Genomic DNA, 57,671 nt, shown 5'->3' on the forward strand with positions numbered 1-57,671 from the left:
TTGCATCCGCTTTGCGCGGGTGATGATGTCTTGCAGCGTCGTATCGAGCGCATGGCCCAAGTGCAGCTTGCCCGTCACGTTCGGAGGCGGGATCACGATCGTGAACGGACGCTTCGCCGGGTCGCGTTCCGCCTTGAAAAACTGCTTTTCGATCCAGTACGGATACCATTTGCTTTCGGCTGCCTTCGGGTCGTAGTTCTTCGGCAGCAATTGGTCGATGTCGGTTGTTGGCTGAGTTGACATGGGTAGGCTTCCTCCTCTAGGAAAAATAAAAAAACCCTTCATCCAAAGGACGAAAGGATTATTTCGCGGTACCACCTTTGTTAACATACGGCAAGAAGAGTCCAGCGTATGTTCCCTCAAACAAGATAACGGCTGCGAACCGCTTTTGGCTAGACACATCGTGTTCACCAAAAACAACTCCCGGGCGACCTTCAGTCCATCTCTCCTTAGAGAATCTTCCAGCATCTGATTCTCCTCTCTGCAAAGGGCTCCTGACCTACTCTTCCCGATCATCGTTGATTCGATATGTAATTGTGGTATCGTTGCCTTTGCTTATTATATACAATCACGCTGTTTCGCGTCAAACCCGGTTTCGCCCACTTTTCCCACCGTAATGCCCAGCGCCTCGGTAAAGCCCAGTACGCTTAAAATATCCAAAATTTCTTCGCGGACATTGACAATCTCTACCTGTTTGCCAGAAGCAAGCAGTTCTTTCGTAGTAAAATACAGACTTCCAATACCGGAAGAATCTACAAAGGATACACCTTGAAAATCGACGGTAACGGAATGATTGCGCCCTCCGTACTGCTGGAGCAATTCACCCACTCGATCTCCCACAGCCATGTCCAGCTCTCCGGCGAAAAACAGCGTAGCCTGTCCGTTCGTCTCTGTTGCTCGGTAGTCCATGCTCAAACTCCTCTCAATAGGTATCGGTGTAGCTGATTTTGTTCTCTCTCACTCATGTTACCCGCTTCACCCGACTTGCAAACATTTGGTATTTTCTCCAATGTTCATCAGCTTGTCAGCGCACACTCCAAAATCAGCTTCGTTCCAGCCGCCGTGCTGCTCAAATAAATCCGGTCACAGTATTGCAACATGACGTGAAAGCCCGCTCCCAGCGAATTGCGCGTCGAGAATCCTTGCTGCAACGTCGCCCGCGGCAAATCTTCGAGCAAAATGCCCTGGCCCTGGTCGTGGATGACCACCCGGCACAAATCTTGATCGTGGGCGATATAGAGCGTGATCGTTCCTCCGCTGCCGTGCTTGAGCGTGTTCGAAGCCGCCTCGTTGACGGCGACGAGAAAGTGCAAAAAACGTTTGGCGACAAACCCCAGCGGCTCCAGCGTGCGCTTGAACGACCTTCTGAGCAGAGCCAAATCCTCCGGCGCCTGAATGTCCATCGCGAGCGATTTGTGCCCCTCGCGCAGCAGAAAAAACAGCTCCTCGTCGCTTAGCAACAGCAGCTTGCCTGCCGTGACCACGCCGAGAATGTCTCTGTATATTTCCCACTCGCGCCGTTTTCTTCTGCGTTCTTCCGCGATGGCAGCCGTCACGTCAATCAGGGCGATCCCACAGGTGCGATCCGGCAAAATCGACGCGTACATTTCAAACACTTTTTTCCCGTCGTGACTGACAATCTGTTCCCGCAAGGAGTTGCCGTGGACGGTCGCCTCACCAATCAGGCGCTGCATTTCCCCCTCGACATCGGGGGCCGCACGGTTCGAGCCGAGCGGACGCACTTTGCCATCGTCAAGCAGATAGAGGAAAATCGTCTCGATCTGGCGCAGGATGGACAGCTTCTGCAGCTCCTGCTTGATGAGACGGCCTCGCTCGTCATCCCGATCTTTATAACTATGCAATACGTCTGTAGGATTCAACTCGTTGCACATATGCCACGTATGAAATTCTTCCAGAAGCAACCGTTCCAGCACTTCTTCCTTGCGCAAAACCTTCTCGATATCAACGACATAGTAAGGAACACCGTTGATTCCCTGCAGCCCGCTGCCGATAATGCGAAAATCGAAAGCGAGCTCGACCTCCATGCGTCCATGCAACTTTTTGGTCGAACTAAGCAGGCCGATAGCTGTCCGGCTGACTGCTATCAATTGGGCTTGACTTGTTTCCATTGTCGCAAGCTCCGTCACCTTCACCTTGCGCGGCGGCAGCACTTTTTGGGCAGACCCGCCGGAACGGAGCTCAAGAAGACAGTTGCGACAAGCGGGATTGTCCGGACACTGTTCACACAGAATCACCGTTCATCCTCCTATTCACGGGCGCTTCAGCTCGGGTACTCCATCAGTGCGGGAGTTTCACTTCTTCGTTGTCCGGCATGAGAGCCGGATTGAAACTGCAAAATCAAAACGGAGATGTCGTCTGTTTGCTGGCCTTGGCGCGTCATCGCCCACAGGTACGATTCGACGCGTTCCATCGTCTCTTCTTTGCCTGGCTCGTCCAGCAGGGCGGCAAGATCTTCGAGCAGGCCGTGAGAGCTGCGCAGCACGTCTTTTCTTCCCGTATCCAACAATCCATCTGTGTATAGTAGCAATATACCTTCTTCTAATAAGGGTACTTCTTCCAGTTGATAGGTGCTATCGGACAAAAGCCCTAGTCCTACCCCGCCCCGGCAGCGCAAGACGTTTTTTTGCGTGCTGGACAAATAGATCGGCTGCGGATGGCCCGCCCTGGCAAGCAGCAACTCGTGGCGGGTCGCATCGTAGACCGCGACAAGCATCGTAATGTACGAGCGGGTTTTCGCCAGATCGGCATACAGTAGCTGGTTTAGCCGCTGCAAAATTTCATCGGGTGACCAGCTCGTCTGCAAAACGGCGCGAACCGCAATCCGAATCCCCGTCGCCCAGATGCTCGCGGGCAAGCCGTGTCCCGATACGTCTGCCACGATAAAACAGGTGTAGCGCTCATTGATGCGCACAAAATCAATGTAGTCTCCCCCGACGTAGGTGACGGGCACGTAGACCGTCCTGGCGCGCAGGCCGTTCACTTGCCATTCCTCTTTTGGAATCAGCATCGACTGGATTCGGCGGGCCAGGCCCATTCCCAGCTCCAGCTCCTTCAGCTCTGTCGACTGATGTTCGTGCAGACACCGCAAGATCAGTCCTCTCACGTTCACAAGCAGCAGTTGAAAAAAGGACTGCTCCAGCTCTTTTGTCTCCATATCGTGCTCGCCGATAGCGGTTTGCGCCACCAGCCTGACGTACCGCGGCGTTTTGGCCGTGTCCCATTGCTCCGAGACGACGATGCGCTCCTCGATAAACTGAACCGCACCTCGATCGGCTCTTTTGCCGCGCTCGGTGTGAAAATAGACATCCCCCTGCTCGGACTCCCAGCTTATGCCCAAATAGACGAGCGTATGAATCTGGCCAAACCAGGCGTCGACAAGCTCGCTGGTCAACTGGTGAATGCTATCGTAATGGACGTCGCTCACGCTGATTTTGTTGCTGGCAATCAACAGTCCCTCATAGCTTTGCTTCAGTTCCCCGACGAGCGACAATTGCTGGTTCATCCATTCGGAATGCGCGAGCTGCTGGGTCAGCCTCGATTCGAGCGTGCTCACCGATGACAATGTCTCCGTCATCAAATAGTGATGGTCCCGATTGTTTAAGTATGCAAGAACACTCATGTAAGCTATGGCGACCGCCAGTCCCCCTTTAACATAAAGCGGCATCTCGGGCAGCGCGAGCAAAGACGCGGCTATGACCAGCAGAATGACCTGCACCATCCCCGTATGCTGCCGCGTGATCCTCTGCCAGTCCAGCAAAAGCTGCGACTCCACGTGTGCGCCTTCGCTCTCCGTCTTTTGGCGCAAGCGTCTGTGCGTCTGCAGCAAAAAGACAAGCGAGATGATCCCTGCGAGATACGTCCCTGTACAGACCGGCACCCCCAGCCCGTGGCCCCACCAGGCAAAAGACAGCACGAGCAAGCTGCCGATCCCCCAGGCCACCAGCCCGATGCCGTGCAGCAAAGACAGGTCAAACCCTCTCTGCGCTTGCCGTTGCAAGCCGTAGGATAAGCGAATCAAGTACACACCTGCACCTATTCCTGACAAGTAGAGTGCTATTTTCCAGATCATCTGCTCACCTTTACAAGTTCGTCCTGGCCTTCCTGCCCTATACGTTCCCGTTTCCTCCCATTCTCAAACCTGTGTCACAACTGGCGTAGAGAAAATACGCCTCGGGCGAAACCGGCCTTTGTCCGAGGAAATATAGGCACTGTCCCAGGAAGCCTCGCATATGCTGAAATGAGGTGATATGCCGATGATGAATTTTCGCTGGAAGTATAACCCTACCTACCTGCGAATCAAATACGGGTGCAAACAAGTGCTGATCCCTTTGATGATTTTTCAGTTCATCCGCACCGTCCTGTTTCCCACCTCGTTTGACGTGATTCTGCTCGGTCTGCTTGCCGTGCTGTACGTCGCCATCGTCCTGGAGTGGCTGTAAATGCAAAAAGCAACGCCCCACCTTGTGAGACGTTGCTCGTTAAAAGGCTTGCTGGACCCAGCGATGCAGACGCATCAGGCGGTCCATATCTTTTTCCAGGCGCTTCACCGCGTACAGCTCGCTCCACTCCCTGCGGTTGTGGTAGTAGATGTCGATGTCTCTCATGATCCGTTCCGGGTACGAGAGAAACGATGCCAACAGCTCGATTTCTTCCGGCCGCAACGGGAAGATGGCAGCGTAGCGATGATAAAGCTGGGAGGCGCCTGCTTCATCTCCCGCCAGTTGAAAATACGTCCGGTAAAACAGTGTGAGGTCGCGCACAGGCGTATCGAAGCTGGCCCGGTCAAAATTGAGCAGCTTTCCTTTGCCAAAGCGATCCGGCACGATATGCGCCGGATGCGGATAGCCGTGAATGAGCGACAAGCGAAAATGCGCATGCGTCTCGTGCCGCTCCTTCCAGTCCGTCAACAGCTCGGTCGCCGTCTGGCTCATCTCCGTAATAAACCCTTTGTTGGCCAAAAACACCAGGTCAAACGGCGACTGGTACTTCCGCCCTCCCGCTACCTCCGCCGCTTTTTCCATCTGGTTTTGCCAATACTGCCAACGGTTTAATAGCGAGTCGATCAGCGGCTCCACCTGCCGCGGGTCGTCAAAGCGGTAATTTTGCGTCAGATGGTGCAACTCCGCGAGCCGCTCGATCGCCGGGGTAGCCCAGGCCAGCGGCTGTTCGGTCCACTCCTCGTTCCCCGGCTGAAAGGGCGTCACGTAGTACAGCGAGTCCCCGAGCGCAACAAACGGATCGTCGAACTTCGTGTACGTGAACGGAACCGCCCCGTCCCAGCCGCGCTGCTGCAACTGGCGCAGCATGTCGCTTACGAAAACCAGCCGCTTGGCAGGCATATTGGACCGTTTGCAGACGTAGGAGCCATAGGGAGTCGCCGCCTTGTACACGTTCGGTTCCTTCAGCGGCTCGATGCTCTGCGCGTACATGTCGTACTCCTGGAACAACGGGTAGATCTCGTCATAGCGGCTCATGTACTCCCTCCCTCCTCGATTGCTCTGCCCGGTAGGCAATGTGCTGCAGCAGTTGGTCGACGGACTCCTGGATGCGCAGAGCCTGTTCAATCGCTTTGACAGAAGCCTCTTCCTTGCCTGCAACCCGCTTCGTATAAGCTTCGATGCTTCTGTACACCTCGCGCGGACGAGCCATGAAGGCGAGCAGCAAAATATAGTCTCCGTAACTGAGCGGCTTGACCTCCTCGTATCCGTCCAAAAAGGCGTCAATCTGGCCGATGTCTTTGTGCGTCAAGTAATGATCCCGCAAAAAGCTTGCCACATCGCGCTGCTGCACGGACAAAGCTGGCCGAAAAAAGCCCCGCAAGTACAGCTCGCCCTTCACCATGCCCCAATTGTCCCGCTGCAACTCCCGGTGCGACACGCTGACCGTATCCGGCGCTACGCTTTCATGCGAAAGCATGGCCGAGGAACGCTCCATGCGCTGCAGCATCGGCTGCATCAGCTCGGCTACCCACCTTTTTTCTCCCGGCTCGCGTCCGTGCTTGCTGCGGAACGCTTCGGCGAAAGCCTTGGTCCGCGTCCACTTTGCGTCGGCGGCGATCTGCTCCTGCTTCAAGTAATCCGCGCCGGAGAGAAGCGGACTCTCCTGCTGGGACAGATGCATCATCCCGATGACTCTGCCGCAGCTTCGGGCAAGTTCGGCGCGAGGCTCGCAGGCTTCGATGTGCCTGACGTGATCGGTCATCGTTACACCGCGCTTGCCCACAACCAGAAACGGCTTGGTGTCTCGCGTCCGTATAAACCTTTCCACTGCGCGAAACCCCTGACGAGCCAATCGCTCGCGCCAGGCAAACGACCAGCGCATCACATCCACACGCGGCCAGACGTGGAGTTCCTTGGGGCCCCGGTTAGTCTCCAGTAAATAGCAGTCATCGAGCGGCGTGATGCGGATCACGCGCGCTCGATAATGCTGGCACACTTCGGAGAGATCGATCTTATCCACGGTCCCCCACTCCTTTATTGTGGGATGTACAAAATTTGTCCCGCGACAACCTGCTCGGAAGCCAGCCTGTTCACTTCGACGATTTTGGAAACGGGCAGTTGGTATCTCTGGGAAATATGCTCCAGCGTTTCGTCGCGCTGGATGATGCACATTTTCAACTGGCTCGTGCTCTCCTCCTTGCGCCGCACAAAGGAAGTGAGATTTTGCATCGCCTCCACGGTCGCCGGGCTGGTGCTGACGGACGCGCTTTGCCGGGAGGAACTGGACGAGGATTCCGCCTCGATCGCCTGCGCTTCCTGCTTGGCGCGCGTAGCCTGCGAGAAAATCGACGTAATGTTGACGTTGCTCTGCTCTTCGCGGGATGCCTTGCCCGAGATGGCTACCTTGAGCTCTGTCTCCTCCACCGCTTCCGGCTGCGCGACTACCGGCTCTGCCGCTTCTTCCTCGCCGTCCGCATGCACTTCCTGCACCTGCTCCGCTTCGTAGAGAGACTCGGACTCGGCTGGATCGGTAGCGACCTGAGCGTAATCCACATCGTCCTGCTCGTGAATCGCCAAAATCGGCTCTTCTTTTTCCGGCTGCCTTTTGACAGGCTCTGTCGTCTGAATATCGCGATAGGCAAGCGCATCGTACGCCGGGGAATCATACTGGGCCTCTGCCTGCGCATCTGAGCCGTAGGCGGCCGGATTTGCGATCCAAGGCTGCTGCGATTCGCTCCTGGACACCTCCTGCACCTCGCCGTACTGCTCCTGCACTTCCCCGTATTGCTGCTGGTACTCCTCCTGCTGGTTGTAGGCGATCGCAGGGGCGTCGAACACGGAAGGCGATTCAGCCGAATCATAGGACGCCGGCAATGCTTCCCGCTCCAGCTCCTCCTCCAAAGCGCTCAGCTTTTCCTCGATTTCGTCCAGGGAAGAAGGCGCAGCGTGCGCTTGCAGCGTCTCGTCCGCTACACGGGCATACTCCCAGGCCTGTGCCCCCTCCGCTGACTCCTGGTTGGCGGAAGCCGGCTGTGTCTGACTGTCGCCGAGCAGTATCCCCATGATCTTCAGGTCGGCGTCAATCAACATTTGATGCGGGGATTCCAGCTTGTAGTCAAAGCTGTCCACGATGGCATAAATGTCGCCGATTTCCGCGATCCGGTCCAACGGAATGGTGATGTTCAACGGTATGCGATGGCCGATCTGTTCCTCCCAGCCGTATTGCGCCTCCTCCGACACTTCCTGGCGAAATGGCGGAAAAGTGAAGGCCTCAACCAGCGTTTCCGTCCCGCCGCTGTTCGCTTCTGTGGCTTCCCTGATCGGCTCGTATTTTCCTACCAATTGCAAGCAGCCCGTGATGGAGACGTAGGAGTCGTTTTCCAGAACCTCTACATCGGGTACCAATTCCAGCTCTTGCAATTCGCCGATTCCGGCTCTATCGGATGAGAGGAAAATGGTCTCCTTGATGGCAAACGAAAGCAGCCCATCCTGTAACGCCATTCGTGCTCCTCCTTTTTCGAAAACTTGGCTTCGCCAAGCTTTTTTTGGGCGACGCCTTGTTGCGCCAAGGTCGATACTCAAGGCAACCCGCCTTTTCTCGACCAAGTGCAGGACATTTCCCTATACTATATGGACAGGACGAGCCGTTTAGCACCGAAAAAAGGAAAAACCGGGGTTATCTCCCCGGTTGCACAGATGCGATCAATTCCGAAACGGCTTTTTTTCCTTGCGCGATACAATCAGGCACGCCCACTCCGTCGTAGGAGGCGCCTGCCACCAGTACCCCCGGCAAATTCGTTTGCAACTTCTGCTTCACATCTTTCACCCACGCCTGATGGCCGACTACGTACGGAATCGCATTTTGCAGGCGCGTCACGCTGTAAAACTCGGGCTGCTGGCGAATCGTCATGATCTTGCGCAAATCGCGCAGCACGACCTCCAAAATCTCCTCGTCGCTCATCTGCATGAACGATTGCTCTGTCGCTCTTCCGACAAAGCTGCGCAAGAGCGCTTTGTTTGGCGGCGCCATGTGCGGCCATTTGCGATGCGCCCACGTGCACGCCGTGATCGTCGCGCCCGAGTGCCGCGGCACGATGAAGCCTGTCCCTTCCATCCCCAGCTCGATCCCGCTCTCCGGAAATGCCATCGCAATCGTCGCCACCATGTGCGGCTTGGCGGTCGGCAGAGCAGGCACGCTGGCGTACGGCCTGAGCAGAGGCTCCGAAACCGCGTGCGGCACGGTGAACAAGACAGCGTCCGTCTCGATCACCTGGCCGTTTTTCAAAACGAGGGTGTACTTGCCGTTCGGCTGCTTTTCCAGCTTGGCTATCCCGCTGTTTTTTTGCAACACTTCACTAGGCAAGCTTTTTTCGATGCCTTCCACGAGTGACTGCAATCCGTTCGCGAGCGTCAGGAAAATGCCTTTTGGCTTGCCCTGCGCCTTCGCCTGCGGGCGGGAATGCTTCATCGCCAAAATCAGGCTGCGATGCTGCTTTTCCATTTGCGCGAACTGCGGGAAGCTCGCGAGCAAGCTGAGGTTGTCGAGATCGCCGGAGTAGACGCCGGACAAAAGCGGCTGAATCAGGTTGTCAATGACCTCGTCACCGAGCCTGCGCCGAAAAAACTCCCCTACGGAAATGTCTTCGTTGCCTTTGGAAGCGGGCAAAATCAGATCAAGCGCTGCGCGAATTTTGCCCGGCCAGGAGATCAGGTCGGTCGTCACAAAAGGCATCAGCCTGGTCGGCACGCCCATCACGGCCCCTTCCGGAATCGCCATCAGCCGATCCTTGTGCCAGATGTACGCCTGCCCCGTACTGTTGCGAACCAGCTCATCGGCAAGCCCGAGGTCAGCCGCCAGCTCGCCTGCGCTTGTTTTCCGCTCCAAAAAGGAATCCGGGCCCAGCTCGATGACGAACCCTTCGTGCCGCCACGTCTTGATTTTGCCGCCAAGACGGTCCTGTTCCTCGATCAGTTGAAAGCGGATCGGCAGGCGCTTCGCCTCGATCTCCCTTTGCAAGTAAAAAGCAGCGGTCAATCCAGTGATGCCGCCGCCCACAATCGTGACATGACAAGCTTTCTCGTTCATGTGCTTCATCCCCTAGTTCGCCAGCTTTTTCCCGACGGCATCAGCCAGACAGGAGATAAACGCAGGTCTGGCGTTAGGCATCGGCGGACGATGGTAATGAACACCCAGCTCTTCCGTTACTGCCTTGCACTCCATATCGTTGTCGTACAAAACTTCCAGATGCTCCGCTACGAAGCCGACCGGGCAGTAGACAAAGGAGCGGTAGCCATGCGCCTCGTACAGCTCTCGCGTCAAATCCTGGACGTCCGGGCCGAGCCACGGCTCCGGCGTATTGCCGGCGCTCTGCCAGCCGATGGCGTACCGGGCAATCCCTGCCTGCTCGGCGATCAGCTTGGCGGTATCCTCCAGTTGCTGCGGATACGGGTCCCCGGATTTCAAGATTTTTTCCGGCAGGCTGTGCGCGGAGAAGATGACTACGGCCTGTTCGCGTTCTTCGGCTGGCATCGAGGCAAACGTGTCCTCGATCGCTTTTGCCCAGTACTCAATGAAGCCCGGCTCCCTGTACCAACTGTCGATGCTCTTGATTGTCGGTCCGCCGATCGCTTGCGAATGCTCGCAAGCTCTGCCGTTGTATTCTTTGACGCTGTAGCTGGAGTAATGCGGAGCGAGCACCAGGCTGATCGCCTCGGTAATCCCGTCGCGCTTCATTTGCTCCACCGCATCCTCCACGAACGGCGCAATATGCTTCAGCCCCAGGTAGCCGACAAACTCCCGGTCCGGGTAGCGCTCGTTCATTTCCCGCTCCAGCGCGCGCACCTGCTCGTCCGTGATGTCCGCAAACCGATTCAGGCCGTCTACCGCCTCATAGCGCGCCCGCAGGTCGTCAAGCAGCTCCTGCGGCGGCTTGCGGCCACGGCGAATGTGCGTGTAGTACGGCTCAATTTCTTCTGGACTGCGCGGCGTTCCATACGCCATCAGCAAAAGCCCTGTTTTTGGCTTTGACATCTCATACCCCTCCTGGTCACACGTCCCTTTTGTAGCTATGGATGAATGCGGTCAGTTTTTGCAACGTTTCTACTTTGGCGTCAGGGAATACACCGTGCCCCAGATTGAAAATGAATCCCGGCTGCTTCGTGCCTTCGTCGAGAATTTCTTTTGCTTTGGCTTCGAGCTTCTCCCACGGAGCAAGCAACAGCGTCGGGTCGAGGTTGCCCTGCAACGTCTTGGTCACGCCCATGTTGCGCGCAGTCGTAATCGAGGTGCGCCAGTCCAGACCGACAACATCGACAGGCAAGCGGTTCCAATCCAGCAAAAGATGGCCTGCCCCGATTCCGAAGTAGATCGTCGGCACTCCGGTTTCTTTCAGCGCCTGGAAAATTCGCGTCATCACAGGCGTTATGTACTCGCGGTAATCTTCGTCGTTCAATGCGCCTACCCAGGAGTCAAACACCTGTACCGCTTGGGCGCCGGCCTTGATCTGTGCCTTCAGATAGGTGATCGTCATGTCGCCGAGCTTTTCCATCAATGCCTGCCACGCAGCAGGTTCGGTGTACATGAACGCCTTTGTCTTGTGGTAATACTTGGAAGGACCGCCCTCGATCATGTAGCTGGCGAGCGTGAATGGCGCTCCCGCAAAGCCGATCAGCGGAACAGACAACTGCTCGCGCAACAGCTTGATCGATTCCAAAATATACGGCACGTGCGTTTCCGGCTCCAGATCGAGCAGACGCTCTACATCCGCCAACGATTCAATCGGATTGCCGATCACAGGCCCAATTCCCGACTCGATGTTCACGTCGACTCCAATCGGCTTTAGCGGCGTCATGATGTCGGCAAACAAAATCGCAGCATCCACGCCCAACTGCTCGACAGGCAGACGGGTCACTTCGGCGCATACTTCCGGTATGTAGTTCATCTCAAAAAAGCTATACTTCGCGCGGATGGCGCGGTATTCGGGCTGATAGCGTCCGGCTTGGCGCATGTACCAGACAGGGACACGCTCTGTCGCCTCTTTGCGGCATGCTTTCAAAAACGTATCGTTAAATGGTTTGGAAGTCATGAATAAACCTCTCTTTGCACAATAATCTATCCCACCAATATGATACCACTGGGCATTCGACAAGTAATGGCTCTTTTGTGTCAAAATCTTTTCGTTTCGCGCGTTTCCAATCCTATCCATCATTGTTGCCAAACTTCTTCTATTGAATGCGGATATCTCCCGTAGAAGTCTTCACGGACAGCTTTGGACCGCCAGTCCCTACGGAAGCCTTGATGTTTTGCTCTTCTCTTTTCGCATAGGAAAGGGTGGCCCATTTGACCTCGATGTCGCCCACGTCGGATGCCAGCTCCAACTGCGCTGCTTCCGGCTGCTTTTCCACCGCAATCCGCACATCGCCCGTATCCGTGCGCACGGTTACATCGCGCGTCAACTCGGGCAAGACGAGTTTGTCGATTTCGCCCGTGGAGCTGTCGATGTTCAGGCTGGCGCGAATACCGGCCAGCTTCAGATCGCCCGTATCTGTCCGCACGTCCAGGCGCTCTCCGGCATACCCGGTCAAATCGACATCACCTGTGCTGGACGACACTTCCCCCGTTTTCGCCGTGAGCGCTCCGCTTTTGATATCCCCCGTAGCCGTTTCCAGCCGGATGCTCTCGTACTCTTTTTCCGGCAGCATGATTTCCAGCTTCAACTCCCCGCTACCTGGATAAAACAGGCTGACGTGCAGCTTTTCCTGCACCTGGACGCGCAAGGTTCCGTCTTCCGTGACCTCGCTCGTCCATTGCAGCCGTTCCTTTTGCTGCTCCGAGATTTCCCCTGTCAGACGCACGGTCGCTTGTGCCGCTTTCGTAGGCGTGATGACGAGATCCGCTGTTCCCGTCTCTACGGCCACCGCCTTGAACGGCTGCTCGATGATGCGCTGCTCCTCTATTTTCTTTAAGGAAAACGCGAAGTGCTCCTGCTTGGCAAACAGCCAGACGAGCCCGCACACTCCCACGACAAACAGCAGCAAGCTTATGCCGAACAGCTTTTTTCCCCAATTCTTCATCTTATTTCCCCCTAATCATCTGCACGTTAAACTGCAGATACTTCAGGAACAGACGGTACAGCCACTTCGTCAGCCGCAGCAAGCCTACCGCCAGCATTCCCCCCAGCCCAAGCGAAACGAGACTTCCGAACAAAAGCAAAAGCCGTTCCTGAGACGGCGCGGGAAACCCGTATTCCATCAAAATGCCGAGCGGCGCCACCAAAAGCGACAAGGAGACGGCGTAGCAGGCGATCAGCACGCCGATCAGCGCGAAAAACGGCCCCAGGACGAACACGAGGTTGAAAAAGCCCAAACTGATCGTGGCAATGATCGCTCTGGACATGTTGCCCACGGACGCATTGGACTGCGCCTGATCGATCCGGTAGCCCGCAAGCAGCTCTCTCGCCAGCGCTTTGGGGCTGCCCAGGCTGTCGGCAATTTCGTGTTCGCTTTTCCCCTGCTTGATCCCGATCAAAAAATGTTCAGTATAATCAGCGAGAATGTCCAGACGCTCCTTGTCCGGCAAATCGCCAAGCAATGCCCCCAACTCGTCCATAAACTCACGCCTTGTCATAGCCCAGTCCCTCCTCTATCATTTCGTTGACGCCGCGATTGAATATTCGCCATTCCAGCACGAGATCGTTCATGTACTGTCTCCCCCGCTCCGTTAGCTGATAATATTTTCGCGGCGGCCCTTCTTGCGACTCTGCCAAATAGGTTATGAAAAAGCCTTCCTGGGTCAAGCGCCGCAGCAAAGGATACACCGTCCCTTCGGCGATATGAAACCGCTCCGAGATGCTCGCAACCAGTTCGTAGCCGTATCTGTCCTGCTTCGCTGTCAAAACGAGAACACACAGCTCCAGGACCCCTTTTTTAAACTGTACGTTCAATGCACATCACCCATGTCAAAGCTTACCAAAGAGGTACTGTATATTGCAAGGTACTTTATGATATAAGAGGACAGGGAGCCGGCTTTTCTCCCTGTCCTCTCTCACACGCATGTTTTCCCTGCCAGCTTATTTTACTTCGACGATGCGGCCTTCTACTTTCGGATTGACCACTTTGCGCTTCATCAGACCTTCTTCCACGATGCTGTACATGGACAAGCCTGTGTTGAAGAACGGCTTTTTGAACGATTCATAGCCGTCTCCACCTGCTGCCAAAAAGTCGATGGTCGCGACTTTGTACGTTTTGGTCAGATCAAGCGGCTTGTCGCCAACCTTCACTTCCAGAACACGCTCGCCTGCAGGCTTGGTCGGGTTGTACGTAAAGCTCATGCCGCTGATTTGCGGGAAGCGTCCTGCGCCTGTTCCCACCTGGCTCACGCCGTTCTCCAGCGCTTGCTTCAGCTCTGCCCCTGTCACTTCCACGATCGCCAGCGTGTTGTTTTCGAACGGAAGCAGCGTGTACAAGTCTTTTTTCGTGATGTCGCCTGCCGCAAGCTGCGTGCGGATACCGCCGCCATTTGCCAGCGCTACATCCGCTTCGTATCCTTTGATGGATTGCGTGCGCTCGAGCATGATGTCGGTAATCAGGTTGCCGACGTTCGTTTCCTTCGCCCGGACAAGCGTGCGGTCGCCATCGAGCGGAACCTCGGATTTCGCAATCACCACATTCATGACGGTATCAATTTTTTTCACAATTTCCTGAACCATTTTGTCAATTTCCGGGTCTGCCACGACGGATTCATCGTATTCTTTCAGACCGCCGCTGAACGCTACCAGCTCTTTGCCCAAATAGTACAGGTCAGCGCGTCCGAGCGATTTGCCGTACTCCCAGTCTTGGACGATGTAGGTGCCGTTTACCAGCTCAGGCGTTGTCAGCGGAGTATGGGAGTGGCCGCCGACGATCAGGTCGATGCCAGGCACGTTTTTCGCGATTTCGCGGTCTACGTCCACCCCGATGTGGGAAACGACGATGACGTGATCTACTTCTTTTTTCAGCTCAGGGACAACGACTTTCGCTACCTCGACCGGATTTTTGAAGGTCAGGCCCTTGACGTTGTCAGGGTGTGTCAGCACAGGCGTGTCTTCCGCGACAAAGCCGACGAACCCGAACTTTTTGCCGCCGATCTCCGCCTTGAAGGTCGGCAACAGCAACTCTTTGCCATCCGCCTTGAACACGTTTGCGGAAATGACCGGATGCTCCAGCATGTCGCGCAGCTTAAGCAGTTGCTCGTAGCCGAAGTCAAACTCGTGGTTGCCCGCAGCCATCACGTTGTAATCGAGGCTGTTCAGGATCGGAACGACAGACTCTCCTTTGAACTGGTTCACGAAAATGGTGCCTTGGAACGTATCACCCGCGTCCAGCAAGAGGAAGTTGTCGTTTTCCGCGCGCCATTCCTTCAGCAAGGTCGCGATTTTGGCAAAGCCGTATTCCTTTTGCGTTTTGTCTTCCTGGATGTGTCCATGCGTATCGTTTGTATGCGCGATCGTGATGTGGGTCGTTGCCGCATCGCCCAACGCCTGGAAAAATTCGCCGCGCGTCACGGTCGCTTTATTGTCGAGCGCGATTTTGTAGCCGAGCTTTTCGGCCACTTGCGCCAGCTTCGCGGAGGTCAGCACTTGACCCGGATTTTTGAAGTCGTCCTGGCTTACCGCGCCCTGTCCTTTTGCCCAGTCCAGATAAGGAGTCGCCCAGTGCGCGCCTTTTGCTGCTGCCCCGATTTGTGCGCCTTTGAGCTTGGAGAAAACAACCGCTGCCTCCGCAAGCGTAACAGCGCGATCCAGAGCCAAATCGCCATTTTGTCCGGCGGTGACGATCGCTTTTTTCACCATCCAGTCCACGTGCTTGACCGGATGCAGCGGAGCCGCGAGTGCAGAGGTAGACAAGAGCGATGCAAATACGACAGATGCAAACGCTGTCATCATAATTCGACGTGCTTTTTTCATTCTCTAATTCCCCTCTCGTATATGGAAAAATAGATAGGATATCTCTTTTATTATAGCAAAATTTGCTAGGACAATGGTGCGCTTTTCCTGTTGTTTTCGACAAAGCCGCCGATCGCTTCGGCAAGCTGTTCCGGCGCTTCGAGCATTCCCATGTGCCCTGCATCCGGCAAAAGCGCTTCGACAACGTTGCTTTTTTGTACCGTAAACGTTTTGGCTACCGGAATGATCTGGTCCTCTGCGCCTGCGACCAACAGCACTGGGAGCGTCGTTTCCCGCAGGACGTGATTGCGGTCTTTTCGATCACGCATGGCATACAACGTCTGAATCGCCCCGATCGGGCTGGTCGCGACGCCTATTTCTTTGGCAGCCTGGACTTCCGCTGTCATCGACGCGACATGCTGCGGGGCAAACAGTTTGGGGACGAGCGCCTTGATAAACGGCTCCATGCCGTGTTCGCGAATGCTGTCGGCTCCTTTGTTGCGATTGGCCTTGGCCGCCTCGTCGTCGGGATATGGCGTGGAATGAACCAGTCCGAAGCTGAGCAGCTTGTCCGCGTAGTTTTCGGCAAAAGCGAGCGTAATGTAGCCGCCGAGCGAGTGCCCGAACAGGTGGAACTTGTCCAGACCCGCTGCCGCTGCAAAAAGCGCAATGTCTTCGGCGAACCGTTCCATCGAATACGCTTCATCCGGCGCGGAGCTATGTCCGTGGCCGCGCAAATCGACGGCGATCACGCGATGCGAGCGGGCCAACAGCGGCACCAGCTTGTCCCAATAATGCAGGCTGCCGCAGAAGCCGTGCAGCAAGATGAGCGGCTCTCCTGCTCCTTCCTCCACATACGCGAGCTGGACGCCGTTTGTCAGTTGTGCTTCTTTTTTCATCTGAATCTGCTCCTTTCTGCTTTCGTTTCCGTCTTTTTTGCTTGCCAGCAGATTTTGCTGTCTGTATGATTGGAAAAAATGCCCACAACCGAATTTGGTAAAGAGAGGTGCTTGACTCGTTGATTCAGACAATAGCAGATTCCGTCGCCGGCCCAGATGGACAGAGCATTCCTTATACCTTGATCCAGGCGGGCGAGTCACCGTCCCGCGCACTTTGCTTTTTCTTTCCCGGCGCCAGCTATTCCTTCGACAAACCGTATTTGTACTATTCGACGATGCTTTTTTTGCGCAAGCAGGTAGATATCGTCCACGTACACTATTCGTTCGGACAAGACAACGCGGCCTTTTGGAACAGTCCATTCGCCGAAAAAAGCGCGTGGCTGCAAGCAGACGCAAAGCGGCTTGTCTCTCATGTGCTCGGCAAGCGGGCGTACGAACAAATTTTTTTCCTCGGAAAGTCTATCGGGACGATTCCGATTGCGTGCGGCCTGCTCCATGCCTCTGCGTTTTCCCGCACGTCAGCCGTTCTGTTGACGCCCTTGCTGACAGAGGAATCGCTCGTAGCCGATCTGCTCTCTGTCAAGCAGCAAGTACTGCTTGTCTCCGGCACGCAAGACCCTTACTACCAGCCAACTGCGCTTGAAAAAATAGCCTCCTCCAGGCCAAACGTTCGTCTTTATCTGCCTGACGGGGCCAAGCATTCCTTGGACGTGGGACTTGATGTTTCCCGTTCTCTGGCCGTATTGCAGTCGGTCATGGACGAACTGGACAGCTTTGTAGAACGGGAGCTGGACGCCCACGCCGGAAGCTGACAGCGACCACCTGGCAGAGCGCGGTTCAGGCAAAATGCTTGGAAACTCGCTTCAACGCTTTTTTCAGGTGCTTGCGGCGGCAGAGCAGCACTTTTTGGATGAACTTTTTTTCTGCTTTGGTCAGCAACCCTTTCGGTACTCTTCTGATTGCTTTTTTCAGCTTTCCTTTAGGCATCGCCTGAATCTTTTTCACCATTTTCCCCAGTTGCTTGCGGTTGTCGCGCGTAAACCGCTTCAAGCCTCTCGGAATGCGCTGCTTTTTCTTGTCGCCGGAATGCAGGCAAAACTTGTAGGCTTTTTTGCAGGAAAACTTCTTCTTGGCCCGCCGGAGATTCCATTTAGTAGGATTACCAAACAAGGAAATCCCATGATCGATTCCGTACCACTTGTACTTCTTCCCCGACTTTTTCTTGTGGAGAATCAGGTTGTGGTCGGATCGGTCCGGATTGAGAATCCAGGCGTCAAAAGCGACCAGGCGGGCCAGCTTTTTGGCCTGCTTGACGTACTTGTGCGGCTTTTTCAGCAGCTTCTTTTTCGCCTTTTTCCACGGAATGACCTGGCCGCCCTTGACCTGCATCGAAATGAGGCCGCGCCTGATCCGGCCGCGCGGTCCGCGCACATGGGCCTGAATGACTCGCGCCACAGGCAAGCCGAGACTTTTCGCCAGGTGGGCGGCAATGTACTCGTTGGCAACGAGAAGGCGGTAATTTCTGCGAGGATACCGATGAACGGTCGACTTGAAAAAGCCTTTTCGCCCCTTGCGATTTTTCACCTTCCAGATCAGTCGGCCATACTTTTTACGCAGGCGCTTTCGATAGCGCCACTTCAGTCTCACCACTCGTACACCTCGTCCCTGCATTTTTTACATCATACGGACTTGGGTTCTGAATGGTGAAACCAAAAAGAACAAGACCTTTGGCCAAAAGGAAAAACAGGTGTTGATCCCTCATCTTTTAGCGGAGGGGAAGGAACCGTCGCTACTGTATTCTCAGACGCCCTGCCAATTCCTGCTAGATGACGGGTTTCTTTACAGAAAAAAACACCTCCTGCCTTCCGACAGGAGGTGCTTGCTTATGTTTTTCGTACACGCTTTACGCTTCCAACGTTTTTTGCATAGCGCGGTAGCTCGCTTCGATCGTGCGTTCGATATCTTCCTCGGTATGCGCCAGCGAAACGAACATTCCCTCGAACTGGGACGGCGGGATCATGACGCCTTCGTCCAGCAAGTGGCTGAAGTAGGCGGAAAAGCGCTCCAGATCGGCCGTTTTCGCCGTTTCGTAGTTGATGACAGGCGTGTCGGTGAAGAACAGGCACAGCATGGAGCCTACCCGGTTGAGCGTGTGCGGGATCCCCAGCTTGCGCGCATTTTCTGCGAGTCCTTCGCCGAGACGCGCCGACAATTTTTCCAGATACTCATACGCACCCGGCCTGCTCAGCTCTTGCAGCGTGGTCAAGCCTGCCGCCATCGCCAGCGGGTTGCCGGAAAGAGTTCCCGCCTGGTAGATCGGTCCTGCCGGAGCAATCTGCTGCATGATCTCCCGCTTACCGCCGTAGGCCCCGACCGGAAGACCGCCGCCGATGACTTTGCCCATCGTCGTCAGGTCAGGCGTGATGCCGTACAACTGCTGGGCGCCGCCAAGCGCTACGCGGAAGCCCGTCATGACTTCATCGAAAATGAGCAGCGTGCCGTATTTCGCGGTAATTTCGCGCAGCCCTTCCAAAAAGCCGGGCTGTGGCGGAACGACACCCATGTTGCCGCCAATTGGCTCAACGATGACAGCCGCCAGGTCGTCGCCGAACGTTTCGAAGGCGAGCTTCACGCTGTCCAGGTCGTTGTACGGCACCGTGATCGTATTCAACGCCGTTCCTTCTGGCACGCCCGGGCTGTCCGGCAGACCGAGCGTCGCGACACCGGAGCCTGCTTTAATCAGCAAACTGTCCGCATGGCCGTGGTAACAGCCTTCGAACTTCATGATTTTGTTGCGCTTCGTATAGCCGCGCGCGAGGCGCAGGGCGCTCATCGTCGCCTCTGTCCCGGAGTTGACCATGCGCACGACTTCTACGGACGGAACCAGTTCACATACGAGCTTGGCCATCTCGGTTTCGCGCTCTGTCGGAGCACCGAAACTCGTGCCAAGTGCCGCCACTTCCGTAATCGCGGCCAGCACGCGCGGATGCGCATGTCCGAGAATGAGCGGCCCCCAGGAGCCGATGTAATCAATGTAGCTGTTGCCGTCCACATCAAAAATTCGCGAGCCTTCCCCTTTGGCGATGTAGACCGGATTGCCGCCCACGCTCTTGAACGCCCGCACCGGGCTGTTCACTCCGCCTGGTATGTAATGCTGTGCTTCTGCAAACAACTGCGTCGATTTTTCTCTTGTCATCTCGTCCTCACCTCGCCAGCCATTTTGCTACATCTTTGGCGTGGTACGTAATAATCAGGTCCGCACCAGCCCGTTTGAAGCTCACCAACGTTTCCATTACGATCCGCTCTTCGTCGATCCAGCCGTTTTGCGCAGCGGCTTTGACCATGGAATACTCGGCGCTCACATTGTAGGCGACGATCGGCAGGTTGAAGTTTTCGCGCAGGCGCAGCACCATGTCCATGAAGGCAAGGCCCGGCTTCACGATCAAAAAGTCTGCCCCTTCCTTCACATCGGAAGCTGCTTCGCGCAGTCCTTCGCGCGCGTTGGCCGCGTCCATCTGGTAGCTCTTGCGATCGCCAAACTGCGGTGTCGAACCAGCTGCATCGCGAAATGGTCCGTAGAAGGAGGACGCGTATTTCACTGCGTACGACATGATCGGAATATGCTGGAAGCCCGCTTCGTCCAAAGCTTCGCGAATGGCGATCACGAAACCGTCCATCATGTTGGATGGAGCGATGATGTCCGCTCCGGCTTTTGCCTGGGAAACGGCCGTCTTGCCCAAAAGCGCAAGCGTCTCGTCATTGACGACTTCGCCCTCGTGAATGACGCCGCAATGTCCGTGATCGGTGTATTCACACAGGCACGTATCGGCAATCACGATCATTTCCGGGTGGGCTTCCTTGATCTGACGGATGGCTTGCTGCGTAATCGCCTCGTCGTTGTACGCTTCCGTTCCGCAGGCGTCCTTGTGCTCCGGTACGCCGAACATCAGAACAGACTGGATTCCCAGCTCCACGATTTCCTTCATTTCTTCCGCCAACATATCCAGAGAGAGCTGGTACACGCCTGGCATGGAAGCAATCTCGTTTTTGATGCCGGTCCCTTCCACTACAAACAGCGGGTAAATCAGGTCTTCCACGCGAACGTGATTTTCCCGTACCAGATTGCGCATTGCCGCGCTTTTGCGCAAGCGGCGATGACGATCAAATGTTAGTGCCATGTCAATTCCCTCCCAGATTCTCTAGTAAAGCTTCTAACAGTCCATCCACGGTGTACTCGCTCGCGACCACGTCGACGGCAAGCCCGTTTTTTCTGGCTGTCTCGGCAGTGATCGGACCGATGCAGGCAATCCGCACCTGATCCAGCCAGCCTGGCGAGGCAAACGGCGCCATCGCCTGGATGAAATGAGTCACGGTAGATGAGCTGGTAAACAAAATGACATCAATCCGGCCTTCTTGCAACTGTTGGGCCGCTTCCGGCGCCCGTGACCCGTCGATGACCGTCTGGTAGGCGTCTACCTCTGTCACGGCAAGCCCCAGCTCTTTCAGCTCTGCCGGCAAAGCCTTGCGGGCGATATCGGCCCGCGGCAGCAGCACGCGCTGCCCCGGCTGAAGCTGCTCGTGCAAGCTCGCAAGCAAGCCCTCCGCTACGTAATCGGACGGGATGACCGCAACCGAAAGCCCGTGCTTGGTCAGCGCTTGCGCGGTCTTGGGACCGACCGCCGCGATCTTCCCGGCAAACGCCGCGAAGCCGACTCCTACCTGCTCCATGCGCTCCAGAAAAAACCGCACGCCATTGACGCTGGTAAAAATCACCCAGTCGTAGCTCGGCAGCTCGGAGATCGCTTCGTCGAGCTTTGTTTTGTCTGCGGGCGGGATCATTTTCAAGAGCGGAAAGGCATACGCCCCTCCGCCCAAACGCTCGATTTTGTCCACGAGCTCCTGCACCTGGCTTTTCGCGCGCGTCACCATGATGCGCTTGCCCGTAAGCGGCCCGCGCGATCCGACGGCTGTCATTGCTCGTTCTCCCGCAGCACCTGTGCGAGCACCTCGCCAGCTCCTTGCGCCAGAAGCGCTTCCGCTACCTGCACGCCGAGCGCCTGCGGATCGCGGCCAGTCGCCGTGTTTTTGAACATTTGTTTTCCGTCCGGCGAGCCGACCATCCCGGTCAAAGTGATTTGCTTATCTTCTCCGACCGTCGCGTAAGCCCCGATCGGAACCTGGCAGCCGCCTTGCAGCTTGTGCAGGAAGCTGCGCTCGGCTGTCACCGCCAGCCGCGTCGGCTCGTCGTCGAGCTGCTTCAACAGGGCCAGCGTCTCTTCGTCATCGGCGCGGCATTCGATGGCGAGCGCTCCCTGGCCGACGGCTGGCAGGCTGATTTCCACAGGCAAAAATTGCGAAATGTTCCCTTCGTAGTTGACGCGCGCAAGTCCCGCTGCCGCCAGGATGATCGCATCGAAGTTGCCTTCTTCCAACTTGCGGATGCGCGTATCAATGTTGCCGCGAAGCGATTCGATCTGAATGTCCGGGCGATGGGCGAGAATTTGCGCACTGCGGCGCAGACTGCTCGTGCCCACGAGCGCTCCTTCTTTCAGTTCATCCAATGTCTTGCCATCCAGGGACAAGAGGACGTCCCGCGGGTCAACCCGCTTCGGAATCGCACCGATCACGAGGCCCTCCGGCAATTCAGCCGGCATGTCCTTCAAGCTGTGCACGGCAAAATCCGTTTCCTTATCGTACAGAGACTGTTCGATTTCTTTGACAAAAAGCCCTTTTCCGCCAACCTTGGACAGCGTCACATCGAGAATGCGGTCGCCCTTCGTCACGATTTCGTACAGCTCAAACTCAGCCTGCGGCGCGAGTTCTTTCAGTTTTTGTACGACCCAATTCGTCTGGGTGAGCGCCAGCTTGCTGCGACGCGTCCCTACTTTCCATTTTCCCATGACAGCCTCCTTGATGAACAGCCACTACCACCAGCTGTGAAATGTAGAAGTCGTAATGCCTAAAAAATTGATGAGCAGAAGCAAAAACGCCAGGACGTTCCACTGGGCGAGCCTGCGCATTTGCAGCGTATCCCGATAGCGTTTGTACAGCCAGAACGAATAGCTGGCCAAGACAAGCATGGAAGTAACTACTTTGGAGTCTAGCAAAAATTTTTCCGGCAACACCATTTTTCCCCAAATAATCCCCAGTACAATCGAAAGAAGCAGCATCGGCACGCCGAGCATGTTCATCCGGTAGGCGTAGCCTTCCAACTGGTCCAGGCTGGGCAGCCTGCGCAGAAGCGGAGTCCAGCGCCGCTCCTTGAGCATCTTATGCTGCAAGAGGTACATCGCGGAAAAGATCATCGACAGCGAAAACGCGCCATAGCTGAACATCGCCAGCGTCACGTGCGTCAAGAGCAGCTCCGAGGTCAAGACGTCAGATACTGCGACGATGGGCGTCTCTGGCAAGAACATCGACATGACCAGGACGACAAACCCGATAATATTTGTAAAAAAAACCAGCAAATCAATGCGAAAAAAATAGTGTAAGGCAAGTGATAGGCTTACCAGCACCCATGAGTAAAAAAAGAGCGTCTCAAACAGCGTAATGACAGGAAAATAAGCTTTCATCACTGTCTGCGACACAAAAAAAGCAGTTTGCAAGGCCCAAACGACAATAAGCAACCCGAAAGCCAAACGATTGACTTTCCGGTTGCTTTGCAAGAAGTCGTTAAAATAGAAGAGAACACTTGCAGCGTAGAGAAAGATCGTCAGGTCGTAGATCCATCTCACCTCGGCCATGCACTCTCTCCCCTCTTTCCCTATCGGTTTCTATCGATGGCAGTATCGTTTTTGCAAAGAAGAGAAGGTCTTTATTTCGGCACACGGGAAGCCAGGACCTGCTCGCGAGCTGCTGGCTGCTTGCTTTTGTCGTCTGCCCAGAGCGCTTCCTGCTCTTTGCGTTCCAAAATTTCTTCGAGGGCAAACATTTTGGTGAAAATGTCCAGCACTTCATCTCCGTATTTGGTAGCTGCCATTTCCTTCAGGCGCACGACCGGATCGTGCATGAGCTGATTGACGATCCCTTTGGTCGTCTTGCGAATAATGTGCATTTCGCGCTCGGTCAAGTTCGGCAGCTTGTTTTCTATCTTGCGCATCGCTTCACCCTGGATGGTGAGCGTTTTTTCACGCAGCGCGGCAATCAGCGGCGCTACGCCCAGCGTCTGGTACCAGGTCGTAAAGGCCACAATCTCCTCTTCGATCATCGCATCCAGCCGCTCCGCTTCCCGCGAGCGCTCTGCGACGTTGCTCGCGACGATTCCTTCCAGATCGTCAATGTCGTACAAAAAGACATTATCCAGATCGTGCAGGTCAGGATTCAGGTCGCGGGGAACCGCGATGTCCACCATGAACAGCGGACGGTGCTTTCTTTGCTTCATGATTGGCGCCAGATCCTTTTTGCCGAGGACGTATCCGGTCGCTCCCGTAGAGCTGATGACGATGTCGGCAGTGAGCAGCGCCTCAGGCAACTGCTCCATCGTACAGGAGTCCCCTTTGAATTTTTCCGCCAAAAGCTGTGCCCGCTCCAGCGTGCGGTTCGCTACCATGACTCGCTCGGAGCCGTTGGCGTGCAAATGCTTGGCTGTCAGCTCGCTCATTTTGCCCGCTCCGACAATCAGGACGGACTTCCCGGCGAAAGAGCCAAAAATCTTTTTCCCCAGCTCCACGGCAGCATAGCTGACCGATACGGCGTTTTGTCCGATCGCCGTCTCCGTATGGGCGCGCTTGGCAAATGTAATGGCTTGCTTGAACAACGTGTTGAACACCGTTCCCGTCGTTTTCAGCTCTTGCGCCATCAGGAATGCGTCGCGCACTTGTCCGAGAATTTGCGTCTCTCCCATCACCATCGAATCGAGACCGGCAGACACTCTGAACAAATGGTCGATTGCCTGTTCATTCTCTTTTATATAAAGGTGATCTTTGAATCGTTCTTTTTCCACACCGAACCATTCCGCCAAAAAGCGGCGCGTATAGTCACGGCCGATATTGGCCTGGTCGCAGACGACATACAGTTCCGTACGGTTACATGTCCCCAGGATGACACATTCCGCAATACTCTTCGTCTGGGAGAGAAGATGAAGAGCGCGTGCAGTCCCATCATCGCTGAATGTAAACTTTTCGCGAACTTCGACAGGTGCCGTTTTGTAGTTTAAGCCCAGCAAAAGAATATCCATAGTGTCCTCCCAGAATGACATACGTGCATACGCCATATGTAAAATGCACTATTATTATAACATTATGTCCCGAATCGGCCACGAGTAATTGTGAAAAGTTTATTAACGGAAACGCGCTTTTCGGCGCTGATAGAGTCGAAAACATAGCTTGAAACGGCGGCAAAAAGCGACAAATGGCGCACGAATCCGCTTGAAATCCCGTTGCGAATCACGTATGATGCTGGTTATACGTCTACAAAAATAAAGTTTCGTAAACAAACCGGGAGGAGAGAAAAGAAGCATTGAAAAAACCATGGATGGCAGATATAACGCTGCTTCTGATCGCTTTGGTCTGGGGAACCACGTTTTTGATCGTGCAGCAGGCAATCGCCTCACTGCCCCCTAACACGTTCAACGCTGTTCGCTTCACGGTGGCCGCCCTGTTTTTGCTCGTCATTTTCCTGATTCGCTCTCGCCACCAGCTCGCAGCATTCCGCGGCCCGATCGTTCGCGCCGGGATCATCCTCGGCTTTTGGCTCTGTCTCGGTTACGCGCTGCAAACGGTCGGCCTTTTGTACACGACGCCTTCCAAAGCCGGATTCATTACGGGCTTGTCTGTCGTACTGGTTCCGCTGTTCGCCTTTTTGCTTTTGCGCGACAGGATCAAGCCTGTGGCGGTGATCGGCGTCATCCTCGCAGCAGCAGGCTTGTATCTTTTGACACAAAATCAGACCTTCTCGTTCAACCTGGGGGACGCGCTCGTGTTCGGCTGTGCGATTTGCTTCGCCATGCAGATCGTCTTTACCGGAAAATACGCGCCGCGCTTCGCGGCATTGCCGCTTGCGATCGTTCAGCTCGGGACGGTTGCGGTCATGAGCTGGCTCTACTCCTTTTTCTTCGAGGACTGGAGCCGGGCGTTTGATCCGGCGATCCTGTTCATCCCGGAAGTAGCGACAGGGTTGATCGTCACCTCGATCTTTGCAACGGCCCTCGCCTTTTTGGCCCAGACGGCTTTGCAAAAGCAAACTAGCTCCACACGCGTGGCGCTCATTTTCGCGCTGGAGCCTGTGTTCGCCGCGTTGACTTCGTACGTCTTTATCCACGAGGTACTGAGCGGCAGACAGTTGATCGGCTGCCTGATGATTTTTACCGGGATGATTTTGGCAGAGCTTCCGATCGGACAGTGGCTTGCGCAAGCGCGCTCGCGCAAAGGCAAGGCAAAGGAAGGCCGCGAGTCGGCCTGACTGATTCGAAACATTGGCTGTGCCAATCCCAAGCCATTGACGCAGCCTTGCACAAAAAAGGTTCCTTCTCCCCCAAGGGAAAGGAACCTTTTTTCGCGAAAACGCTGAAAGCCCCAGCAAGGCAACCGCTTGGTCAGTTGCTCTTTCTGACCTCCTGCAAGATCGCGTCCACAAACAACTGCATGACCTGTCCGCACACTTTTTGCGGCAAGCGCTCCGTGCGCTTGATCCACTGCTTGAGCCGCAGCAGGTGGTAGGCGGCTTGCGGGATTTTGCCGCTCGTTCCGTGGTCGATCAGCGCGACGGCAGACTGGCCGACTTTGGCCCAATGGCGGTATTTTTCAATCCACGGCCGCGCTTCCTTCGCGAGCTTGAGGTTGCTCATCCCGCCGAGCAACTGGTGGGCGGTTTGCTCCATCTCGCGAAACAGCAAGGTCAGCTCGGAGACTGCCTTGTTCCGATCTCCCTGCAAAAACTGGAAGCGAAAAGCAAGAAACGCTTCGAGCAGGCGCGGCGACTCGCCTTCGCACAAAAACGAGCTTTGCACATTGTCGGCAAACGTGAAGAACGCTTCGGCATCGTCCTTGCCCGCCACTTCCTCCACCGCCTGCTTCCAGGCCGCGTCCGGATCGTAGCCTTGCGGATCGCGCAAATAGGCGGCCGTCGTCATCAACGGAATTTTCGAGCATTCAGGCAGCGACATCGCGTTTGCCACGTAGCCTGCGGCGTGCTGCCACAAGTCCGGGTCGCGATGGCGCAATGGGCCGATATGCAGCTCGCTTGCCATCGCCAGGTCGTTGACGGGGTAGTTATCCCAGTAAAACGGCTTGTGCCCCGTATATTCGCCGAAGCGAACCGCATCGCCATCCGTCAGGTACGGCGAGCAGACAAACCGCCCCGTCCAGAACAAGTCAATCTCTTCGGGCAAATGCCGGCCCAGGTGCTGGATGTACGGCTCTTTGCCAATGCCGTTGTACTGGGTCGGGCAGACGACCAGCTTGACTGGCTCTCCCCACTCCTGCATCGACTCCCAGACGCGCCGGGTAGTCTGCACGTGAGCATCTGCCAGGTGGGCAAACTGCGCGACATCCCGTTCATGCAGCAGGTGCATCGGGATGTCGTCGAACAACAAGGAAAAATACCGGACGCCTTTGTCGTACATCGTCCGATATTTTTTCAAAAGCAGCTCCGTGTGGGCCGGACTCGCATATTCCATGCTGAGGCCGGGGCTTAGACAGTACACAAACTGCATGCCCCGTCCCAGGGCGCTTGCGATCAATTCGTCCAGTTGGCGCATCGCCGCTTCCGGATGCGGCTCCATCCATCGCTCCCGCAAATATACATCGTCTTTGGGCGAGTAGAAATACGCATTGTAATCGTGCCGATGCAAAAAATCAATCATGTCCAGCCGCTCTGCATGCGTCCAGGGCGTTCCGTAGAAGCCTTCGATCACACCGCGTACGGCAAAGCAAGCCAGTTTGCTCACAAAAGCTGCCTCCCCTTCCCACTTGCGGATTGGGTCTTTGACGGTATCTGCGTTACTGTTCCCGCTCGCTCGCGGCTGCTGCCGACACAGAAGCGTCAGTCGCCTCCGCTGCTTCCACCTGCGCAGGCTGGTCTTTTTCCCGCAGTCGGCGCAAGATTTCGCCCCACAGCTCATCCTTGCCTTGACCTGTCTCCGAAGAAAACACGATGATCGTATCGTCACCGCGCATGTTCAACGTCTGGCGGATGATCTTCGTATGTTGCAGCCAGCGTCCGCGGGCAATTTTGTCGCCCTTGGTCGCGACGACGACCGTCGGAATGCCGATCTGTTTGCACCATTCGTACATCGCCACGTCGTCCTTGGAAGGAGCGTGGCGAATGTCGACGAGCTGGATGACGAACCGCAGCTCTTTCCGTTTTTTCAGATAGCCCTCGATCATCTTTCCCCATTGTTCCTTGATCGTCTTCGCAACCTTGGCGTAGCCGTAGCCGGGAAAGTCGACGAAGTAGAGCATCTGGTTGACGCGGAAGTAGTTCAGCGTCTGGGTCTTCCCTGGCCGCGAGCTGATGCGCGCGAGCCCTTTGCGGTTCATCATTTTGTTGAGCAGCGAAGACTTGCCCACGTTGGAGCGGCCGACGAGAGCGATCTCGTGCAGGCCGTCCTCCGGGTATTGCTTCGGTCCGACAGCGCTGATGACGAACTCGGCTGAAGTTACTTTCATGATTTTTCACCTGCTGTCGGCTGTCTGGTCAGGGCGTGGCGCAACACTTCATCCAAGTGCTCGACCGGATAGAAGGTCAGTTCTTTTCGCACGCTCTCCGGTATATCTTCAATGTCTTTCTCGTTGTCTTTTGGCAAAATAATCGTCGTCAAGCCAGCGCGATGCGCGGACATGCACTTTTCCTTCAGGCCGCCAATCGGCAAAACTCTTCCGCGCAGGGTGATTTCGCCCGTCATCCCCACTTCTTTTTTCACAGGGATTTGCGCGAGCGCCGATACAAGTGCGGTCGCCATCGTAATTCCTGCGGACGGGCCGTCTTTTGGAATCGCGCCCTCCGGAACGTGGATGTGGATGTCGTTTTTCTCGTGGAAAAGCGGGTCAATCCCCCACTGCTCGGCACGCGAGCGAATGTAGCTGAAGGCCGCCTGCGCGGATTCCTTCATGACATCGCCGAGCTTTCCGGTCAAGGTGAGTTTTCCTTTTCCTGGCAGGATGCTGACCTCTACGTTCAGCGTATCGCCGCCTGCCTGCGTCCAGGCGAGGCCCGTCACCGAGCCGATCTGGTCTTTTTTCTCCGCCAGGCCATAGCGGTAGCGCGGTTTGCCGAGCAGCGTCTCCAGTGTCTTCGCGGTGACGACGACGCGCTTTTTCTCCCCGCTGACGATCAGCTTGGCGGCTTTCCGGCAGACGTTGGCGGCTTCGCGGTTCAGATTGCGCACGCCAGCTTCGCGCGTGTACAGGCGGATGAGCTTGAGCATGGCGTCCTCGTGCACTTGCAGCTTATCCTTGCCAAGCCCGTGTTCTTCCATCTGCTTCGGCAGCAAGTAGCCGCGCATGATGTTGAGCTTCTCCAGCTCGGTGTAGCCGGAGATCGAAATGACCTCCATCCGGTCCAAAAGCGGGCGCGGAATCGTGTCGAGGCTGTTCGCCGTCGTGATGAACATGACATTCGTCAAGTCGTACGTCTCTTCGATATAGTGGTCGCTGAACTTGTCGTTTTGGTTCGGGTCCAGCACTTCCAGGAGCGCCGATGCCGGATCGCCCCGGAAATCGGACGCCAGCTTGTCGATCTCATCCAGCAAAAAGACCGGATTGATCGTGCCCGCCTGCTTCATCCCCTGGATGATGCGGCCTGGCAGCGCGCCCACGTAGGTGCGGCGATGCCCGCGAATCTCGGCTTCGTCACGCACGCCCCCGAGCGAAATGCGCACGAACTTGCGCTCCAGTGCGCGTGCGATCGAGCGCGCGAGGGAAGTTTTCCCGACGCCGGGAGGTCCAACCAGACAGAGAATCGGCCCGCGCATCGAGTTGACGAGCTTTTGCACAGCCAAATATTCCAGCACGCGCTCCTTCGGCTTTTCCAGACCGTAGTGATCCTCGTCGAGCACTTCTTGCGCGTGGTGAATGTCGAGATTGTCCACCGTCGTCTTCGTCCACGGCAGAGCGAGCAGCGTGTCGATGTACGTCCGGATGACCGAGCCTTCCGCAGAAGTGGCTGGCATCTTTTCCAGTCGTTCCAGCTCTTTTTCGATTTTCGCCTTGATTCTTTCGGGAGCGTCGGATTTCTCCAACTGCGCGCGCAGCTCATCCACTTCTCCCTGACGGCCGTCCTTGTCGCCGAGCTCTTTTTGAATGGCTTTCATCTGCTCACGCAAGTAGTATTCCTTTTGCGTGCGCTCCATCTGCTTTTTCACGCGGTTGCCGATCTTGCGCTCCAGCTCCAGCACCTCGCGCTCGTTGTTCAAAATATCCAAAAGAATTTCGAGCCGCTCCTTGATGTTGACCGTCTCCAAAATCTCCTGTTTGTCCTTCATTTTCAGCGGCAGATGGGAAGCAATCACGTCAGCCAGTCGGCCCGGTTCTTCGATGTCTGTTACGGATGTAAGCGTCTCGGGGGAAACTTTTTTCGACAGCTTGATGTATTGCTCGAAGTGGTTGAGCAGCGAACGCATCAGAGCTTCTACTTCATTTTCCTCCGTTTTTTCTTCTTCCAAATATGTAACGGACACAACGAAATAATCTTCCTGTTGAAGATATTCCTCGATCTTGGCCCGTTGCAGTCCCTCGACCAGCACACGGATTGTGCCGTTTGGCAGCTTCAGCATTTGTTTCACACGCGCAACGGTACCGATGCTGTAAATTTGCTCTGCCTCTGGCTCCTCTATATGAACTTCTTCCTGTGTCGCAAGCAAAATCTTGTTATCGTCCACCATGGCTTGCTCCAGTGCGCGGATGGACTTTTCCCGTCCAACGTCCAGGTGGAGTACCATGGTCGGATACACAAGCAATCCTCGCAACGGGAGAAGCGGTAATTCTCGTTTACCGGAACGTTCGCCCAAGCGGATGCACCTCTCCTTGTTGATCTATCCCTTCTTGCCAAGAGCCTGATAACAGACAAAAACGGCTCCCAAAGCCGTTTTTTGCCCACCCGGCATATCCGAATCACCCCAAACGACACGTAGAACAGACAGTCATTCTGACGCGTCCATCCCCAGCATTTGGGGAGCCCGTTACAGGCCGGGTAGGGCCCCGGGCTCTTTGCAAGCAGAAGCTTTTTACCATTGTAGCGCAAACACAATCCGATGTCTAATCCGCGGGCGCTTGCGACTGTTAGAGCGTCATTGGCGAGGAGGCCAAATCCTCCGCCGGAATCTGCAAGGTAAATCCAGGCGCTTCCTCATCCTGCACAGCGACCTTCGGCACAGCCAGTTCCATGACTTGCGAGACGGTCGAAACCGGAATCACCTCGATGCCCTTCATGTCAGCGAAAATGCTCTGCCAGTTTTCTTCGGGAATCAGCACGCGCGTCGCTCCCGCCTGCCGGGCCGCCTCGACCTTGGCGACCACGCCGCCCACCGGCTTCACCTTGCCGTGAATGCTCACTTCGCCCGTCATGGCGAGCAGGTTGTCTACCGGCACTTCCATAATCGCCGAATAGATGGCGACCGCAATCGCGATCCCTGCGGAAGGTCCGTCGACAGGGACTCCGCCCGGGAAGTTGACATGCAGATCGTAATCGTACGGACGAACTCCCATCCGGTTCAACACGGTCAGGACGTTTTCGATCGACCCTTTGGCCATGGACTTCCGGCGAATCGTGCGGCTGCGGCTGCCCATTTCCTCTTCCTCGGCCATGCCCGTCATCGTCATTCGCCCCTGACCAGGCACGGCGGTTGGCGTAGCCGTCACTTCCAGCTCCATGACGCTGCCCATGTTCGGCCCGTAAACGGCAAGCCCGTTCACCAGCCCCACCTGTGGCGTATCGTGCACCTGCTTTTCGGGGCGCGGCGATTTTTGGCTGCTGTGTACGACCCACTCCACATCTTGCGCGATGATCGTATTGCGTTCCTCGGTTAGCGCAATCCCTGCAGCGATTTGCAGCGTGTTGATCGCTTCGCGGCCATTGGTGGCGTAACGCTCGATGACTGCCACTGCACTGTCCTCGATGGTCATCTGCATCTTGGGAACGGCTGTGCGCACGATGCTGCCGATTTCCGCGCCTTTCAACGGCCGGAAGAAAATCTCCAGACAACGAGAGCGCAGGGCGGCAGGAAGCTCTTCAGGCAGCCTTGTCGTCGCGCCGACCAGACGAAAATCGGCAGGCAGCCCATATTTGAACACATCGTGAATATGCGACGGAATCTGATTGTTTTCCTCGCTGTAATAGGCGCTTTCCAGCATGACTTTGCGGTCTTCGAGCACTTTCAGCAGCTTGTTCATTTGCACAGGGTGAAGCTCCCCGATCTCATCGAGAAAAAGCATGCCTCCGTGCGCTTTCGTTACCGCGCCCGGCTTCGGCTGGGGAATGCCGGCCTGACCGAGCGAGCCCGCCCCTTGGTAGATCGGGTCGTGAACAGAGCCGATCAGCGGGTCCGCAATCCCCCGCTCGTCAAACCGGGCAATCGTCGCGTCAATTTCGATAAACTTGGCGTCCGCATTAAAAGGCGAAAGCTTGTTTTTCTTCGCTTCTTCCAGCACGACCCGGGCAGCAGCGGTCTTGCCCACTCCCGGCGGTCCGTAGATGATGACGTGCTGCGGGTTCGGTCCGCACAGCGCGGCACGCAACGCCCGCAGCCCATCCTCCTGCCCTACGATTTCCTCCAGGGTAGCGGGCCGTGTTTTTTCTGACAACGGTTCTGTCAAGGCGATCATTCTCATTCTGCGAATCGTGTCCAGATCTTTTCGCGATTCTTTTTCCGTGGAAGTTTTCGTGTTTCTCTGCGCTCGCAGCAAATTCCAGAAGTAGGTGCCAATCACAATTCCAACAACCACTTCAATGACAGCAATGACCAACGTGGTATAGTCCATATGCAGTCCCTCCCATGCGTCCTTGCAGCTTTTTTACGCATATGTAAAAGCGTCTCTTCAACGATATCAAGTAGTATTGCCCCGCAAACGAGTACGTAAACCATAAACCCGCAAAGCCAACTGGATGAATATGGAAAAAGATAGCAACGTCTCTTGAAAAAACAAAAACCACCCCGCAAAAGCGGGATGGTTCGCTCAAACAACGATTATGCAGTTTCGCCGTGCAACTCGCGGCCTTCTTTGGTCATAAGGCGCGGCTTCACTTTGTCGCGCACCGTTTCTTCCGTGATGACGCACTTGGTCACGTCCTCGCGGGAAGGCAGCTCATACATCATGTCGAGCATGATCTGCTCGATGATGGCACGCAGTCCGCGCGCACCGGTATTGCGCTTGATCGCCTCTTTGGCAATTTGCAGGAGGGCGCCGGCATCAAACTCCAGCTCGACGCCGTCCAGGCTGAGCAGTTTTTGATACTGCTTCACCAGCGAGTTTTTCGGCTCGGTCAAGATGCGCACGAGCGTCTCCTCGTCCAGCGGCTCCAATGTAGCCAGAACTGGCAAACGGCCGACGAACTCTGGGATCAGGCCGAATTTCAGCAAGTCTTCCGGCAGGATGTACTTGAGGTACTCGCCCGCTTTCAGATCGCCTTTGACACCATCGGCAAAATCAGCGCCGAAGCCGATTACCTTTTTGCCCAGACGACGCTTGATGATTTGCTCTACCCCATCGAATGCACCGCCACAGATGAACAAAATGTTCGACGTGTCGATCTGGATAAATTCCTGATGCGGATGCTTGCGTCCGCCTTGCGGTGGAACGCTGGCAACCGTGCCCTCCAAAATTTTCAGGAGAGCCTGCTGCACGCCTTCGCCGGAAACGTCGCGCGTAATCGAAGGGTTTTCCGACTTGCGTGCGACTTTATCAATTTCATCGATGTAGATGATGCCTTTTTCGGCTTTTTCCACATCGTAGTCAGCAGCTTGGATCAGCTTGAGCAAAATGTTTTCCACGTCTTCGCCCACGTAGCCGGCCTCCGTCAGAGAGGTGGCGTCCGCGATCGCAAACGGCACGTTCAAGATGCGCGCCAGCGTTTGCGCGAGCAATGTTTTCCCGCTACCTGTCGGCCCGATCAGCAGAATGTTGGACTTTTGCAGCTCCACATCCTCGATCTTCGCCCCGGAGTTAATCCGCTTGTAGTGGTTGTACACCGCTACAGACAGCGATTTTTTCGCCAAGTCCTGGCCGATGACATAGTCGTCCAAGATTTTGCGGATTTCCACAGGCTTCGGAATTTCTTTCATGTCGATTTCTTCTTCCGTGCCCAGCTCTTCCTGCACAATTTCGTTGCACAGTTCGATACACTCGTCACAAATGTAAACGCCAGGACCGGCTACCAGCTTGCGCACCTGTTCCTGGGACTTGCCGCAGAAGGAGCACTTCAGTTGGCCTTTGTCGTCGTTAAACTTAAACATGCGCTTCACCTCACAACGGGTCAGTTTTTGCGTTCGATAATCGTGTCAATCAATCCATAGGCCTTGGCTTCTTCTGCACTCATGAAGTTGTCGCGATCGGTATCCAGCTCGACCCGCTCATACGGTTGACCTGTACGCTCGGACAAAATCTGGTTCAGTTGGCGCTTCGTTTTCAGAATCCATTCCGCGTGAATACGGATGTCCTCTGCCTGTCCACGCACGCCTCCGAGTGGCTGATGAATCATCACTTCGCTGTTTGGCAAAGCAAAGCGCTTGCCTTTGGCGCCAGCAGCGAGGAGAAACGCTCCCATGCTGGCAGCCATGCCCACGCAAATCGTGGACACATCCGGCTTGATGTACTGCATCGTGTCGTAGATAGCCATACCTGCTGTTACAGAACCGCCTGGAGAGTTTATGTATAGCGAAATGTCTTTTTCCGGATCTTCCGCCTGCAAAAAGAGCAGTTGGGCCACTACCAGATTGGCAACTTCATCGTCAATCTCCGTGCCGAGCAGAATAATCCGGTCTTTCAAGAGGCGCGAGTAAATATCGTAGGAGCGCTCGCCTCTGCTTGTTTGCTCGATGACCATTGGGATCAGCATTATGTATCTTTCCTCCTTTGCGGTAAAAGGGGGCGCCCTTTAGTTGAGAAGGATTTTACCAAAAAGTCGATGGTGGAAAAACAAGGCACGAGTGCATCGTGCCTTGTAGTTGGTACAGCCAGTGGCCAAGAGAGCCTGACCACTGGCCAATCATGCGTTCTTCCTAAGCTTATGCGCTTACTTTGCTTTGTGCAACCAGGAAATCGACTGTTTTGCGAATTTGCACGTCGCGGTACAGTGCCAGCATGTTGTCTTGGGCAGTGAAGATTTTGCGCAGCTCGTCAGCAGGACGGCCGTAAACGCCAGCCAGCTTGTTCAGCTCTTCGGTTACATCTTCTTCTGTCGCTTCGATTTTTTCCGCTTTGCCGATTGCTTCCAGTGTCAAAGATGTGCGCACGCGGGAGGTCGCATCTGCACGCAGTTGGTCGCGCAGTTGGCTTTCGTCCATACCGGAGAACTGGTAGTACAGCTCCAGTGTCATGCCTTGGTATTGGAGGCGTTGGCCGAACTCGTTCACCATTTGGTCCAGCTCGTGCTCAACCATCACAGCCGGCAGATCGATTTCCGCGTTTTCCGCTGCTTTCAGAACCAGTTGTTCGCGAACATACTGTTCTTTTTCTTGCGCAGCTTTTTCTTCGAGTTTTTTCTTGGTGTCAGCTTTCAGCTCTTCCAGCGTGTCGAACTCGCTCACGTCTTTTGCGAACTCGTCGTCCAGCACTGGCAGGTTTTTGCGCTTCAGGCTGTTCAATTTCACTTTGAATACCGCTTCTTTGCCAGCGAGGTTAGGAGAATGGTACTCTTCCGGGAAGGTTACCTTGATTTCTTTTTCATCGCCGATAGCAAGACCTACGAGTTGCTCTTCAAAGCCAGCGATGAAAGTGCCGGAACCCAGTTCCAGAGAGTAGTCTTCTGCTTTTCCGCCTTCGAATGCAACACCGTCTTGGAAGCCTTCGAAATCAATGACAACGATGTCGCCTTCTTGGGCAGCGCCTTCTTCAACTGCTACCAGTTCAGCGTGACGCTCTTGCATGCGCTTCAGTTCAGCATCCACGGTCTCGTCAGTCACAGTGAAGTCTTTTTCTTCGATGGTCAGACCTTTGTAGTCGCCGAGCTTCACTTCTGGCTTCACGGTTACAGTAGCTTTGAAGATCAGGTTTTTCCCTTTTTCCATTTGCTCTACGTCTACTTCTGGACGATCTACCGGCTCGATGCCAGTTTCACGAACAGCTTGTCCGTAAGCGGCTGGAAGCAGAATATCGAGCGCGTCTTGGTACAGAGACTCCACACCAAAACGGGATTCGAACATTTTGCGCGGTACTTTTCCTTTGCGGAATCCTGGAACCTGAACCTTTTGCACAACTTTTTTAAACGCTTGATCCAATGCTGCGTCTACTTGCGAAGCATCTACCTCAACCGTCAGGACTCCCTGGTTATTCTCTACCTTTTCCCAATTTGCTGCCACGTAAACTTCCCCTCCTAAATCGAATCAACAGAACATCGCCAGCCGCGCCATGGTATCTTCGCAGGCTCGGATGATAATATTCTAGCCATTATAACCATTCTAGTATAGCATAAATCTTTTATTTGACAAGAAGCCACTCGATTCAGCGCCGAATCGAATAGCTTCCGCCCAAATCACGCACCACGTTGCCCTGGTAGTCGTAAAAGGTGACGGCCACCTGAACCGTTTTTGGCGTGACGCCCGTCTCCTCGATGATCGCGTAGGTCGGCACGTCAAAGCCTCTCGGCAACTGCAGGCTGCCCGGATTCAAAAACAGAATATCCCGCTCCACGCCACAGGCCGGAACGTGCGAGTGACCGAAGACGACCACGTTTGCGCCGACTTCCTCGGCCCGGTAATGCAGGCGAAGGAGCGAGCTTTTGACTCCGAACAGGTGCCCGTGCGTTTGCAGGATGTGCAGGTCCCGCCAGTTGGTCTGCTGCTCGACAGGAACCTCAGAAGTCGCATCACAGTTGCCTCGCACAAGCGTCATCCGGGAAAACGGCTCGCGCTTGTGGTCGACGCAAAAATCGCCGCAATGCAAAATTTTGTCGACCGAATGTCGGTCTGCCACCTGAGCAACTTCGCGGACAAGACCGTGGCTGTCACTTACGACGAGAATGCCCATCGCGCCTCACTCTCCCGTGTTCTCTTCTGTCAGGCTGTGCGCCCGCTATTTCAGCACTTCCAAGAGCTTCTGCATCGCTTTGGCCCGGTGGCTGATCTGGTTCTTTTCCTCCGGCAAAAGCTCCGCCATCCTTTTTTCCAGCTCGGGAATGTAGAAGACGGGGTCGTAGCCGAAGCCGTTTGTTCCTTTTGGCTCGCGAGCGATCAGCCCTTCACAGGCGCCTGTCGCGATAATCGGCTCCTCGCCCGGAACGACCAGCGCCAACGTGCAGCGAAAACGCGCGGTGCGCTGCTCCATCGGCACGTCTTCTAGCTCGTGCAGCAGCTTGCGCCAGTTTTGTTCGTCTGTCGCTTCTTCCCCGGCGTATCGGGCGGAGTAGACGCCCGGGCGTCCGTCCAGCGCGTCCACCTCCAGCCCGGAGTCGTCGCCAAGAGCCGGCAGTTGCAAGTATGTAGAGATTTCGATTGCCTTTTTCAGCGCATTGGCTTCAAACGTGTCCCCGTCCTCCACCACTTCCGGCACGCCCTCGTACTGCGCAAGGCTGGTGCCTTCCCAGCCGTAATCGGCAAACAGTCGGTTGAACTCTTTCACTTTTCCCTGGTTGCGTGTCGCCAGGACGACTTTTTTTCGATCAGACATGGCTTTCCTCCGCTACGTTTTCGGCAAACGTCAGGGGAACATCAGAGAGCGCCTGCTTCTGGCTCTGGATCAGATTGCCGATCCCGATTTTCGCAAGCGCGATCATCTCCTGCAACTGCTCCGGGGAAAACGGCGCGTCCTCGCCGGTGCCTTGCAGCTCGACGAACTTGCCTTTGCCTGTCATGACGACATTCATGTCCACCGTCGCTGTCGAGTCTTCTTTGTAGTTCAAATCCAGCACGGTCTCTTCGCCGATCACCCCAACAGAGGTCGCCGCCAGAAAATCGTTCAGCGGCAGTTGCTTCCAGACGCCGCTCTCCACCAGCTTTTGCATCGCGTCGACCATCGCCACATACGCGCCCGTGATGGAAGCGGTGCGCGTACCGCCGTCCGCCTGAATCACGTCGCAATCCAGCCAGATCGTGCGTTCTCCCATCGCCTCCAGATGCACCACCGAACGCAGCGCGCGGCCGATCAGACGCTGAATTTCCATCGTCCGTCCTCCGACCTTGCCTTTGGAAGACTCACGCGCGTTGCGGGTCGCTGTCGCGCGGGGAAGCATGGAGTACTCGGCTGTGATCCAGCCCTTCCCGCCGCCACGCATGAAAGGCGGTACCCGATCCTCCAGAGTTGCCGTACAAATTACCTTGGTGTCTCCGACTTCGATCAGGCACGATCCTTCTGCGTGTTTAATGTAATTGCGCGTAATCGTTACTGGGCGCAACTGGTCATGGGCACGGCCATCCACTCTCATTCCAAGTTCCTCCTAAATCGCTTTGATACACTCCGCTCATTATACCAGAGGCAGGAAACGATCTGCCACTGCCCAAACGACTCTGCCTTATTTACAGCAATTGCAAATATTCGGTTGACTCTTTTTTGGCGGTAAAGGGGGCGCGAAAAAATGTTTGGAAAAGAAAAAACCACGCTCGCAACATTCGGGCGTGGGTAGGCAGGCTCGACGGAATTAAAACGCGATCGGATTGAGCTGCAACGGACGGCTCACAGGCTTCGTAAAATCGCCGCTGGCAAGCGGTTTGCCCTCGACGAGAAGCTGCACCTGCTTGGCTCCCGTCGAGTCCGTCAAGGAAAGCACGAGGGATTGCAGCGCCTCCGGGCTTGCTTCCTTGCCGTCGTCGTACTTGAGAATGTCGCTGCTCAGGTTGACGGTAATCAGGTCTTTCTCCTGTTTTACGTCCAGCACGCGGGTCGTCCGCAGCAGGGAGCTGAACAGTTGCGAGCCTTGCTTCGGCCCTTTGATAAGCTCCTCCACGGTCGCCTTGGCGATGTCCGCTGTCTCCGGAACGAGACGGGTGACCGGAACGTAGTACGTGCGCTTGTCATCCAGTTGCCCCTGGAAATAAACCGTGACCGCTGACGTATTGCCCGGTGTCGCTCCGTCCGCCAGCTCCAGATTGACCCCGTGGTTGCGGTCCAACTGCGTAATCGGCGTGCTGGCGGCCGGCATCTCGGTAAGCGGTGTTCCGTTCACCCAGATTTGCACCGTCTTGACGTTGGAAAACTCGGTCAGCGCCCGCGTCACTGCGTCGAGAATTTTTTTCTCGTCTTTTTCCTCATACGTTTTGAACTCTTTGGAAAAGTCCACCGTCGCCACGCCGTCTTTGATAACCAATCCTTTCACTTCCGTCCCTGCCGGCAGCACGGCTGAAAAGCCTCCCTGCAGCATGCTCTCAACAGGCCCGCCCTTGACCATGTAGCTCAACACTTGCTTGGCAGGACCTTCTGATTTCGGAAGCGTCAGCGACACCGGTACGACGTAGCCGTTTGCGTCGAGCAGATAGACGGTCTTGTCACTTGTCTGTTGGACCGCTTGCTCGCTGCCTTGGACGGCGACATCGGGTGAAACTGTACCGTTTGGCTGATCGGCTGAAACCTGTGACTGTGGCGGTGCGTCGATGCTGCTCGTTTCCGATTCCGGGCCAAACAGACCGCAGCCCGACAAAAGCACGGCGCTTACCCCCAGAACGGCCGTCATTTTGCCTATGTGTCCCATCTTCATTTCCCCAGCCTCCTCCAGACACTTTGTACTACCATGTATACGAGCAGGGCTTGGGTTTATGCGTTGAAAGTTTGTCTGGCAAAAAGGACAGCCAGCCGCGTTTTTACGGCTGTACCGATTTTTCCAGGGAGTGATGCAGGACGTTCACCTTGCTGGCCAGCCACTCTTCGGCGATCGTCCGGAAGCGCTCAGCGTCTCCGCTCGTGACGAACAGATGCTGGCCCGGCTCTTGCTGTCCGCGACCAGCCAACGGAGCGATCTGGACGGACAACTCGCGCGCTGTTTCCTCGGCGGAGCTGATTAACCGGACGCCCTCTCCCATGACCTCCTGGATCACGGGCGCCAAGAGCGGATAGTGGGTACAGCCGAGAATCAAAGTGTCCAGATTCTCCGCGAGCAAAGGCGCCAATGCTTCTTTTACGATCATGCGCGCCTTGTCCGAGTTCGCCTGATGATTTTCCACCAGCGGTACGAACGCCGGACAAGCCTTGCCCACCACATACAAATCCGGCTCGGCACGCAAGAGGGCACGTTCGTATGCTTTCGTGCGAATCGTCATCTCGGTTCCGATCACGCCAACCCGTCCATTTTTGGTCACCGAAACGGCTGCACGCGCTCCCGGCTCGATCACCCCGATCACCGGCAGCGGCAAATAAGCCATCGCTTCCTCCAGGACGACCGCTGTTGCCGTATTGCAGGCAATCACCAGCGCCTTGAGCGGCGTATTCATGACGTAATCAATCATTTGAAAGCTGTATGTCCGAATCTCTTCCGGGGACTTGGAGCCGTACGGGCACCGCGCGTTGTCTCCTACGTAGATGATCGTTTCTTCGGGTAGCTGACGCATGACTTCTTTGGCTACGGTCAATCCTCCCACTCCTGAATCAATGACGGCAATCGCTCCATCTCTACTCATGCAAATGTGTCTCCCCTGTTGTAATGAATATAGTACAGCATACCACTCAAACATTTGTGCTACTACCATATGCCGAGTTTAATTTTCTTGTACTCCGCGAATGTCGCACCTTCTCTGGGCTGCGTTCATAATCTGAAAATGAGATGCGCCCAAGTGAGGAGGAATTTTTTTGGAAGAGAAAACCAAGCAATTGCTGGATTGGAGTCAGTGGGGCTGCCAATGGATCGATCATTTGCGGAGACAAAAAACACTGAACCGGGAGCTGGAGCGGCATCTGCACAAATTTGAAGAATCTTTTACCAAAATAGGAAGACAGGCTACGCGGATGGATAAGACCGAAGCAATAGAGTTGCTCCCGGCGCTCATCGCGCGGGCAGAGCAAGTACAGGAGCAGTTCCACCATTTTTTGCGGCTGGCCCAGCTTACGGAGGATGAACGGTTCGACGAGCCGACAATGGCGCACGAGGAGCTTTTGGAAACGGAAGCGGTTCAAGGAGCACAGGAGGCGCTCGCAGTCACACCCGTGCAGATGAACCAGGCCGCCATCCCCGCCCCTGCTGCCTACCAGGCCGTGCGAGACACCGCACGCGAGCCGGTTCGCGTCGCACGCCCCGTCGCCCCTGGCCGTCATACGCTTCCTCCGCTGCCGTACGCGCCGAACGCCCTTGAGCCGTATATCGACGAGCAGACGATGCGCATTCATCACGAGAAGCTGCACCAGAAGTACGTAGACGATCTGAATACGGCGGAGCGAAAGCTGGTCGAAGCCCGCCAAAGCGGCAACTACGACTTGATTCGCCACTGGGAGCGCGAGCTGGCTTTTAACGGAGCTGGCCATTATTTGCATACGATTTTCTGGCCGTCCATGAGCCCGCACGGAGGCGGCACGCCAACAGGCGATCTGGCTGAAGCGATTCAGCGGTACTTCGGGTCTTTTGACGCATTCAAGCAGCAGTTTTCCCAGGCAGCCGGAAAAGTGGAAGGCCCCGGCTGGGCGATCCTCGTCTGGTCACCGCGCGCCCAGCACCTGGAAATCTTGACGGCGGAAAAGCATCAAAACCTGGCGCAGTGGGATACGGTCCCGCTGCTCGTGCTGGACGTCTGGGAGCACGCCTATTTTCTCCAGTATCAAAACCAGCGGGACAAATACGTGGAAAACTGGTGGAACATCGTCCATTGGCCCTACGTGCAGGAGCGCTTCCAGCAGGCGCGGAAACTGCGCTGGGAACCGTTTTGAGCTGCTTTTTTTCGCAAAAAGCCCCCTGTTCTCCCAAAAGCATCGGGCTGAAAGGGGGTACCTGGTTTCTGTTGCGTTTACGGATTGTAAATGACAAACTCGATCTTCTGCACCTTCACCGGATTGTTCAGCGGCCTTGCCGTCTCATCCGTTTTTTGCGCGGCAATCTTGTCGACGACTTCCATCCCTTCAAACACATGCCCAAATACCGTGTGGCGGTTGTCCAGGTAGGCCCGTCCGCCTATTTCCTTGTACTTGGCTTCTGCATTCAGTGGGAGCGCGGATAGATCGAGGTACTCCTGATCTACCTTGGGACTTTGTACGATATAAAAATGTGTGCTGTTCGTATTGGGTCCCGCGTTGCCCATGCTGAGCGCTCCGCGGAAATTGAACAGGTCGCGGTTAAACTCGTCTTCAAAATCTTGGCCGTATATGCTCGGCAGCTCCTTGCCATCCGGCCCTGTCAGTTCGCCTGCCTGAATCATGAAATCGTTGATGACCCGGTGAAAAATCATGTCGTTGTAGGCGCCTTTTTTGGCCAGCGTCTTAAAGTTTTCCACCGCTTTCGGAGCCTTGTCCGGAAACAGCCTGAGCTTGATGACCCCCGCATCTGTGGTCATCACGCCTATTTCTTCTCCTTTTTGCGGCTTTTCGAGCTGGATCAGCCTCACATCGGACACATCGATCCCGGAATCTTGCCAGATGACGCCCCATGCCTGCCAGGCGGCCCCGTCCATACTGCCGCGTTTGACGAGGCCGATCCAATCTGTTTTTTCGATCACTCTGTTGTCTGCCGTATAGCCGACATATTTGAACTTCACGATGGCGCGGTAATTGTTGTAGGCATCTTCCTTTGTCACCGTGTACAGCTTCTCCGGCACGGCCTCGACGACCTGAACGGACTTGAACAGCGCCAACCCTTTTACATAGTCTTGCATCGCAAAATGGTTCAACGAGTCTTTGGCCAGCAGCTTCTCCAGCTCAGCCGGATTCGCCCGATGCTTCACCAGCGCCTGGGCAAAATCTGCTACCTCCTGCTTGTCCCCACTGTGCGGGCGAAATTGGTGGGACTGGACTTCGGAGCGGTAATTGTGAATGCTAATCAAAAAGTTGACCATTTTTGGAGCAAACGCTCATCTTCGAGTTGACCACCTACGATGCTTTTTTTCACACAAAGTAGCATTTTATTTCCTGCACCAAGGATCGTCAAGGATAAAGGGTAAACCCCTTGCTACGCAAGCCCTTGACGATCCTTGGCTCAGTAAAAACATTTGCAATTAGGTGTGAAAATGATGACGTGTGCTCAAACTGTCAGGTGGGTAACTTTATGATGAGCAAAGTGGTCAACATTTTGGTGAGCGTTCACAGGTAATCGTGAGTGGCGCTTGCTGATACTTGCTGGACGACACATAATGCCAAAGAATCTTCTATTCTGTTAATTGTTCCACAAAATCAATATTGTTCGCGCTGCATATAGAGGAAAAAAGAAGCCCCAGACAAGTAGTTGGTTACTCGTTTGGGGCTTTCGAGTTATATATAGTTCTATATTTTCATTTCCAACAATTTACTAATCGCTTTAAATAAGACGTTTTCTACTGTGCCTCCTTTTGCTTTCACTAGAATATTTTTATCCTCATCAAAGACTTCGATTCTGTATAATAAACCTTCATAATTATGACTTAAAATATACTTAAATTCGTTTCTCTCAAGCCATAACATTAAGTCATAGATGTTTGGAAGCCATAAGCCATTTTTATAAACTTCTTCGGGTGATAACAATATTTCATCGGGAATAATTCTCCCACCTACACACCACTCATCATCGTTAAGCTTGTAAATATCAAATGGTGCAATTTCATCCACATAGTATGTTCTCTTAAAGCCTAATGATATTAATTTTTTTGCATCTTTTTCTCCCAAATACATATCTTAACACCTACTGAATTTTTAGTTTTAATCCCACAGGGCCTTTATGCTTTGAATCAAGAGGAATAAAATTTCCATACGGATCAGCATCTCTATACCAATTTAATTCTTTACCTGATCTTTTAAATACTTTAAATGCTGAACCTCCATCACCCTGTAAATCCTTTGCCCACCAAAGGCCATTGGAATCCTCATAAACATTGATAGGCTTCCCTTTATAATTAGCCTTTACCATATCTTAGTAATATCCCATAATGTTGTTTTATTGGCTGTAGGTTTCTGATAACTTGCTTTATTAAATTCATTACCCGTCCCGTTTGCAACATTTTTACCTGGATTTCTAATTGTCCCTACTGCTGCCCCCGCACCAGCAGCTCCCAATCCCAAATCAGGAGCATCCCCATGATTCATGCCAACCGTATTGTTAAATGTAACGATAGCTGTCGAAAGAACTTCCCTCTGATACTGCGTTGGTACATACTTTCTTACCGCATCTTCGGGTTCTATCCCCTCTTCGTATGCCCTTCGTGCCGCAACCTTTGCCCAATGCATGTATTCTTCTGCCGGTGAGGAAAAGCCACCTACTCCTCCCGTCATCTCCTGTATGTGACCACTCGGATCCACAAACTTTAACGGATTATTACTCACATACGTATATCGATTCAAACTAAGCGGATTATCCACTTGCCCCTTAACCGTATCCTCCGACACAAACCGCCCCATCTTCGGATCATAATACCGGGCACGCAGGTAGTAAAAACCGCTCTCTTTGTCGTACATCTCCCCTGCATACGCAAACGGGTTCATCATTGTTTCCTTGACTTTATCCGCAATCAAGTTGCCCCAGATGTCGTACTCATACGTATTTAACACATTCCCGCTCGGACCTTTGATCTTCACGACATCCCCGTGGCTGTTGTAATAGTACGTGCCTTCCTGGTTCGTCGTGTAGTCTTTGCGCCAGATCAGTTGGTTACCAAAGACGTTGCGAGCTTTGAGCCGTCCGTCCTGGGTCAGTTCCTCGATCACTTGCCCGTTCAAGTACACGTAGTGGGTCGTATCCGTGACGCTTCCGGTCTGCTGTTTCGTCGCGCGCAGGCCGCCTGGATAGTATGTGTACGTCGTTGTCCCTTTGGCGTCCTTGTATTCGGTCAGGCGATTCAGCAAATCGTGTTTCAGTTCGTAGCTGCGCGTCGAATCGGCGGGTGCGTTGGCATAGATTTGGCGGTTGCCGCGGCGGTCGTAGGCGTACTGGCGGGTGTTGCCCTGGATCGTTTCTTCTTTGATCCGGGACAGCTTGTCGTAAGCGAACGTGCCGTAGTTGGCTCCGCCGCGCTTTTGGCTCGTGATGTTGCCGAACAGGTCGTAGCCGTTGGTCTCGCTCCAGCCGTCGGCATAGTTCATCCCCGTGATCTCGGCAAAGGAGCTGATCGTCTTCTGCATCACCGTCTCCTACCCCGGCCAGTCGTCGGCGATGCAGAAGACGATCAGCTCCTTTGCCGAGATCACGGGGATGAACTATGCCGACGGCTGGAGCGAGACCAACGGCTACGACCTGTTCGGCAACATCACGAGCCAAAAGCGCGGCGGAGCCAACTACGGCACGTTCGCTTACGACAAGCTGTCCCGGATCAAAGAAGAAACGATCCAGGGCAACACCCGCCAGTACGCCTACGACCGCCGCGGCAACCGCCAAATCTATGCCAACGCACCCGCCGATTCGACGCGCAGCTACGAACTGAAACACGATTTGCTGAATCGCCTGACCGAATACAAGGACGCCAAAGGGACAACGACGTACACATACTATCCAGGCGGCCTGCGCGCGACGAAACAGCAGACCGGAAGCGTCACGGATACGACCCACTACGTGTACTTGAACGGGCAAGTGATCGAGGAACTGACCCAGGACGGACGGCTCAAAGCTCGCAACGTCTTTGGTAACCAACTGATCTGGCGCAAAGACTACACGACGAACCAGGAAGGCACGTACTATTACAACAGCCACGGGGATGTCGTGAAGATCAAAGGTCCGAGCGGGAATGTGTTAAATACGTATGAGTACGACATCTGGGGCAACTTGATTGCGGACAAAGTCAAGGAAACGATGATGAACCCGTTTGCGTATGCAGGGGAAATGTACGACAAGGAGAGCGGTTTTTACTACCTGCGTGCGCGGTATTATGATCCGAAGATGGGGAGGTTTGTGTCGGAGGATACGGTTAAGGGACAGGTTGACAATCCGCTGACGCTCAACAGGTATACGTATACTCACAACAATCCGGTTAGGTATATTGATCCTACAGGACATGATGCATGGCTAGTTCATGGGACGTTTTCAGATAATTCTACTTGGAAAGATGATTTTGTTACGTATTTCAAAGGTTTATATAAAGAGGATGTAAGGAAATTTGAGTGGTCAGGTGATAACGATAATACGGCAAGGGTAAAGGCCGCACAATCTTTGGCAGCAGATATTATGAATTGGCGAAGTATTAAAGGGAAACTCGTTTTCTACCAGCGGGCGTTTGCCTCCGCTCGTCCCTCTCTGTTCCTGATAGGCGATGTCTCCGTATGGCGTGTAGTAGGTGATGACCCGAGACGAGTCCGGCAAAATTCTCTCGACGATCCCCGGCCCCTCCGCGCTCGTGCCGGATGCTTCACCGTCCCGATACACGTACGTGGTGGTGCGGGTTGTGAATGCTAATCTAATAATTGACCACCTAGTGGTACATCGCTCATAAAAAAGTTGACCACCTGAGCACCTCTTTCCTGTATCTTGTAGTTGTCTAGACAACAAGATATAGGAGGAAAGGAAATGCTTCAGATGGCTAATTATGAGTTTATCAGGAAACAACACTTTCTGCTAGGGAAGTCGATTCGTCAAATTTCTCGCGAAACTGGCTACTCGCGTCAAGTGATACGAAAAGCCTTGACATCAACGGAAATCCCTGTATACCAGCTTTCAAAACCGAAGCCGAAGCCAGTCATTGATTTTGTCAAGCCCATCATCTTGGAATGGCTGCGTCAAGATGAACAGGCTCCCCCGAAGCAGCGTCATACTGCCAAACGTATTTACCAGAGACTCGTTGACGAACATGGATTCACCGGCGGTGAATCTACTGTACGACGCTACGTCAGAGAGTTGCGGGTTTCTCCTCCTAAAGCATTTGTCCCTCTTGATTTCCCGCCAGGGCGATTTGCCCAATTTGACTGGGGTGAGGTTACGGTTCATTTACAAGGGAAACAAGTGAAGGTTCAAGTCTTTTGTATGCGTTGCACATACAGCAGAAAGATTTTCATCAAGACATTTGCTCATCAGAAGCAAGAGGCTCTTCTCCAAGGTCATGTAGATGCTTTTGAATTTTTCGGTGCTGTTCCCCAAGTCATCACATACGACAACCTGACAACAGCCGTTAAGAAGGTATTGGAAGGCAAAAATCGCGAGGAACAAGAGCGATTTATTCAGCTACGTGCCCACTACCTGTTTGAAAGCTATTTCTGTGATCCGGGAAAAGGGCATCAAAAAGGCCAAGTGGAAAACCTCGTACAGTTTGCCCAGAGGCAATTTTTTACACCTGTGCCTAGTGTTTCTTCTCTGGAGGAGCTAAATCAAATCCTCCCACTATAAAGTAATGTTTTCTCCTGTTTTCTCGCTCATTCTCTGTTTTTTAACTTTGACATCTTAAAGCTCTTGTCGGAAGATTGAAGGAGATACAAATATTTCTGTAAGGGCTGTGGCGGGAATAGAGCCTGCAATCACCAGTTTCCAGACTGTGGATAAAAAGGTATGATCGCACAGTGGATCTCCACATCCGCCCTCGGGGTTTACCCTCCCATGTCACGCTGGGTCTATGCCCTTACATTCCTTCGTTCTACCTCTCAAGGGGTGGAGGCCGATTCTAGCTCCTCGACTGGGTCGTTGCCCTTATGGATTATAATTCTTCGGCTTCTCCGGTGCTTCCGTTGTCATGGTTGTACACATGTGAATAAGCGAGATGACAGGTTTGTTGATAAGCTTTATGCAGCACTTTGTTGTAGCTGGGCTTGTCGAATCGGCCCCAATACTTCGTTTGCGTTATACTCTTTCTGCTTTGTCCCCAGTGCATAGAGGACGCGAACCAGTTTTCCACATAAGGCGATAATCGATTGCTTCTTCTTGAGCGGATTTTGACTACGCGTTGTATAATACTCGTGGAGCGCTTTAAACTCTTTGTTTTTGGCTACCATCGGCAGCATGCAGCGGAACAAGATGCCTCTTAGGCGAGAGCGCCCCCGCTTGCTGATTCCGGTCTTTCCCTTACGTTTTCCAGAGCTGTTCTCCGTCAGATTCAGCCCAGCCAGACGGATGATCTGCTGTCCATGGTCGTAGTTGTTCAGATCGCCAACCTCCGCCAAGAAGCCGGCGACGGTCAGAATGCCAATCCCTGGGATGCTCAGCATTTGCTTCGTTCCGGGGATCTTCTCCAGAATCTGCAGGACTTCCGTCATAATGCTTTCTTCTTGCTTGCAGTACAGATCGTACTGCTGCAGCAAGGCGGCAAGCTCGATTCGGGCAGCTGTCAGCCCCTCGGTAAGCCCGATAGAGACCGTAGCGGCAGCATAGAGCTGCTCCGCTCTCTTGATGCCCACCCCACGCTTGATTTCCGTCTTCCAATGTGTGAGAACGCCTCTGGCGCCTATCGAGACAATCTCCTCTGGAGTGGGAAACTGGCGCATGGTCATCAGTGATGCCTTGCCTTCCCAGTCCTTAAACACTTGTGGATACTCCGGAAAGTAGCGGTCAAACCAGTTTGTAATCCGAGCTTTCACTTGATTCAAGCTCACCATGACCTTCTCCCGAAAATTCATCAGAATGCGTAGCTCTGCATATTCCTTGGTCGGCAAATTGGGCTCTGAATATTTCCCGCTCCGAATCAGGTCGGCAATGACCTTCGCATCCTTGTAGTCGCTCTTGGTCTGCGAGTTGTCCTCAAGTTCTTTGCTCTTGTTCACATGGTGCGGATTCACGACGACGACCCTGATGTCTTGCTCCTTCAAAAATGCCGCTAACGGGAACCAGTAGTGTCCGGTAGGCTCGATGCCAAATACGATGTCGGTTTTCTCATGTATCCGGCCAAGCTCCTTCATCCACGCAGCCAGTTTCGTTAGCCCCTCCTGATCGTTGTGGAACACACATTCTTTCCCAAGCTCAATGCCTCGGAAATCCACGGCTCGAGCTACATGAATCTTTTTGGCGATGTCCGCGCCAACAACCAGTGTTTTTTCGGTAATTCGTGTAATCCGTTGATTCTGTTTCTGTTTCAGCTTATACTTCATGTAGAGCGTCCTCCTTTTCATTAGGGCAGTGTGAATGTGACCATTCCAAGACCCAGCATACAGGAGGCGCTTTTTTCTTTCAAAGCTCAAATTTCTTCATTACAGGAATGGCTCCTCGAAAAATGTATCTCTTACGAGAATACAACCGTTCCCCGGTCTTCCCTAACGGTTGGAGAAGCATTTGTTCAAGAGTTGCCCATCATGCTTCCATTGCCTCCACGGCCATTGGATTGTTTCCGTGTTGTACCCGTGAAAAGCAATACGCTATCCATGATCCACATTGAAAAAAATGCCTATTCCGTCCCGGTTTCCTATGCATCGACCCAACTTATTTGCCGAGTATTTGCTGAAAAAATTGAGGTGTATCACGGAAAAAGCCTGATTGCGACGCATGAGCGGTGCTTGGAAAAAGGAAAGGAGATTTTGCAATACGATCATTATCTGGATTTACTTCTTATTCGCCCAGGAGCAGTTCTTTATGCTAGACCATTGCATCAGGCAGGATTACCCGCCATTTACCAAAAGTTCTTGGACAAGTGCCGTAACCGACCAGGAGGGATGAAGGAGTTCGTTCGACTCTTGCTTTTGCACCGTGAATTCGATACTTCTCTCGTCGAAGAAGCACTGGGGGAGGCCTGCCAAAAAGGGATGTTCCAGTATGATGCCGTAAGGCAATTATTGCTTCAGCGAACATTGCCGGAACACCGTTTGCCCCAACTCTCGTTGGCGGAGGATAGCTCTGTTCCACGTATTCAGGTAAAGGCCCCAGATCTTAGCCAGTATAATCGTTTGTTACAGAAAAGGAGTGTGGTTCATTGAGTACGAGTTTCCTGCTTGAAACCTACGCGAAACGCCTTCGTTTACCTGCGATTAAACGTGTCTATAAGGAAATCGCCCATGATGCTGCTGAACGGCAAATTCCCTACGAGGAGTTCCTCTTAGCCCTACTAGAGCAAGAAGTTCAGCAAAGGGATGCTAACCAAATTGCGAGTCGCATCAAGCACGCTAAATTCCCTTCTATGAAAACGCTCGATCAATTTCAATTCTCGGCGATTCCGTCTCTCAATAAGCCCAAATTGCTTCAACTGGCTCGTTGTGAGTACATCGAAAAAGCAGAGAACATCATGTTTATCGGAAACTCTGGCACTGGAAAAACTCATCTCTCCATTGCACTCGGGAAGGAAGCTTGCCATCAAGGCTATTCCGTCCAGTTTTGGACTGCTGCTAAAATATGTAACGAGCTTATGGAAGCTCAGTCCCAAAAGCGAATCCTCCAGTTAGAGAGGCAATGGTTGAAAACAGATTTGATTATTTTGGATGAAGTCGGGTTTGTCCCTCTGAGTCGGACCGGGGCGGAGTTATTATTCCAATTTTGTGCGGCTCGCTATGAGAAAGGAAGCATGATCATTACCAGCAATCTGGATTTTACGGAATGGACACAGATTTTCAAAGATGAGCAAATGACGTCAGCCTTGGTTGATCGGCTTACCCATCGTGCCCATATCTTTGCAATGAATGGAGACAGTTATCGCTTTAAGCAGAGCATTCAAAGATCGTGATCATGAAAAAGTTACCCACCCGACGGGTGGATTGATTTTTGCCATGGTGGTCAATTTTTTGATGAGCACGGTGGTCAACATTTTGATTGACATTCACAGCGGGTCGCGCCCTGGTGGCGGAAGCTCTCGGTGAGGACTCTTCCCAGCGTGTCATATTCGTAGGTGACTTTGCTGCCGTTTGGGTACGTCTGGCTTTTTACCTGGCCTTGGTTGTCGATCTCCAGCGAGAAGTTCAGGACGTCCGTTTTCCCACTCTCCAGCTCGATTCCGGTCAGAGATATTTGCGTAGGCTGCACGCCGTACGAATCGTATGCGGGAAACGTTTGCGTCCTCGTCTTTCCGCCAAAGTTTTCCGTGATCGAATAAAGCTGCGCATTCGTGTATTCATAGGTTCGCTCGGTAATCTGGCTTTTGTAGCCCGACAAGTTCACCGGGAACGAGTGAATTTCCGTTTCTTTTCGCAGCAAATACTGGTCGTTGTACTCGTAGGAAAGGTTCGAATAGTACGGCTCGCCGGACGAGGTAACTGGTCCTTGGGCACTTTCCACAGCTCGTAAAACTGGCCGTTGTCCGCATAGCTTTTTTCCAGCCTGTATGTGTTCGTGCCCTTTGGTGTTTTTAATGTGTAGCTGTACGTCACTTTGTTGACGCGTAGCTTAACGCGTATCTGTCCTGAAAAAGTCGCACCAGCCCGTCCTTGAAGGAGGTTTGCTCCAGTTGATACGGGCGGTTATTGACAGAGTTCCATGACGCTAACCATTTTTATTTGTGCGGCCTGTCGCTAAATAAAAAACCCCAGGCGAGTAGTTGGTTACTCGTTTGGGGTAGATTAAATCCAACGCCGAATATAATTTTCAGGCCAGTGCCAAAGCTTCTCTAAGCCTACTCAGTTCAGCATGTGTTACATCTAAACTGTTATCTTTTACATATTGGGACCAATCAAATAGCTCCACAAAACCCACTTTCGACCATTTTTCCATCAGATCAATAATATTTAAAGCTACTGTAAGACCATGAATATAGGGCCCACCATCCATTACATCATGTTCTAAAAAGACTACTGTTTGTAAAGTATCTTTTTTATTTATACAAAATGCATCACCATTCATAAACCTAATAATTGGTATCCAGTTTGGCCAATCATTTATTAGTGCCATTAATCCAGCATTATCTTTTAAATCCTCATCATTTTCTTTGGCTTCTTCGACCATTTGAAGCATTTCATTGTAATCATCTCTAATCATGCTTGGTGAGAGAATCTTAATCCCTCCTATCTTACACTCCTCACCATAGTTACCGTTTGAGGAAGTCCAGTTAAATGTAACAGATTGAGAGTCATTTAAATAAAACTCTCTTAAAACGTTGGGAAAAGTAAAGCCAATAGTATTTTCGATTTCAGTTAATTCATACGGATCAATAGGAGGGGCAATGATTATTTGATCCAATGATAAATCTGGAATTCGTGACAATTTTTCGTAAGTCTCGTTTAAAATATTTACTATTTGCATAGTACCTCCCCTACTTTTTATATGGATGAATCCTGATACCCGAGAGTCCATACTCATCCATCATTTTCCCTGCTTGTTGGAATATTTCCTTAGCTGTTGCATTTGGATTCGCATCTATCCATGCTTTCCAAGTCTCGTTCCACTTTCCTTGTCCATGAATGAATTTTAGATGGTGGCTATCTTTCCCATGAGCTAATGTTACCGTAAAATCATCCACATTTATTCCTTTTTCTTTAAAAAATTTAGCATACTTATCGTTCCCTCTAAATTTTGGGAAAATGTGATGATCTGCTACTTTAGTGGCTTGATTTAACAGAAGTTTAGGTTTTTCTCACTAGCGTTGCATAAAAAATGCGTTCGTAATTTGTCGAAGTATTCTGAATGACATTTTCAGCTACACAACCAAAAACGGCAGCAACCAAGCAAAAGGTAGCCACTGTCCATTTGGTAGTTTTATACATTTATTACAATCGTGATAACAGCAACCAATACCTAATTCCTTTTCTGTCGCCCTCTGGATGTTCGTTTGGACTGGTAATTCATTCTACCTATCCATTGTTCGAACGTTTGCCAAAGAAACACTTTTAGCCATCTCCTGATCTGCAACAAGCTGTGCTGACTGTTTTGTTCCAGTTTGACAAGGAGCAACAGGCAGTAGGCAATGAGTGCGAGTAATACTTGGTTTCGTACCGCATTTTCACTCGTTCCATAGAAGTTCTTGATCTTTACATGCTGCTTTATCCACTTGAAAAACAGCTCAATTTGCCAACGCCAACGATAGATGTCGCTGAGTTCTTCTGCTTCCAGGTCGAACCGATTCGTAATGATTCGAATGAGATTTCCCTTCGAATCAAGCGTTTCAATGAGTCGCAGCACGTTATCTACCCGCTTTTGAGGCGTTCCAAGAAGGATCATGGAATCCGATAAAACGGAGCTTTCCAAGGGGATTTTGAATTCATAAAGATGACGGATTTCGGCGTTATCTTTTAGACGAGAAGCGAAAAAGATGCCTTTGTCCGTGTATTCATCAAATTTTTCATAATCCACATACCCTCGATCAAAGACGTACATCATACCGATCTCATCAATCAACGATTCCATTTGAGTGCGGTCATTGGACTTGGCACCCGTGATGGTTATTTTTTCAGGATACACATCCCCCTGGTCGGCAAAGACGAGACGAAGATGAAGTTTGATGCCAGCCTTGGTTTTACGGAAAGTTGCCCATTTGTACTTCTGCAAACACAGCCCAATCGTTGTAGAATCAATGATTTTCATGTCTTTTCGAAGGGAATACGTGTTGCCCGAGTGTCTCTGAATTTGCCCTACAAGGTCAACAAATATTTCTTCAAGCAAAGCTGGATCTACTCGATTGTTTTTGCGACTAAGCTGAGCGGGACTAATCGACGACAGTCCTAACTCTCGCTGGAATTTCTTTGATAAAACATCATCTGCAATGGCTCGGAGTCCTTCTCGTTGCTGAAGTTGAGCATGCAAAAACAGGAGTAGATATGCTTTGGTCGTTAACTTTTTCACGTACTTGTCCTGATCCGTTTCGTCTATCCGTTGTTGAAATTTCACAATATTAATGGGTGAAATGTATTTACCAAATGAAGAAAATAGGGTATTCTTGTCCATGGTCTATCCTTTGCGTTGGATTTGGACAGGAACTACCTGACCTTTCCAGTGTAAAGGATTTTTTTATGCCTGAGAACACTTGAACGCTGAAAGTTATGATGATTTTGAATGGTATGAAAAGATTAATGCAACGCTAGTGGGTTTTTCTACATTATTTATTATACCTGCTACCGCACCTGCTCCAGCAACACCCAATCCCAAATCAGGAGCATCCCCATGATTCATGCCAACCGTATTATTAAATGTGACGATAGCTGTCGAAAGAACTTCCTTCTGATACTGCGTTGGTACATACTTTCTTACCGCATCTTCGGGTTCTATCCCCTCTTCATATGCCCTTCGTGCCGCAACCTTTGCCCAATGCATGTACTCTTCTGCCGGTGAGGAAAAGCCACCTACTCCTCCCGTCAGCTCGGTTTAACCCCTTAAAATTTGAGTCTTTCTCCCTTATTCTCGCATTTTCATATGCTTCTTCCCTCCTTCAACCACCTAGGAGTCTAGGAAGGAAAACGCCTAGCGTCAAGGAGATCACTTGACCCCAGACGTTTTCCTTCCTGCTTGTCAGCTAGGTTGAAGTAGGGATCATTCTGCAATCCTTTGCCATACTACACTTTCACAACAAATGGTGTAATGAGTTGCAAGGCAAAGGCTTTACCAAATTCTACAGGTGATAAATCGTACAAGCTTCCATGAATCCGTCGCTGATTATAAAAGAGCAGATAGTTTGTCACGATTTCATAGGCTTCTTGATAGCTCTGAAATTCATTCCGCTGCAAACATTCTTTCTCCAAAACACTGTGAAATGACTCAATGTGAGCGTTTTTATTGGGTGTCTTTGGAGGAATTCGCTCATGCACCGTTTGGAAATGCTGACAGGCTTCTTCAAAGGCATGGCTAATAAACTGTGGACCGTTATCCGTACGGATAACAGGGCGATCATCACAATTGAATTGCTGCCGTTTCCACAAAGCACGTTGGAGAATCTGAGCAGCATGTTTTCCTTCGCAGGTCAGTCCGAAATGGTAGTCCACGATCGCTCGATCATAGACATCAATGAGACTCATCAGGAAAAAGAAACGCTGTTCTCCTACGATAAATCCGTATTTTACGTCCATCTCCCACAATTGATTCGGAGCGGTAATCTCTCGGTTGTTTGCCAACTTTCGAGGATGTTTCCTTTTCTTTTGTCGTTGTGGTTGCAGGAGTTCTTCTTCTTTCAGCAAGCGGTAAACCTTTTTCTTGTTGATGACCAGTTGGTGGTCTCGCCGTAGGCAGACGGTAAGCTTTCGATATCCATAAGCAGATTCTTCATCGGCAATCAGCTCGGATAGCCATTCTTTGATTTGTTCGTCACTGACAGGTTGTCCGTCTTTTGACAACGAATAACCGGGTATAGGTCATCCTCCGTGATAAACGCGAGGTTTTTGGGAGGCTTTGTTTTTTCGGTAATAGTAGGTTGCTTCCAGGATGCCGACAATACGTAGCACTAGTTTGGCTGTGTACCCCAGCTGTATCCACTTGTCGACTATTTCCATTTTGTCCGATAAGCTGGGTTCACCTTTTTTACAAGATCACGAAGGATCGCGATTTCCAAGTCCTTTTCTCCCAGTAATTTCTTCAGTTTATCATTCTCCGTTTCCAGTTCCCGAAACTCTCCTGGACTTGGTGTATAGCTTGTTACAGCTTTAGCTTCGGAAGACGTATTCTGCCAATCTGCGTGTTTGGAGTCACGTATCCATCGATACAGCATTTTAGGGTCTATCCCATGCCGTCTGGCTACTTGGCTAGCGTTTCCTACTTCGTGGGCTTCCTGGATCAATTGTTGTTTGAACTCGATTGAATAGCGTCTCCGTTGCATAAAAATATCCCCCTCTGTTCTTCTGATATCAGCTTAACAAGATAAGGGGGTATGACTCAAATCCAATTTTGGGGCTTAAAAGTTTCCTCACTTGATTATATATCTCTTTCCGTCTATACTTCGGGGTGAACACAATGTGGTATTTGCACATCCACTTCGTGTGAGCTAAACTATAGCTCTTGTTTGCCATCTAAGACCATTCCGATAAAATTGAGCCTGAACATCTCAATTTTATCGGAATGGTCTTGTTGGTCAAACCCTCGATCCCTCTACCCGCATAGCGGGTGGTTTTTTGTTTCGTGCGTTTCACGCACTCAACTGGCTAAAGCCACTAATCGAGTAGGAGGGGGCGGCTAGCCCCCGTCCTCTCACACCACCGTACGTACCGTTCGGTATACGGCGGTTCATGTTGTGTAACGAAGCTCATCGAATCGTGCGACTAGGCTGGTGAGCCCTTGGTTTTGCCAGTAGGCAAGGCCGAGGGCTCTATTCAGTTGGGGAGTGTTTGCCAGTCTCCAGTACCCTTTCCTCGAGCCACTGATGTTTCTGGCTAAATCTGCGGGGATACCAAGGGAAATAAGTTTCTTCCTCTTGGTTTGTGGTTTCTTCCACTGTTTGAGAAGACACATCCTCAGCCTTCTACGCAACCACTCATCCAGGCTTTGGAACACACTTCGTGTGTCCGCGATTCGAAAATATCCGCTCCAACCGTTTAGGTATTCATTAAGTTGCTGGATTCGGAATTCCAAGGAGTGGCTACGGCTCCGGCAGGTGAGTTTGCGAATTTTCTGCTTGAATCGTTTTACCGTCTTCTCGGCCAGCCGCAATTTGGGATCGCGGTGAGATGTGAAAGAGAAGCCTAGAAACTTACGTTTCCATGGACGATCCACCGCACTTTTCTCCCTGTTTACTCTCAACTTTAGTCGACCTTCCACATATCGCGTAACACTTTCCAAGACCCGTTCTCCCGCCCGTTTGGTTTTCACATAAATGTTACAGTCATCCGCGTACCGGACGAATCGGTGACCACGGTTTGAAAGTTCTTTGTCCAGATCGTCCAACATGATGTTGGCCAATAGTGGGCTAAGCGGTCCCCCTTGCGGGGTTCCCTCGTCTGTGGCTACGCGACATCCGTTTATCATGACTCCGGCTTGGAGGTAGCGGCGAATCAGGCGTAGCACCCGTTTATCCTTTACCTTCTTTGCCACTTTTGCCATGAGGATGTCGTGGTTCACCCTGTCAAAGAACTTTTCCAAGTCCATGTCTACGACGACACGGTACCCTTCTCGAATATACGATTGGGCTTGACGTACTGCATCCTGTGCCTTTCGTCCAGGACGGAAACCGTAGCTTTGCGGAGAAAATATGGGATCAAAGATGGGTGTCAGGACTTGTAGAAGGGCCTGTTGGAGCAGGCGATCTAACACCGTCGGTATGCCTAACAACCGCACACCGCCATCTGGTTTCGGGATTTCGACTCGACGGACAGGTTGCGGCTGATAGGTTCCGTTAAGGAGTTGATGACGGATTTCCGGCCAGTGATCGAGCAGATATGGGCGAAGGGATTTTATCTCCATACCGTCGACCCCGGCCGCCCCCTTGTTCTTCTCCACACGGCGAAGCGCCGAGAGTAGGTTTCCTCGGCTTATCACCCGCTCCATCAGGTGATTGGAATAGGCTTCGCGGGTTGCCTCTCTGGTTTGTGCCGGAGGAAAACTCGGCGCTTCTTCGGTTCCCCATGGATTCACCATTTCCTCCCGAAGATAGCCCCCTTGCGGGATATTCGGCTGTCTGTGCTTTCCTCTCGAACGTGCCATAAGTAACCCTCACAATCATGTTCGGTCCTTCCCCGCTCAGACGTCTCCTCGCAGGTACTATGACCTCTGCTGACTCCTGCCGGTTCAGCCACACCTTGCGGTGTGGGTTACCAATTCAATCGGCGTATCCGACAGGCCTCCCCGGGTAAGGACGTTGTCTTTCCCTCCATCTACCTGCTTCATTTACTCTCGATAGCCTTTGGCAACAAGGACTTTGTCTTGTTATGCAGACTCATCCAACTATCGCTAGCCTCATATGAAGTTCGTGTTCCTCAGGCCGGAGGTTTGCCGCGGACTTCCTTCAGATTTCACCTCGCGGTGAACACCCTTGTCGTAAGCTAATGGCTACTGTTGCCTTCGCCATTCGGGACTTGCACCCTAGAGACAACGACCATGCCGGGCGCACATAAAAAACCCCAAACGAGTATAGATTACTCGTTTGGGGGATAAAGGTAGTTCTATTGATTGTTTATTTTTACTGCTGTTTTCTCCAGTATATTAATTTCAAATTTCTCATTTGGAAAAGGAAACTCCTCGGTAGTATTAAGAATGTAAATATTTGAGCTAGTAGTTGGTTCGAGCTTAACAAAATAATTAACATCACCCCAAGATACACCTGTGATCTCCTTTGTAGGAAACTCTAAATGAATTCTTATTTCCTCCAATGTCTCGGTATTCTTTAAATATAAACGAGCTGAACTATTTTTCTGAAACAAATTAATCAGCTCCATGCAGTATTCAAATCGACCATCCGGTGTCTTCTGTATGGAATCAGTTCTTATTTTTTCTGTTAACCATCCACTCGTCTCTACGTTTTTATACAAATGTGGTGTCAT

The 57,671-nt window shown here is 53.0% G+C and carries 56 protein-coding genes, 1 pseudogene and 1 other annotated feature (2 of these 58 only partly in view); of the genes and pseudogenes, 8 read left to right on the plus strand and 49 right to left on the minus strand.

Features of this window, described 5'->3' with window-relative positions; all coding sequences use genetic code 11:
- The 4 genes from M655_RS18695 to M655_RS18710 form a co-directional block, all read right to left on the minus strand.
- Positions 1-243, minus strand: partial view of a valine--tRNA ligase gene (locus tag M655_RS18695; protein WP_005826497.1) — the start only. Its footprint begins 2,430 nt before the window's first position; only the first 243 of its 2,673 coding nucleotides appear in the window; its start codon is at positions 241-243; its stop codon lies off the left edge, out of view.
- Between the two features lie 42 nt (positions 244-285).
- Positions 286-525: a binding site (T-box leader), on the minus strand.
- 33 nt (positions 526-558) lie between these two features.
- The gene (locus M655_RS18700) at positions 559-909 is read right to left on the minus strand and encodes an STAS domain-containing protein (protein WP_005826498.1); all 351 of its coding nucleotides are present in this window, start codon (positions 907-909) and stop codon (positions 559-561) included.
- Between the two features lie 107 nt (positions 910-1,016).
- Complete coding sequence (locus M655_RS18705; protein WP_007782442.1) at positions 1,017-2,255, minus strand: ATP-binding protein; 1,239 nt, start codon at positions 2,253-2,255, stop codon at positions 1,017-1,019.
- Between the two features lie 26 nt (positions 2,256-2,281).
- Positions 2,282-4,090, minus strand: coding sequence for a PP2C family protein-serine/threonine phosphatase (locus M655_RS18710; RefSeq protein ID WP_026558428.1), 1,809 nt, complete (start codon positions 4,088-4,090; stop codon positions 2,282-2,284).
- A gap of 184 nt (positions 4,091-4,274) precedes the next feature.
- On the opposite strand from M655_RS18710, the gene M655_RS18715 reads away from it, so the two are divergent.
- Positions 4,275-4,460, plus strand: coding sequence for a YszA family small membrane protein (locus tag M655_RS18715; protein WP_025847019.1), 186 nt, complete (start codon positions 4,275-4,277; stop codon positions 4,458-4,460).
- A 39-nt stretch (positions 4,461-4,499) separates the two neighbouring features.
- Here the strand turns inward: M655_RS18715 and M655_RS18720 are convergent, their stop codons facing one another.
- The 11 genes from M655_RS18720 to M655_RS18770 all read right to left on the minus strand — a co-directional run bounded on the left by M655_RS18720 (position 4,500) and on the right by M655_RS18770 (position 16,281).
- A complete protein-coding gene (locus tag M655_RS18720; RefSeq protein WP_007782449.1) occupies positions 4,500-5,495 on the minus strand; it encodes a YutH/CotS family kinase-like spore coat protein in 996 nt (331 codons plus the stop codon).
- Positions 5,482-6,480 (minus strand): YutH/CotS family kinase-like spore coat protein, encoded by a 999-nt coding sequence (locus tag M655_RS18725; protein ID WP_005826512.1) that lies wholly within the window; start codon positions 6,478-6,480, stop codon positions 5,482-5,484. Before M655_RS18725 ends, M655_RS18720 begins: the two co-directional genes overlap by 14 nt.
- A 14-nt stretch (positions 6,481-6,494) precedes the next feature.
- Positions 6,495-7,961 carry a LysM peptidoglycan-binding domain-containing protein gene (locus M655_RS18730; protein WP_026558429.1) on the minus strand — a complete coding sequence of 489 codons (1,467 nt, stop codon included), beginning with the start codon at positions 7,959-7,961 and terminating at the stop codon, positions 6,495-6,497.
- A 175-nt stretch (positions 7,962-8,136) separates the two neighbouring features.
- Positions 8,137-9,546 (minus strand): protoporphyrinogen oxidase, encoded by a 1,410-nt coding sequence (gene hemY, locus M655_RS18735; RefSeq protein WP_005826515.1) that lies wholly within the window; start codon positions 9,544-9,546, stop codon positions 8,137-8,139.
- Between the two features lie 12 nt (positions 9,547-9,558).
- Positions 9,559-10,491, minus strand: a complete 933-nt coding sequence (hemH, locus tag M655_RS18740; protein WP_005826517.1) for a ferrochelatase — start codon at positions 10,489-10,491, stop codon at positions 9,559-9,561.
- A gap of 16 nt (positions 10,492-10,507) precedes the next feature.
- Positions 10,508-11,545: a uroporphyrinogen decarboxylase gene (gene hemE / locus M655_RS18745; protein ID WP_026558430.1), complete on the minus strand. Its 1,038-nt coding sequence runs from the start codon at positions 11,543-11,545 to the stop codon at positions 10,508-10,510.
- 139 nt (positions 11,546-11,684) lie between these two features.
- Positions 11,685-12,533, minus strand: coding sequence for a DUF4097 family beta strand repeat-containing protein (locus M655_RS18750; protein ID WP_005826520.1), 849 nt, complete (start codon positions 12,531-12,533; stop codon positions 11,685-11,687).
- A gap of 1 nt (position 12,534) precedes the next feature.
- Positions 12,535-13,086: an HAAS signaling domain-containing protein gene (locus M655_RS18755; RefSeq protein ID WP_005826522.1), complete on the minus strand. Its 552-nt coding sequence runs from the start codon at positions 13,084-13,086 to the stop codon at positions 12,535-12,537.
- On the minus strand, positions 13,073-13,402 hold the full coding sequence (locus M655_RS18760) for a PadR family transcriptional regulator (RefSeq protein WP_005826524.1): 330 nt from the start codon (positions 13,400-13,402) through the stop codon (positions 13,073-13,075). Before M655_RS18760 ends, M655_RS18755 begins: the two co-directional genes overlap by 14 nt.
- A gap of 126 nt (positions 13,403-13,528) precedes the next feature.
- Positions 13,529-15,403 (minus strand): bifunctional metallophosphatase/5'-nucleotidase, encoded by a 1,875-nt coding sequence (locus M655_RS18765; RefSeq protein WP_005826525.1) that lies wholly within the window; start codon positions 15,401-15,403, stop codon positions 13,529-13,531.
- A gap of 65 nt (positions 15,404-15,468) precedes the next feature.
- On the minus strand, positions 15,469-16,281 hold the full coding sequence (locus M655_RS18770) for an alpha/beta fold hydrolase (protein WP_005826527.1): 813 nt from the start codon (positions 16,279-16,281) through the stop codon (positions 15,469-15,471).
- Positions 16,282-16,400: 119 nt separating this feature from the next.
- On the opposite strand from M655_RS18770, the gene M655_RS18775 reads away from it, so the two are divergent.
- Positions 16,401-17,093 carry an alpha/beta hydrolase gene (locus M655_RS18775; RefSeq protein WP_005826529.1) on the plus strand — a complete coding sequence of 231 codons (693 nt, stop codon included), beginning with the start codon at positions 16,401-16,403 and terminating at the stop codon, positions 17,091-17,093.
- Positions 17,094-17,118: 25 nt separating this feature from the next.
- On the opposite strand, the gene M655_RS18780 is transcribed toward M655_RS18775, so the two are convergent.
- From M655_RS18780 to hemA, 7 genes are all read right to left on the minus strand, one after another.
- Positions 17,119-17,928 carry a HipA family kinase gene (locus M655_RS18780; RefSeq protein WP_286085858.1) on the minus strand — a complete coding sequence of 270 codons (810 nt, stop codon included), beginning with the start codon at positions 17,926-17,928 and terminating at the stop codon, positions 17,119-17,121.
- Positions 17,929-18,184: 256 nt separating this feature from the next.
- The gene (gene hemL, locus M655_RS18785) at positions 18,185-19,477 is read right to left on the minus strand and encodes a glutamate-1-semialdehyde 2,1-aminomutase (protein ID WP_026558432.1); all 1,293 of its coding nucleotides are present in this window, start codon (positions 19,475-19,477) and stop codon (positions 18,185-18,187) included.
- Positions 19,478-19,484: 7 nt separating this feature from the next.
- Complete coding sequence (gene hemB, locus M655_RS18790) at positions 19,485-20,459, minus strand: porphobilinogen synthase (RefSeq protein WP_005826533.1); 975 nt, start codon at positions 20,457-20,459, stop codon at positions 19,485-19,487.
- Between the two features lies 1 nt (position 20,460).
- Positions 20,461-21,255, minus strand: a complete 795-nt coding sequence (locus tag M655_RS18795) for a uroporphyrinogen-III synthase (RefSeq protein ID WP_007782471.1) — start codon at positions 21,253-21,255, stop codon at positions 20,461-20,463.
- On the minus strand, positions 21,252-22,181 hold the full coding sequence (gene hemC / locus M655_RS18800) for a hydroxymethylbilane synthase (protein WP_007782475.1): 930 nt from the start codon (positions 22,179-22,181) through the stop codon (positions 21,252-21,254). The genes M655_RS18795 and hemC overlap by 4 nt, the downstream gene beginning before the upstream one ends.
- 24 nt (positions 22,182-22,205) lie before the next feature.
- Complete coding sequence (locus M655_RS18805; protein ID WP_005826536.1) at positions 22,206-23,024, minus strand: cytochrome C assembly family protein; 819 nt, start codon at positions 23,022-23,024, stop codon at positions 22,206-22,208.
- 71 nt (positions 23,025-23,095) lie between these two features.
- On the minus strand, positions 23,096-24,457 hold the full coding sequence (gene hemA / locus M655_RS18810) for a glutamyl-tRNA reductase (protein ID WP_007782479.1): 1,362 nt from the start codon (positions 24,455-24,457) through the stop codon (positions 23,096-23,098).
- Between the two features lie 281 nt (positions 24,458-24,738).
- On the opposite strand from hemA, the gene M655_RS18815 reads away from it, so the two are divergent.
- Entirely contained in the window at positions 24,739-25,680 is a 942-nt protein-coding gene (locus tag M655_RS18815) for a DMT family transporter (RefSeq protein WP_025846999.1), read from the plus strand.
- Positions 25,681-25,813: 133 nt separating this feature from the next.
- Here M655_RS18815 and M655_RS18820 read toward each other — a convergent pair whose 3' ends face one another.
- The 12 genes from M655_RS18820 to racE form a co-directional block, all read right to left on the minus strand.
- A complete protein-coding gene (locus M655_RS18820) occupies positions 25,814-27,166 on the minus strand; it encodes a protein O-GlcNAcase (RefSeq protein WP_005826539.1) in 1,353 nt (450 codons plus the stop codon).
- A gap of 52 nt (positions 27,167-27,218) precedes the next feature.
- Positions 27,219-27,887: a ribosome biogenesis GTP-binding protein YihA/YsxC gene (gene yihA, locus M655_RS18825; RefSeq protein ID WP_005826540.1), complete on the minus strand. Its 669-nt coding sequence runs from the start codon at positions 27,885-27,887 to the stop codon at positions 27,219-27,221.
- Entirely contained in the window at positions 27,884-30,226 is a 2,343-nt protein-coding gene (lon, locus tag M655_RS18830) for an endopeptidase La (protein ID WP_025846996.1), read from the minus strand. The genes yihA and lon overlap by 4 nt, the downstream gene beginning before the upstream one ends.
- 271 nt (positions 30,227-30,497) lie before the next feature.
- Positions 30,498-32,195, minus strand: coding sequence for an ATP-dependent protease LonB (lonB, locus tag M655_RS18835; RefSeq protein ID WP_005826542.1), 1,698 nt, complete (start codon positions 32,193-32,195; stop codon positions 30,498-30,500).
- 206 nt (positions 32,196-32,401) lie between these two features.
- Positions 32,402-33,667 carry an ATP-dependent protease ATP-binding subunit ClpX gene (clpX, locus tag M655_RS18840; RefSeq protein WP_005826543.1) on the minus strand — a complete coding sequence of 422 codons (1,266 nt, stop codon included), beginning with the start codon at positions 33,665-33,667 and terminating at the stop codon, positions 32,402-32,404.
- 20 nt (positions 33,668-33,687) lie between these two features.
- Entirely contained in the window at positions 33,688-34,269 is a 582-nt protein-coding gene (clpP, locus tag M655_RS18845) for an ATP-dependent Clp endopeptidase proteolytic subunit ClpP (protein WP_005826544.1), read from the minus strand.
- A gap of 169 nt (positions 34,270-34,438) precedes the next feature.
- Positions 34,439-35,731 carry a trigger factor gene (gene tig / locus M655_RS18850; protein ID WP_005826545.1) on the minus strand — a complete coding sequence of 431 codons (1,293 nt, stop codon included), beginning with the start codon at positions 35,729-35,731 and terminating at the stop codon, positions 34,439-34,441.
- A 142-nt stretch (positions 35,732-35,873) separates the two neighbouring features.
- A complete protein-coding gene (locus M655_RS18855; protein WP_005826546.1) occupies positions 35,874-36,398 on the minus strand; it encodes a metallophosphoesterase family protein in 525 nt (174 codons plus the stop codon).
- Positions 36,399-36,443: 45 nt separating this feature from the next.
- The gene (locus M655_RS18860; protein ID WP_026558433.1) at positions 36,444-37,037 is read right to left on the minus strand and encodes an XTP/dITP diphosphatase; all 594 of its coding nucleotides are present in this window, start codon (positions 37,035-37,037) and stop codon (positions 36,444-36,446) included.
- Positions 37,030-37,791 (minus strand): ribonuclease PH, encoded by a 762-nt coding sequence (gene rph, locus M655_RS18865; RefSeq protein ID WP_007782491.1) that lies wholly within the window; start codon positions 37,789-37,791, stop codon positions 37,030-37,032. The genes M655_RS18860 and rph overlap by 8 nt, the downstream gene beginning before the upstream one ends.
- Positions 37,792-38,004: 213 nt before the next feature.
- A complete protein-coding gene (locus M655_RS18870) occupies positions 38,005-39,057 on the minus strand; it encodes a GerMN domain-containing protein (protein ID WP_026558434.1) in 1,053 nt (350 codons plus the stop codon).
- Between the two features lie 103 nt (positions 39,058-39,160).
- Complete coding sequence (gene racE, locus M655_RS18875) at positions 39,161-39,973, minus strand: glutamate racemase (protein WP_026558435.1); 813 nt, start codon at positions 39,971-39,973, stop codon at positions 39,161-39,163.
- Between the two features lie 169 nt (positions 39,974-40,142).
- On the opposite strand from racE, the gene M655_RS18880 reads away from it, so the two are divergent.
- Positions 40,143-41,210: a superoxide dismutase gene (locus M655_RS18880; RefSeq protein ID WP_005826554.1), complete on the plus strand. Its 1,068-nt coding sequence runs from the start codon at positions 40,143-40,145 to the stop codon at positions 41,208-41,210.
- Positions 41,211-41,287: 77 nt separating this feature from the next.
- Here the strand turns inward: M655_RS18880 and M655_RS18885 are convergent, their stop codons facing one another.
- The 4 genes from M655_RS18885 to M655_RS18900 form a co-directional block, all read right to left on the minus strand.
- Positions 41,288-42,316, minus strand: a complete 1,029-nt coding sequence (locus M655_RS18885) for a peptidylprolyl isomerase (RefSeq protein ID WP_286085859.1) — start codon at positions 42,314-42,316, stop codon at positions 41,288-41,290.
- A 436-nt stretch (positions 42,317-42,752) separates the two neighbouring features.
- Positions 42,753-43,136: a hypothetical protein gene (locus M655_RS18890; RefSeq protein ID WP_005826558.1), complete on the minus strand. Its 384-nt coding sequence runs from the start codon at positions 43,134-43,136 to the stop codon at positions 42,753-42,755.
- Between the two features lie 10 nt (positions 43,137-43,146).
- Positions 43,147-43,371, minus strand: a complete 225-nt coding sequence (locus M655_RS18895; RefSeq protein ID WP_129552222.1) for a hypothetical protein — start codon at positions 43,369-43,371, stop codon at positions 43,147-43,149.
- Entirely contained in the window at positions 43,365-44,579 is a 1,215-nt protein-coding gene (locus M655_RS18900; protein WP_286085860.1) for an RHS repeat domain-containing protein, read from the minus strand. The genes M655_RS18895 and M655_RS18900 overlap by 7 nt, the downstream gene beginning before the upstream one ends.
- Here M655_RS18900 and M655_RS18905 point away from each other — a divergent pair.
- Both M655_RS18905 and istA read left to right on the plus strand, forming a co-directional pair.
- Positions 44,545-45,843, plus strand: coding sequence for an RHS repeat domain-containing protein (locus M655_RS18905; protein ID WP_286085861.1), 1,299 nt, complete (start codon positions 44,545-44,547; stop codon positions 45,841-45,843). The genes M655_RS18900 and M655_RS18905 overlap by 35 nt on opposite strands.
- Before the next feature lie 111 nt (positions 45,844-45,954).
- On the plus strand, positions 45,955-46,767 hold the full coding sequence (gene istA, locus M655_RS18910) for an IS21 family transposase (protein WP_221842538.1): 813 nt from the start codon (positions 45,955-45,957) through the stop codon (positions 46,765-46,767).
- Between the two features lie 389 nt (positions 46,768-47,156).
- Here the strand turns inward: istA and M655_RS18915 are convergent, their stop codons facing one another.
- Positions 47,157-48,443 (minus strand): IS110 family RNA-guided transposase, encoded by a 1,287-nt coding sequence (locus M655_RS18915; protein ID WP_221843694.1) that lies wholly within the window; start codon positions 48,441-48,443, stop codon positions 47,157-47,159.
- Positions 48,444-48,491: 48 nt separating this feature from the next.
- Here M655_RS18915 and M655_RS18920 point away from each other — a divergent pair, with 48 nt between their 5' ends.
- Together M655_RS18920 and istB are read left to right on the plus strand one after the other, a co-directional pair.
- Entirely contained in the window at positions 48,492-49,274 is a 783-nt protein-coding gene (locus tag M655_RS18920; protein WP_286085862.1) for a Mu transposase domain-containing protein, read from the plus strand.
- A complete protein-coding gene (gene istB, locus M655_RS18925; RefSeq protein ID WP_197186756.1) occupies positions 49,271-50,014 on the plus strand; it encodes an IS21-like element helper ATPase IstB in 744 nt (247 codons plus the stop codon). Before M655_RS18920 ends, istB begins: the two co-directional genes overlap by 4 nt.
- Positions 50,015-50,088: 74 nt before the next feature.
- Here istB and M655_RS18930 read toward each other — a convergent pair whose 3' ends face one another.
- The 10 genes and pseudogenes from M655_RS18930 to M655_RS18975 all read right to left on the minus strand — a co-directional run.
- Positions 50,089-50,562: an RHS repeat domain-containing protein gene (locus M655_RS18930; protein WP_286085863.1), complete on the minus strand. Its 474-nt coding sequence runs from the start codon at positions 50,560-50,562 to the stop codon at positions 50,089-50,091.
- A gap of 306 nt (positions 50,563-50,868) precedes the next feature.
- Positions 50,869-51,522: an SMI1/KNR4 family protein gene (locus M655_RS18935; RefSeq protein WP_165329003.1), complete on the minus strand. Its 654-nt coding sequence runs from the start codon at positions 51,520-51,522 to the stop codon at positions 50,869-50,871.
- A 10-nt stretch (positions 51,523-51,532) separates the two neighbouring features.
- Complete coding sequence (locus M655_RS18940; RefSeq protein ID WP_353505641.1) at positions 51,533-51,838, minus strand: DUF2380 domain-containing protein; 306 nt, start codon at positions 51,836-51,838, stop codon at positions 51,533-51,535.
- Positions 51,839-52,014: 176 nt separating this feature from the next.
- On the minus strand, positions 52,015-53,160 hold the full coding sequence (locus M655_RS18945) for an IS4 family transposase (RefSeq protein ID WP_005837477.1): 1,146 nt from the start codon (positions 53,158-53,160) through the stop codon (positions 52,015-52,017).
- A gap of 93 nt (positions 53,161-53,253) precedes the next feature.
- Positions 53,254-53,526 carry a hypothetical protein gene (locus M655_RS18950; RefSeq protein WP_286085864.1) on the minus strand — a complete coding sequence of 91 codons (273 nt, stop codon included), beginning with the start codon at positions 53,524-53,526 and terminating at the stop codon, positions 53,254-53,256.
- A 239-nt stretch (positions 53,527-53,765) separates the two neighbouring features.
- Positions 53,766-54,539, minus strand: coding sequence for an IS3 family transposase (locus M655_RS18955; protein WP_286085865.1), 774 nt, complete (start codon positions 54,537-54,539; stop codon positions 53,766-53,768).
- 146 nt (positions 54,540-54,685) lie between these two features.
- Positions 54,686-55,018 carry a transposase gene (locus M655_RS18960; protein WP_025848869.1) on the minus strand — a complete coding sequence of 111 codons (333 nt, stop codon included), beginning with the start codon at positions 55,016-55,018 and terminating at the stop codon, positions 54,686-54,688.
- 82 nt (positions 55,019-55,100) lie between these two features.
- A pseudogene (locus M655_RS18965) lies at positions 55,101-55,208 on the minus strand (IS200/IS605 family transposase); the annotation flags it as partial.
- Between the two features lie 214 nt (positions 55,209-55,422).
- Positions 55,423-56,679: a group II intron reverse transcriptase/maturase gene (gene ltrA / locus M655_RS18970; protein WP_035423044.1), complete on the minus strand. Its 1,257-nt coding sequence runs from the start codon at positions 56,677-56,679 to the stop codon at positions 55,423-55,425.
- A 614-nt stretch (positions 56,680-57,293) separates the two neighbouring features.
- On the minus strand, positions 57,294-57,671 hold the 3' portion of the coding sequence (locus tag M655_RS18975) for a hypothetical protein (protein WP_007784863.1). The gene runs 255 nt beyond the window's last position; only the last 378 of its 633 coding nucleotides appear in the window; its start codon lies off the right edge, out of view; it ends in the stop codon at positions 57,294-57,296.

The organism is Brevibacillus sp. NSP2.1 (assembly GCF_000470975.2).
GTDB lineage: Bacteria > Bacillota > Bacilli > Brevibacillales > Brevibacillaceae > Brevibacillus > Brevibacillus agri.

Coding starts and splice junctions, on each gene's coding strand:
- M655_RS18700 (WP_005826498.1), bottom strand. CDS start 909: ATGGACTACCGAGCAACAGAGACGAACGGACAGGCTACGCTGTTTTTC.
- M655_RS18710 (WP_026558428.1), bottom strand. CDS start 4,090: ATGATCTGGAAAATAGCACTCTACTTGTCAGGAATAGGTGCAGGTGTG.
- M655_RS18715 (WP_025847019.1), top strand. CDS start 4,275: ATGATGAATTTTCGCTGGAAGTATAACCCTACCTACCTGCGAATCAAA.
- M655_RS18720 (WP_007782449.1), bottom strand. CDS start 5,495: ATGAGCCGCTATGACGAGATCTACCCGTTGTTCCAGGAGTACGACATG.
- M655_RS18730 (WP_026558429.1), bottom strand. CDS start 7,961: ATGGCGTTACAGGATGGGCTGCTTTCGTTTGCCATCAAGGAGACCATT.
- hemY (WP_005826515.1), bottom strand. CDS start 9,546: ATGAACGAGAAAGCTTGTCATGTCACGATTGTGGGCGGCGGCATCACT.
- hemH (WP_005826517.1), bottom strand. CDS start 10,491: ATGTCAAAGCCAAAAACAGGGCTTTTGCTGATGGCGTATGGAACGCCG.
- hemE (WP_026558430.1), bottom strand. CDS start 11,545: ATGACTTCCAAACCATTTAACGATACGTTTTTGAAAGCATGCCGCAAA.
- M655_RS18750 (WP_005826520.1), bottom strand. CDS start 12,533: ATGAAGAATTGGGGAAAAAAGCTGTTCGGCATAAGCTTGCTGCTGTTT.
- M655_RS18755 (WP_005826522.1), bottom strand. CDS start 13,086: ATGACAAGGCGTGAGTTTATGGACGAGTTGGGGGCATTGCTTGGCGAT.
- M655_RS18765 (WP_005826525.1), bottom strand. CDS start 15,403: ATGAAAAAAGCACGTCGAATTATGATGACAGCGTTTGCATCTGTCGTA.
- M655_RS18770 (WP_005826527.1), bottom strand. CDS start 16,281: ATGAAAAAAGAAGCACAACTGACAAACGGCGTCCAGCTCGCGTATGTG.
- hemL (WP_026558432.1), bottom strand. CDS start 19,477: ATGACAAGAGAAAAATCGACGCAGTTGTTTGCAGAAGCACAGCATTAC.
- hemB (WP_005826533.1), bottom strand. CDS start 20,459: ATGGCACTAACATTTGATCGTCATCGCCGCTTGCGCAAAAGCGCGGCA.
- M655_RS18795 (WP_007782471.1), bottom strand. CDS start 21,255: ATGACAGCCGTCGGATCGCGCGGGCCGCTTACGGGCAAGCGCATCATG.
- hemC (WP_007782475.1), bottom strand. CDS start 22,181: ATGGGAAAATGGAAAGTAGGGACGCGTCGCAGCAAGCTGGCGCTCACC.
- M655_RS18805 (WP_005826536.1), bottom strand. CDS start 23,024: ATGGCCGAGGTGAGATGGATCTACGACCTGACGATCTTTCTCTACGCT.
- hemA (WP_007782479.1), bottom strand. CDS start 24,457: ATGGATATTCTTTTGCTGGGCTTAAACTACAAAACGGCACCTGTCGAA.
- yihA (WP_005826540.1), bottom strand. CDS start 27,887: ATGAAAGTAACTTCAGCCGAGTTCGTCATCAGCGCTGTCGGACCGAAG.
- lonB (WP_005826542.1), bottom strand. CDS start 32,195: ATGGACTATACCACGTTGGTCATTGCTGTCATTGAAGTGGTTGTTGGA.
- clpX (WP_005826543.1), bottom strand. CDS start 33,667: ATGTTTAAGTTTAACGACGACAAAGGCCAACTGAAGTGCTCCTTCTGC.
- clpP (WP_005826544.1), bottom strand. CDS start 34,269: ATGCTGATCCCAATGGTCATCGAGCAAACAAGCAGAGGCGAGCGCTCC.
- M655_RS18855 (WP_005826546.1), bottom strand. CDS start 36,398: ATGGGCATTCTCGTCGTAAGTGACAGCCACGGTCTTGTCCGCGAAGTT.
- M655_RS18860 (WP_026558433.1), bottom strand. CDS start 37,037: ATGTCTGATCGAAAAAAAGTCGTCCTGGCGACACGCAACCAGGGAAAA.
- rph (WP_007782491.1), bottom strand. CDS start 37,791: ATGAGAGTGGATGGCCGTGCCCATGACCAGTTGCGCCCAGTAACGATT.
- M655_RS18870 (WP_026558434.1), bottom strand. CDS start 39,057: ATGAAGATGGGACACATAGGCAAAATGACGGCCGTTCTGGGGGTAAGC.
- racE (WP_026558435.1), bottom strand. CDS start 39,973: ATGAGTAGAGATGGAGCGATTGCCGTCATTGATTCAGGAGTGGGAGGA.
- M655_RS18890 (WP_005826558.1), bottom strand. CDS start 43,136: ATGTATTTGGGAGAAAAAGATGCAAAAAAATTAATATCATTAGGCTTT.
- M655_RS18895 (WP_129552222.1), bottom strand. CDS start 43,371: ATGGTAAAGGCTAATTATAAAGGGAAGCCTATCAATGTTTATGAGGAT.
- M655_RS18900 (WP_286085860.1), bottom strand. CDS start 44,579: ATGCAGAAGACGATCAGCTCCTTTGCCGAGATCACGGGGATGAACTAT.
- istA (WP_221842538.1), top strand. CDS start 45,955: ATGCTTCAGATGGCTAATTATGAGTTTATCAGGAAACAACACTTTCTG.
- M655_RS18935 (WP_165329003.1), bottom strand. CDS start 51,522: ATGCAAATAGTAAATATTTTAAACGAGACTTACGAAAAATTGTCACGA.
- M655_RS18945 (WP_005837477.1), bottom strand. CDS start 53,160: ATGGACAAGAATACCCTATTTTCTTCATTTGGTAAATACATTTCACCC.
- M655_RS18950 (WP_286085864.1), bottom strand. CDS start 53,526: ATGCATTGGGCAAAGGTTGCGGCACGAAGGGCATATGAAGAGGGGATA.
- M655_RS18960 (WP_025848869.1), bottom strand. CDS start 55,018: ATGCAACGGAGACGCTATTCAATCGAGTTCAAACAACAATTGATCCAG.
- ltrA (WP_035423044.1), bottom strand. CDS start 56,679: ATGGAGCGGGTGATAAGCCGAGGAAACCTACTCTCGGCGCTTCGCCGT.